At 70.8% G+C, this 55844-nt stretch carries 57 protein-coding genes (1 of these 57 running past the window's edge); 42 read left to right on the top strand and 15 right to left on the bottom strand.

The window, feature by feature from the left end:
* Nucleotides 1-649: the final stretch of a cystathionine beta-synthase gene (locus AC1DWR_RS19180; RefSeq protein ID WP_477614725.1), read on the top strand. The gene continues 728 nt to the left of window position 1, outside the view; the window shows 649 of its 1377 coding nt (coding positions 729-1377); its start codon lies off the left edge, out of view; its stop codon occupies nt 647-649.
* Nucleotides 650-673: 24 nt separating this feature from the next.
* Here the strand turns inward: AC1DWR_RS19180 and AC1DWR_RS19175 are convergent, their stop codons facing one another.
* Complete coding sequence (locus AC1DWR_RS19175; RefSeq protein ID WP_477614726.1) at nt 674-1564, bottom strand: cobalamin-binding protein; 891 nt, start codon at nt 1562-1564, stop codon at nt 674-676.
* A gap of 167 nt (nt 1565-1731) precedes the next feature.
* Here AC1DWR_RS19175 and AC1DWR_RS19170 point away from each other — a divergent pair, with 167 nt between their 5' ends.
* The 4 genes from AC1DWR_RS19170 to AC1DWR_RS19155 all read left to right on the top strand — a co-directional run bounded on the left by AC1DWR_RS19170 (nt 1732) and on the right by AC1DWR_RS19155 (nt 4933).
* On the top strand, nt 1732-3207 hold the full coding sequence (locus AC1DWR_RS19170) for an MFS transporter (RefSeq protein ID WP_477624968.1): 1476 nt from the start codon (nt 1732-1734) through the stop codon (nt 3205-3207).
* A gap of 12 nt (nt 3208-3219) precedes the next feature.
* Nucleotides 3220-3783, top strand: coding sequence for a universal stress protein (locus AC1DWR_RS19165; protein WP_477614728.1), 564 nt, complete (start codon nt 3220-3222; stop codon nt 3781-3783).
* Between the two features lie 104 nt (nt 3784-3887).
* Nucleotides 3888-4466, top strand: coding sequence for a DnaJ family domain-containing protein (locus AC1DWR_RS19160; protein WP_477614729.1), 579 nt, complete (start codon nt 3888-3890; stop codon nt 4464-4466).
* 11 nt (nt 4467-4477) lie between these two features.
* Entirely contained in the window at nt 4478-4933 is a 456-nt protein-coding gene (locus AC1DWR_RS19155) for a lamin tail domain-containing protein (protein WP_477614730.1), read from the top strand.
* 71 nt (nt 4934-5004) lie between these two features.
* Here the strand turns inward: AC1DWR_RS19155 and AC1DWR_RS19150 are convergent, their stop codons facing one another.
* Nucleotides 5005-5493, bottom strand: coding sequence for an N-acetyltransferase family protein (locus AC1DWR_RS19150; protein WP_477614731.1), 489 nt, complete (start codon nt 5491-5493; stop codon nt 5005-5007).
* Between the two features lie 157 nt (nt 5494-5650).
* A complete protein-coding gene (gene msrA, locus AC1DWR_RS19145; RefSeq protein WP_477615300.1) occupies nt 5651-6373 on the bottom strand; it encodes a peptide-methionine (S)-S-oxide reductase MsrA in 723 nt (240 codons plus the stop codon).
* A 105-nt stretch (nt 6374-6478) separates the two neighbouring features.
* On the opposite strand from msrA, the gene AC1DWR_RS19140 reads away from it, so the two are divergent.
* The 7 genes from AC1DWR_RS19140 to ilvA all read left to right on the top strand — a co-directional run bounded on the left by AC1DWR_RS19140 (nt 6479) and on the right by ilvA (nt 13844).
* A complete protein-coding gene (locus tag AC1DWR_RS19140; RefSeq protein ID WP_477614732.1) occupies nt 6479-7489 on the top strand; it encodes a GNAT family N-acetyltransferase in 1011 nt (336 codons plus the stop codon).
* A complete protein-coding gene (locus AC1DWR_RS19135) occupies nt 7486-7950 on the top strand; it encodes an MOSC domain-containing protein (protein WP_477614733.1) in 465 nt (154 codons plus the stop codon). Before AC1DWR_RS19140 ends, AC1DWR_RS19135 begins: the two co-directional genes overlap by 4 nt.
* A 21-nt stretch (nt 7951-7971) precedes the next feature.
* Nucleotides 7972-9159, top strand: coding sequence for a cystathionine gamma-synthase (locus AC1DWR_RS19130; protein WP_477614734.1), 1188 nt, complete (start codon nt 7972-7974; stop codon nt 9157-9159).
* Between the two features lie 58 nt (nt 9160-9217).
* Nucleotides 9218-10537, top strand: a complete 1320-nt coding sequence (locus AC1DWR_RS19125; RefSeq protein WP_477614735.1) for a glutamate mutase L — start codon at nt 9218-9220, stop codon at nt 10535-10537.
* A 189-nt stretch (nt 10538-10726) separates the two neighbouring features.
* Complete coding sequence (locus AC1DWR_RS19120; RefSeq protein WP_477614736.1) at nt 10727-11701, top strand: ATP-binding cassette domain-containing protein; 975 nt, start codon at nt 10727-10729, stop codon at nt 11699-11701.
* Nucleotides 11698-12555: an ABC transporter permease gene (locus tag AC1DWR_RS19115; RefSeq protein WP_477614737.1), complete on the top strand. Its 858-nt coding sequence runs from the start codon at nt 11698-11700 to the stop codon at nt 12553-12555. Before AC1DWR_RS19120 ends, AC1DWR_RS19115 begins: the two co-directional genes overlap by 4 nt.
* Nucleotides 12556-12617: 62 nt before the next feature.
* Complete coding sequence (gene ilvA / locus AC1DWR_RS19110; protein ID WP_477614738.1) at nt 12618-13844, top strand: threonine ammonia-lyase; 1227 nt, start codon at nt 12618-12620, stop codon at nt 13842-13844.
* Nucleotides 13845-13877: 33 nt separating this feature from the next.
* Here the strand turns inward: ilvA and greA are convergent, their stop codons facing one another.
* Nucleotides 13878-14372 carry a transcription elongation factor GreA gene (greA, locus tag AC1DWR_RS19105; RefSeq protein WP_477614739.1) on the bottom strand — a complete coding sequence of 165 codons (495 nt, stop codon included), beginning with the start codon at nt 14370-14372 and terminating at the stop codon, nt 13878-13880.
* 370 nt (nt 14373-14742) lie between these two features.
* On the opposite strand from greA, the gene AC1DWR_RS19100 reads away from it, so the two are divergent.
* Nucleotides 14743-15189: a hypothetical protein gene (locus tag AC1DWR_RS19100; RefSeq protein WP_477614740.1), complete on the top strand. Its 447-nt coding sequence runs from the start codon at nt 14743-14745 to the stop codon at nt 15187-15189.
* Here the strand turns inward: AC1DWR_RS19100 and AC1DWR_RS19095 are convergent.
* Nucleotides 15145-15510 (bottom strand): DUF4307 domain-containing protein, encoded by a 366-nt coding sequence (locus AC1DWR_RS19095; protein WP_477614741.1) that lies wholly within the window; start codon nt 15508-15510, stop codon nt 15145-15147. The genes AC1DWR_RS19100 and AC1DWR_RS19095 overlap by 45 nt on opposite strands.
* Before the next feature lie 95 nt (nt 15511-15605).
* Here AC1DWR_RS19095 and mca point away from each other — a divergent pair, with 95 nt between their 5' ends.
* The 3 genes from mca to AC1DWR_RS19080 are packed head-to-tail and all read left to right on the top strand — an operon-like array spanning nt 15606 to nt 17238.
* A complete protein-coding gene (mca, locus tag AC1DWR_RS19090) occupies nt 15606-16541 on the top strand; it encodes a mycothiol conjugate amidase Mca (RefSeq protein ID WP_477614742.1) in 936 nt (311 codons plus the stop codon).
* Nucleotides 16538-16813, top strand: a complete 276-nt coding sequence (locus tag AC1DWR_RS19085; RefSeq protein WP_477614743.1) for a hypothetical protein — start codon at nt 16538-16540, stop codon at nt 16811-16813. Before mca ends, AC1DWR_RS19085 begins: the two co-directional genes overlap by 4 nt.
* A gap of 41 nt (nt 16814-16854) precedes the next feature.
* Entirely contained in the window at nt 16855-17238 is a 384-nt protein-coding gene (locus AC1DWR_RS19080) for a VOC family protein (RefSeq protein ID WP_477614744.1), read from the top strand.
* Between the two features lie 4 nt (nt 17239-17242).
* On the opposite strand, the gene trhA is transcribed toward AC1DWR_RS19080, so the two are convergent.
* Nucleotides 17243-17947: a PAQR family membrane homeostasis protein TrhA gene (gene trhA / locus AC1DWR_RS19075; RefSeq protein WP_477614745.1), complete on the bottom strand. Its 705-nt coding sequence runs from the start codon at nt 17945-17947 to the stop codon at nt 17243-17245.
* A 58-nt stretch (nt 17948-18005) separates the two neighbouring features.
* Entirely contained in the window at nt 18006-18881 is an 876-nt protein-coding gene (locus AC1DWR_RS19070) for a thioesterase family protein (protein ID WP_477614746.1), read from the bottom strand.
* 99 nt (nt 18882-18980) lie between these two features.
* On the opposite strand from AC1DWR_RS19070, the gene AC1DWR_RS19065 reads away from it, so the two are divergent.
* The 3 genes from AC1DWR_RS19065 to AC1DWR_RS19055 all read left to right on the top strand — a co-directional run bounded on the left by AC1DWR_RS19065 (nt 18981) and on the right by AC1DWR_RS19055 (nt 22535).
* The gene (locus AC1DWR_RS19065; RefSeq protein ID WP_477614747.1) at nt 18981-19742 is read left to right on the top strand and encodes an isoprenyl transferase; all 762 of its coding nucleotides are present in this window, start codon (nt 18981-18983) and stop codon (nt 19740-19742) included.
* Between the two features lie 419 nt (nt 19743-20161).
* Nucleotides 20162-21490 (top strand): PhoH family protein, encoded by a 1329-nt coding sequence (locus AC1DWR_RS19060; protein ID WP_477614748.1) that lies wholly within the window; start codon nt 20162-20164, stop codon nt 21488-21490.
* A gap of 295 nt (nt 21491-21785) precedes the next feature.
* Nucleotides 21786-22535: an aggregation-promoting factor C-terminal-like domain-containing protein gene (locus AC1DWR_RS19055; protein WP_477614749.1), complete on the top strand. Its 750-nt coding sequence runs from the start codon at nt 21786-21788 to the stop codon at nt 22533-22535.
* A 10-nt stretch (nt 22536-22545) separates the two neighbouring features.
* On the opposite strand, the gene AC1DWR_RS19050 is transcribed toward AC1DWR_RS19055, so the two are convergent.
* Together AC1DWR_RS19050 and coaA are read right to left on the bottom strand one after the other, a co-directional pair.
* Nucleotides 22546-23970: a class II fumarate hydratase gene (locus AC1DWR_RS19050; RefSeq protein ID WP_477614750.1), complete on the bottom strand. Its 1425-nt coding sequence runs from the start codon at nt 23968-23970 to the stop codon at nt 22546-22548.
* A gap of 72 nt (nt 23971-24042) precedes the next feature.
* Entirely contained in the window at nt 24043-25014 is a 972-nt protein-coding gene (gene coaA, locus AC1DWR_RS19045; RefSeq protein WP_477614751.1) for a type I pantothenate kinase, read from the bottom strand.
* A 67-nt stretch (nt 25015-25081) separates the two neighbouring features.
* Between coaA and glmS the strand changes: the two genes are divergently transcribed.
* From glmS to tsaD, 9 genes are read left to right on the top strand one after another with little or no spacing between them, the layout of a single operon-like run.
* Nucleotides 25082-26941, top strand: coding sequence for a glutamine--fructose-6-phosphate transaminase (isomerizing) (glmS, locus tag AC1DWR_RS19040; RefSeq protein ID WP_477614752.1), 1860 nt, complete (start codon nt 25082-25084; stop codon nt 26939-26941).
* A gap of 11 nt (nt 26942-26952) precedes the next feature.
* Complete coding sequence (locus AC1DWR_RS19035; protein ID WP_179421791.1) at nt 26953-27303, top strand: holo-ACP synthase; 351 nt, start codon at nt 26953-26955, stop codon at nt 27301-27303.
* Between the two features lie 3 nt (nt 27304-27306).
* Complete coding sequence (locus tag AC1DWR_RS19030; RefSeq protein ID WP_477614753.1) at nt 27307-28764, top strand: bifunctional ADP-dependent NAD(P)H-hydrate dehydratase/NAD(P)H-hydrate epimerase; 1458 nt, start codon at nt 27307-27309, stop codon at nt 28762-28764.
* Nucleotides 28765-28793: 29 nt separating this feature from the next.
* Nucleotides 28794-29972 (top strand): alanine racemase, encoded by a 1179-nt coding sequence (gene alr / locus AC1DWR_RS19025; RefSeq protein WP_477614754.1) that lies wholly within the window; start codon nt 28794-28796, stop codon nt 29970-29972.
* Entirely contained in the window at nt 29969-31141 is a 1173-nt protein-coding gene (locus AC1DWR_RS19020) for an alpha/beta fold hydrolase (RefSeq protein ID WP_477614755.1), read from the top strand. Before alr ends, AC1DWR_RS19020 begins: the two co-directional genes overlap by 4 nt.
* A complete protein-coding gene (gene tsaE / locus AC1DWR_RS19015) occupies nt 31134-31607 on the top strand; it encodes a tRNA (adenosine(37)-N6)-threonylcarbamoyltransferase complex ATPase subunit type 1 TsaE (protein WP_477614756.1) in 474 nt (157 codons plus the stop codon). The genes AC1DWR_RS19020 and tsaE overlap by 8 nt, the downstream gene beginning before the upstream one ends.
* Nucleotides 31604-32278 carry a tRNA (adenosine(37)-N6)-threonylcarbamoyltransferase complex dimerization subunit type 1 TsaB gene (tsaB, locus tag AC1DWR_RS19010; protein WP_477614757.1) on the top strand — a complete coding sequence of 225 codons (675 nt, stop codon included), beginning with the start codon at nt 31604-31606 and terminating at the stop codon, nt 32276-32278. Before tsaE ends, tsaB begins: the two co-directional genes overlap by 4 nt.
* Nucleotides 32275-32739, top strand: coding sequence for a ribosomal protein S18-alanine N-acetyltransferase (gene rimI, locus AC1DWR_RS19005; RefSeq protein WP_477614758.1), 465 nt, complete (start codon nt 32275-32277; stop codon nt 32737-32739). The genes tsaB and rimI overlap by 4 nt, the downstream gene beginning before the upstream one ends.
* A complete protein-coding gene (gene tsaD, locus AC1DWR_RS19000; protein ID WP_477614759.1) occupies nt 32736-33785 on the top strand; it encodes a tRNA (adenosine(37)-N6)-threonylcarbamoyltransferase complex transferase subunit TsaD in 1050 nt (349 codons plus the stop codon). The genes rimI and tsaD overlap by 4 nt, the downstream gene beginning before the upstream one ends.
* 45 nt (nt 33786-33830) lie before the next feature.
* On the opposite strand, the gene AC1DWR_RS18995 is transcribed toward tsaD, so the two are convergent.
* Complete coding sequence (locus AC1DWR_RS18995; protein ID WP_477614760.1) at nt 33831-34841, bottom strand: glycoside hydrolase family 3 N-terminal domain-containing protein; 1011 nt, start codon at nt 34839-34841, stop codon at nt 33831-33833.
* Between the two features lie 37 nt (nt 34842-34878).
* Here AC1DWR_RS18995 and AC1DWR_RS18990 point away from each other — a divergent pair, with 37 nt between their 5' ends.
* The 3 genes from AC1DWR_RS18990 to AC1DWR_RS18980 all read left to right on the top strand — a co-directional run bounded on the left by AC1DWR_RS18990 (nt 34879) and on the right by AC1DWR_RS18980 (nt 36982).
* Entirely contained in the window at nt 34879-35073 is a 195-nt protein-coding gene (locus tag AC1DWR_RS18990) for a hypothetical protein (protein ID WP_477614761.1), read from the top strand.
* Nucleotides 35074-35162: 89 nt separating this feature from the next.
* Nucleotides 35163-36146 (top strand): nucleoside hydrolase, encoded by a 984-nt coding sequence (locus AC1DWR_RS18985; protein WP_477614762.1) that lies wholly within the window; start codon nt 35163-35165, stop codon nt 36144-36146.
* The gene (locus AC1DWR_RS18980; protein ID WP_477614763.1) at nt 36146-36982 is read left to right on the top strand and encodes a ribokinase; all 837 of its coding nucleotides are present in this window, start codon (nt 36146-36148) and stop codon (nt 36980-36982) included. The genes AC1DWR_RS18985 and AC1DWR_RS18980 overlap by 1 nt, the downstream gene beginning before the upstream one ends.
* A gap of 104 nt (nt 36983-37086) precedes the next feature.
* Here the strand turns inward: AC1DWR_RS18980 and AC1DWR_RS18975 are convergent, their stop codons facing one another.
* The 3 genes from AC1DWR_RS18975 to AC1DWR_RS18965 form a co-directional block, all read right to left on the bottom strand.
* Nucleotides 37087-37797, bottom strand: coding sequence for a VldE C-terminal domain-containing protein (locus AC1DWR_RS18975; protein WP_477614764.1), 711 nt, complete (start codon nt 37795-37797; stop codon nt 37087-37089).
* Between the two features lie 104 nt (nt 37798-37901).
* Nucleotides 37902-39134 carry a class I SAM-dependent methyltransferase gene (locus AC1DWR_RS18970; protein ID WP_477614765.1) on the bottom strand — a complete coding sequence of 411 codons (1233 nt, stop codon included), beginning with the start codon at nt 39132-39134 and terminating at the stop codon, nt 37902-37904.
* A gap of 37 nt (nt 39135-39171) precedes the next feature.
* On the bottom strand, nt 39172-40017 hold the full coding sequence (locus tag AC1DWR_RS18965; protein WP_477614766.1) for a GNAT family N-acetyltransferase: 846 nt from the start codon (nt 40015-40017) through the stop codon (nt 39172-39174).
* A gap of 321 nt (nt 40018-40338) precedes the next feature.
* On the opposite strand from AC1DWR_RS18965, the gene groES reads away from it, so the two are divergent.
* The 6 genes from groES (at nt 40339) to AC1DWR_RS18935 (ending at nt 46836) form a co-directional block, all read left to right on the top strand.
* Nucleotides 40339-40632, top strand: coding sequence for a co-chaperone GroES (gene groES / locus AC1DWR_RS18960; RefSeq protein WP_056882342.1), 294 nt, complete (start codon nt 40339-40341; stop codon nt 40630-40632).
* Nucleotides 40633-40736: 104 nt separating this feature from the next.
* Nucleotides 40737-42356: a chaperonin GroEL gene (groL, locus tag AC1DWR_RS18955; protein WP_477614767.1), complete on the top strand. Its 1620-nt coding sequence runs from the start codon at nt 40737-40739 to the stop codon at nt 42354-42356.
* 177 nt (nt 42357-42533) lie between these two features.
* Nucleotides 42534-43070, top strand: a complete 537-nt coding sequence (locus AC1DWR_RS18950) for a PadR family transcriptional regulator (protein WP_477614768.1) — start codon at nt 42534-42536, stop codon at nt 43068-43070.
* Complete coding sequence (locus AC1DWR_RS18945; protein WP_477614769.1) at nt 43067-43813, top strand: ABC transporter ATP-binding protein; 747 nt, start codon at nt 43067-43069, stop codon at nt 43811-43813. Before AC1DWR_RS18950 ends, AC1DWR_RS18945 begins: the two co-directional genes overlap by 4 nt.
* Complete coding sequence (locus AC1DWR_RS18940; protein WP_477624967.1) at nt 43810-45258, top strand: FtsX-like permease family protein; 1449 nt, start codon at nt 43810-43812, stop codon at nt 45256-45258. Before AC1DWR_RS18945 ends, AC1DWR_RS18940 begins: the two co-directional genes overlap by 4 nt.
* Before the next feature lie 69 nt (nt 45259-45327).
* Nucleotides 45328-46836, top strand: coding sequence for an RNA polymerase sigma factor (locus AC1DWR_RS18935; RefSeq protein ID WP_477614771.1), 1509 nt, complete (start codon nt 45328-45330; stop codon nt 46834-46836).
* Nucleotides 46837-46845: 9 nt separating this feature from the next.
* On the opposite strand, the gene AC1DWR_RS18930 is transcribed toward AC1DWR_RS18935, so the two are convergent.
* Together AC1DWR_RS18930 and AC1DWR_RS18925 are read right to left on the bottom strand one after the other, a co-directional pair.
* Nucleotides 46846-47070: an RNA-binding S4 domain-containing protein gene (locus AC1DWR_RS18930; protein WP_477614772.1), complete on the bottom strand. Its 225-nt coding sequence runs from the start codon at nt 47068-47070 to the stop codon at nt 46846-46848.
* 19 nt (nt 47071-47089) lie between these two features.
* Nucleotides 47090-47383, bottom strand: coding sequence for a WhiB family transcriptional regulator (locus tag AC1DWR_RS18925; protein WP_477614773.1), 294 nt, complete (start codon nt 47381-47383; stop codon nt 47090-47092).
* Between the two features lie 279 nt (nt 47384-47662).
* Between AC1DWR_RS18925 and guaB the strand changes: the two genes are divergently transcribed.
* From guaB to AC1DWR_RS18900, 5 genes are all read left to right on the top strand, one after another.
* Nucleotides 47663-49258 (top strand): IMP dehydrogenase, encoded by a 1596-nt coding sequence (gene guaB, locus AC1DWR_RS18920; RefSeq protein ID WP_477614774.1) that lies wholly within the window; start codon nt 47663-47665, stop codon nt 49256-49258.
* A gap of 149 nt (nt 49259-49407) precedes the next feature.
* The gene (locus AC1DWR_RS18915) at nt 49408-50784 is read left to right on the top strand and encodes a S8 family peptidase (RefSeq protein WP_477614775.1); all 1377 of its coding nucleotides are present in this window, start codon (nt 49408-49410) and stop codon (nt 50782-50784) included.
* Nucleotides 50785-51089: 305 nt separating this feature from the next.
* Nucleotides 51090-52211, top strand: coding sequence for a GuaB3 family IMP dehydrogenase-related protein (locus AC1DWR_RS18910; protein ID WP_477614776.1), 1122 nt, complete (start codon nt 51090-51092; stop codon nt 52209-52211).
* Nucleotides 52212-52281: 70 nt separating this feature from the next.
* Complete coding sequence (locus tag AC1DWR_RS18905) at nt 52282-53874, top strand: succinic semialdehyde dehydrogenase (protein WP_477614777.1); 1593 nt, start codon at nt 52282-52284, stop codon at nt 53872-53874.
* Nucleotides 53875-53887: 13 nt separating this feature from the next.
* Nucleotides 53888-55597 (top strand): GMC oxidoreductase, encoded by a 1710-nt coding sequence (locus tag AC1DWR_RS18900; protein WP_477614778.1) that lies wholly within the window; start codon nt 53888-53890, stop codon nt 55595-55597.
* The last annotated feature ends 247 nt before the right edge of the window (nt 55598-55844 follow it).

Here is a 55844-nt window from a genome sequence, read left to right as displayed (position 1 = left end):
CGTCGACGAGGTCATCGCCGTCAGCGATGCCGACTCGTTCGAGATGACGCGCCGCCTCGCCAAGGAGGAGGGCCTGCTCGTGGGCGGTTCCTGCGGCATGGCCGTCGTCGCCGCCCTGCGCGCGGCCAAGGACCTGCCCGCCGAGGCCATTGTCGTCGTGCTGCTGCCCGACAGCGGGCGCGGCTACATGTCCAAGATCTTCAACGACGACTGGATGAGCTCCTACGGCTTCATGCGGTCGGTCGACCAGACCACCGTCGGCGAGCTGCTGCACAAGAAGGCCGGGGACATGCCGGCCCTCGTGCACACGCACCCGACCGAGACCGTGCGCGACGCCATCGAGATCCTGCACGAGTACTCCGTGTCGCAGATGCCGGTCGTCAAGGCCGAGCCGCCCGTCATGGCTGGCGAGGTGGCGGGCTCGGTCAGCGAGCGAGCCCTGCTCGAGGCGCTATTCAACGGCAGCGCTCACCTCACCGACTCGGTCGACAAGCACATGGAGGCTTCGCTGCCCCTGGTGGGCGCGGGCGAGCCCGTCTCGGTCGCCCGCCACGAGCTCGAGAAGGCCGACGCCATCATGGTCGTCGAGGACGGCAAGCCGGTCGGCGTGCTGACCCGCGCCGACCTGCTCATCGCCCTGGTCGACTAGCCCTCGCGCCCTGTCGCGGCAGGTCTATCGCAGCCGTCGTGCCATGTCCTGGCCCGGCGGCTGCGTCGCGTCCGGGTGCAGGATGCCGGCCAGCGCCTCGACACCGTCGACGAGGCGAGGACCGGGACGCGCGAAGCTCGCGTTCGCGTCGACAGCCCAGACAGGTATGCCGGGTGGCAGCTCACCGTCGTCGATCGCCTTGCGTGCCAAGGCAACCGAGCCCTCGAGGTCGTAGCCGCAGGGGGCGCACACGATCACGTCCGGTGCGCTCTCCCGGACGGCGTCCCAGGTCACCCGGACCGACTTCTCGCCGGCCGTGCCGAGCGCGTTGAGGCCGCCGGCGAGGGTCACCATCTCGGGCACCCAGTGACCCGGGGCGAAGGCGGGGTCGGTCCACTCGAGGACCAGGGCCCGCGGTCTGGGCGCCCCGCGCACTGCCTGCTCCACGGCATACAGGCGCTGGCGCAGGCCGGCCACGAGCCGACCGGCGCTGCCCTCGCAACCGGTGGCGGTGCCGAGGGCGGTGACGGAGTCCAGGACCTCGTCGAGGGTGTGCGGGTCGATCGTCAGCACCTCGGCCCGGCATCCGAGGTAGGCGAGCGCGTCGTCGACGACGGACACGTCGACTGCGCACACGGCGCAGAGGTCCTGGGTGACGACGAGGTCTGCGTCCAGGGCGCCGAGGGCTCCCGCGTCGAGGTGGTAGAGGTCCTCGCCGGCGGCCATCGCCTTGCTCACGAAGGCGTCGATGTCGCGGGGCGACAAGCCCTCCGGGATGGCCGTCGTCGAGACGATCGTGCGGCTGCGGGCCTCGACCGGGGTGTCGCACTCGAAGGTGACGCCCACGACCTGGTCGCCTGCGCCGATGGCGAAGAGGAGCTCCGTCGTCGAGGGGAGCAGGGACACGATTCGCATGGACCAGACCCTACGCAGGGAGGCGCCGCAGGGGTGTTCAAGGTGGGTCGCGCGCGTGTTTGCGCAGGTCAGGGCATTGTTCAACGTGCGAATCGGACGAACCGCGCGTAGGTTCTCCCGTCGGGTGCGTTGCGCAACCACCTGACGTGAAGAGCGAGGAGTGGCCCATGACGACAGCAGCAGTCCCGACCGAGTCCGAGGCGGTGCGGAGCCTGATCCCGATCAGGATGGACCGGCTGCCCTGGGCCCGGTTCCACTGGTTGGTGGTGGTCGGTCTGGGCGTCTCGTGGATCCTCGACGGGCTCGAGATCCAGCTCGTGTCCAACGCGGGTTTCCAGGACAGCCTCCACATGAGCTCCACTGAGGTCGGCTTCGCGGGCACGATCTACCTCATCGGCCAGGTCGTCGGGGCGCTCACCTTCGGCCGCCTCACCGACCGGCTCGGCCGCAAGAGGCTGTTCATCATCACCCTGGCCATCTACCTGATCGGATCGGGCATCGCAGGTCTGGCCTGGACGCCGTGGTTCCTCTACCTGTGGCGGTTCGTGGCAGGTCTGGGCATCGGCGGCGAGTACACCGCGATCAACTCCGCCATCGACGAGCTGATCCCGGCGAAGTACCGCGGCCGGGTCGACATCGCCGTCAACGGCACCTACTGGGCGGGCGCGCTGCTGGGCGCCTTCGCGAGCTTCTGGTTGCTGGACACCGACCACGTCGCCGAGAACGTCGGGTGGCGGGTGGCCTTCTTCATCGGACCGGTGATGGGCCTGATCATCATCTGGCTGCGCCGGCACATCCCCGAGAGCCCGCGCTGGATGGTGACCCACGGCCAGGGCGAGGAGGCCGAACGCATCGTCGACGAGATCGAGGCGTCGGTGGAGGCCCAGGGCAAGACCTTGGCCCCGGTCGACGAGGACAAGGCGATGAGCATCAAGGCCAGGGAGAGCATCCCCTTCCGTGACCTGCTCCACGTCTTCGTCAAGAAGTACCCGTCCCGTACCGTGCTCGGCCTGACGATGATGATCACGCAGAGCTTCCTCTACAACGCCATCTTCTTCACGTATGCGTTGGTGCTGCAGAACTTCTACCACCTGGACAAGTCGGCGGCCGCGATCTACTTCATCCCGTTCGCCGTCGGCAACCTCGCAGGACCGCTGCTGCTCGGCCACCTCTTCGACACCATCGGCCGGCGCAAGATGATCTTCGCGACGTACATGATCGCCGGACTGGTGCTGCTGGTGTCGGCGTTCCTGTTCAAGGCCGGCACGCTCAACGCGACGACGCACACGATCTTCTGGTGCGTGTCGTTCTTCTTCGCCTCGGCGGGAGCGTCCTCGGCCTACCTGACAGTGAGCGAGATCTTCCCGCTCGAGGTGCGCGGCCAGGCCATCTCGTACTTCTTCGCCATCGGCCAGATCTTTGGCGCCCTGGGGCCTGTCCTGTTCGGCGCCCTCGTGGGAGAGGGCAAGGAGCGCACCCCGCTGTTCTGGGGCTACGTCCTGGCGTCGGCGATCATGCTCGTCGGCGGCCTGGTCGCCATCCGGATCGGGGTCGACGCCGAGGGCAAGGGGCTGGAGGACATCGCCGACCCGTTGAGCAAGGTCAGCGACGACGATCCGCAGTCCGAGCCGGTCCGCGCGTAGGAGGTGGTGTTGATGGGAGTTCTCGACGAGATGCAGCCCTACACGATCGTGGTCGGGGTCAGCGCGACCTCCAAGTCGCCCACCGCGCTGCACTGGGCCACCGAGCTGGCGGCCCTGCGCGGCGGGCGCGTCGTGGCCGTGCGCGCGTGGCGGCCCACGCCCCCGCAGACGGCATCCAGGGTCACCCCGGCGCCGATCACCGAGGACGCCGGCGCCGCGCAGGAGCAGGCGCTGGCCGACCTGCAGGCCGATGTGGCCGAGGTGCTCGGAGGTGGGCACGGCGTCGAGGTCCGGCTGGTCCCCGGCGGCAAGCGCGTCGGCCTGCTCGCGGCGGCTGAGCACGCGGACCTGCTGGTCATCGACGCACCCCGACGGCTCGACCTCACGACCCTCCCGGGGTTTGCCATGCGCCTGGTCAACGGTGCGAGCTGCCCGGTGGTGGTCATGCCGCCGAGCGTCTCGGGAGCCCCCCGCACGCCGCTCGAGCGTGCCGCCGGGAGCGTGGCCCGCAACGTCACCGAGGCAGCTGGCCGCGCCGGGCGGCCCGGCCTGAGCCACCCCGCCCCACCCACCTAGACGAGGTATGCCGCGTGGTCACCCGCATGCTCTCCGGCGTGGTCGCCCACGTGCTCGCCCACGCGGCATACCTCGTCGGTGGCTGCGCGAGTTAGGTTGGCACCATGGAGAACTGGGAATCTCCGGTGGAACGGGCCATCCGTGAGGCGCAGGAACGCGGGGAGTTCGACAACCTGCCCGGCTCGGGCAAGCCGCTGCGCAGCCTCGGTGACCCGGAACGTGAGGACCCGGACTGGTGGGTCAGGCGGCTGGCCGAGCGGGAGCACCTCGACCTGTCCGGCGCGCTGTCACCCCCGCTGGCGCTGCGCAAGGAGGCGGCTGGGTTCCCCGCGTCGCTGCTCGACCTGCGGACCGAGGCCAGCGTCCGTGCCGTGCTCGACGACTACAACCACCGCGTGAAGATCGACCGGCTCCGACCCGGTATCGGGCCGCGCTACCCGATCTGGGCGCCGCTGGTCGACGTCGACGACCTGGTGGGGCAGTGGCGTGCTCTCCGCGAAGCCGCTCGCGAGTCCACTGCGGCCGACCCGGCCAGCGCGGAGCCGGCGGCGTCAGCGCGGGACCGGCGGGGCCCTTCGTGGGTCAGTCGGCTCTTGCGGCGCAGGTCAGGGGGGTCGTCCGTTCGGACCGAGCTCCGGGCAAAAGGTGCGAACTCGACAGGCCGGGAGCCGGGCCGCGCCTAGTCTTTCGCCCCATGCGCTCTCGTCTCGCCCTCCCCGTCGTGCCCGCCGTCGCCCTCGCTGTGGGGCTGTTCGTTTCGGCATCCGCCGACGCGGCGGTCCCCGCCATCCGGATCACCCAGATCCAGTACGACTCACCGGGATCGGACACCGGATCCAACGCCAGCCTCAACACCGAGTGGGTGCGGATCACCAACACCACGGCCACAAACCGTTCGCTGACCGGCTGGACGCTCAAGGACAAGCAGGGCTACACCTACCGGTTCCCGACGTTCACGCTGAAGGCCAAGGCATCGGTCTACGTCTACACCGGCAAGGGAGCCGCCACCAGCACCAAGCGCTACTACAACCGCACCTGGTACGTCTGGAACAACACTGGTGACTCGGCCTACCTGCGCGACAGCAAGGGCGTCCTCAAGGACTCCTGGACCTTCGCCGACATCGGTGCCGCGTACCGCGTGAGTCGCTGAGCTGGGGGGCGCCCTGGCGGTGGGTCAGGCGCGCCGAGATCATGATGCCCCCAAGGAGAACGCCACGGACGTCAGAGCTCGAGCAGCATCAGGTGCAGTCCGACCCGGCCGTGGGTCCTGGATTCGAAGGCTGCTGGGACCGTTGCGAGGATCCTGAAGCCGAGGTCCCGCCACAGCCGGACTGCCGCGGTGTTGGTCTCGACCACGGCGTTGAACTGGATCGCGGCGAAGCCCTCCCGCCGGTGCCAGGCCACCATGTCCTCGGCCAGGGCGCGCCCGACACCGTGGCCGCGCGCCGCCGATCCCACCATGAAGCTCGCCGTCCCGATGTGCGAGCCGCGCCCGGGTCGGTTGGGCCCCATCTTCGCGCTGCCCAGCAGGGTGCCGTCGTCGTCGACCGCGACCACCGATCGCCCTGGCGCGTCCTCGAACCACAGGTCGCGGATCTGCTCGTCGGAGAGGTCGGGCGGGTAGGCGTAGGTCTCACCGGCGTCGACGACCTCGCGGAAGATCGGCACGAAGGCGTCGAGGTCGGAGTCGGCGATGTCACGGATCTGCACGGCGTCACCGTATGCCGCGCGCCCACCGCAGCGGGCGTTGCACCTCCCCGGTGGGGACTGAAATCCAGAAAGCGGAATGCGCCTTCGCATTTCTGAAGGCGCATTCCGCTTCCCGAACCTTGACGCGCGTCCAGGAGCGCGACGCGCGGCTCTCGAGTCAGCCGCTGAGGTCGCTCGAGTCGTTGACGCGCAGGACGCTCTCCTGCGACGGGAGCTGGTCCTGCTTCACCAGCCCGACGGGGCAGGTCATGCCGTTGGGTCCGTGGTTGCAGTAGCCGCCGGGGTTCTTGTAGAGGTACTGCTGGTGGTAGTCCTCGGCATAGTAGAACGCGCCCGCGTCCTCGGCTGACCGCAGCTCCGTCGTGATGGTGCCGAACCCGTTGTCCGACAACACCTTCTGGAACGCCTCACGTGTCGCCTCCGCGGCCCGCTGCTGGTCCGGCGTGGTCCAGTAGATCGCGGACCGGTAGGCCGTGCCGATGTCGTTGCCCTGCCGGTTGCCCTGGGTCGGGTCGTGGTTCTCCCAGAACTCCTTGAGCAGCAGCTCCGGCGTGGTCTGCTCCGGGTCGTAGGCGATGAGCACCGCCTCGGCGTGGCCGGTGAGGCCGGTGCAGGTCTCCTCGTAGGTCGGGTTCGGCGTCAGCCCACCCATGTAGCCGGCCGCCGTCGTGACGACGCCGGGCTGCCTCCAGAAGATGCGCTCCGCACCCCAGAAGCACCCCATCGCGATGTAGAGCACCTCGGTGCCGTCCGGCCACGGACCCTCGAGCGGGGTGTGCAGGACGACGTGGTCGTCAGCGATGTGGAACGGACGCGTCTCGCGTCCTCGCAGGGCGGTCTCGGCGGTGGGCAGGGTCGTCTTGGCACGCGATCCGAATATCACGACCGGTCCAACGCGCCCCGGCTCTCGACTGTTCCGTGCTCGGGCGCCAAGGCGCTGCGAAACGGTTGGCGCAGAGGGCGCTGGCCCGGGCAGGGTGGTGGCATGGTCACCATCACCCTGATCGAGGACCCGGACGACACCCAGCGGCAGCTCTTCGACGACTGGGCCGAGGTCTTCGCCGCGGACGGCCGACACCAGTTCGGCCCGGACCACACGGCCCACTCGGCTGACGAGCTGCGCGAGATGGGTCGCAGCACCGACCGACGCCGGATCCCCTGGGCAGCCGTCAACGACGCCGGGACCGTGGTCGGCGCCGCAGGCCTCGCGATGCCGCAGCACGACAACCTGTCGCAGGCCATGGTCTTCGTCGTGGTCCATCCCGACCACCGTCGCCGCGGGGTCGGCAGCGCACTGCTCGATCACACCGAGGCCGCCGCCCGCGGGCATGGTCGCTCCGTATTCCTCGCAGAGACGCAGTGGCCCGTGGGTGCGCGGGACGAGAGCGGCGAGGAATTTGCTGCGCCGCACGGGTATGCCGTCGCCCAGACCGTGATGCGCAGCTCCCTGTCCCTCCCGGCGGACCGCGGGCGCCTGGAAGCCGCGCTGGCCGGGGACGAGGCGGACGGCTACGTCGTGCAGACCTGCTGGGACGGCATACCTGACGCGTGGTTGGCGGGGCGCGCGGAGCTGAGCCGGCGGATGAGCACCGACATCCCGATGGGCGACCTCCAGCTCGAGGAGGAGCGCTGGGACGAGGAGCGCGTGCGCGGCGACTACGAGCGGATCGCGGCCATGGGCCGCCGGGTCGTGGACACGTATGCCGTGCACCAGGCCACCGGCGAGCTGGTCGGCTACACGCAGGTGCAGGTGCCGCGCGAGAACCCGGCGGTGGCATTCCAGCAGGACACGCTCGTGGTGCGCGAGCACCGGGGGCACCGCCTCGGCCTGCGCATGAAGGCCGCCGGCACGCTCTCGCTCATGCAGGAGTCTCCTGCCACGAGGAGCGTCCGCACCTGGAACGCCGACGACAACGCCCCCATGCTGAACGTCAACCAGGTGATCGGCTTCGTGAACGACGCGATGATGCGCGAGTGGCAGAAGGTGACACCGTGAACGACGACCCGGTGGACGTCGATCTCGGGACGGTGGTGTCCATCCACGTCGCGAAGGCCACCAAGCTGCCGATGAGGTCCGTCGACTCGGTCGTGGCGGAGGCCGGAGCGGGGCTGGTGGGGGACCGCTACCACGGGTCGAGGCATCGCCACGTCACGGTGCAGTCGGAGGCTGCGCTGACCGAGGCGAGCCGCGAGCTCGGAGCCCCCGTCGAGCCCGGAGCCACTCGTCGCAACATCACGGTGTCCGGCGGCCCCGTGCCCGGTCGCCCGGGGACCCGGGTCCGGATGGGGGAGGCCCTCCTCGAGGTGGTCCGCCCCGCCGCGCCCTGCCGGTTGATGGACGACTTGATCGGGCCGGGAGCCATGAAGGCACTGCACGCACGAGGCGGCACGGTCTTCCGGATCCTGGAGGGCGGAGTGGTCCGCGTGGGTGACCCGGTGGTGAGGGAGCAGTCCTGAGCGGAGGCTAGCCTTGCGGCCATGAGCGAGCAGAGCAGCAACCAGGGCTTCGCCACGCGTGCGATCCACGCGGGCCAGGAGCCCGACCTCGGCACCGGGGCGGTCATCACCCCGATCTTCCAGGTCTCCACCTACAAGCAGGACGGGATCGGTGGGTTCCGCGGTGGCTACGAGTACAGCCGCTCCGCGAACCCGACCCGCACCGCCCTCGAGGAGTGCTTCGCCGCCCTCGAGGGGGGCGCTCGCGGGTTCGCGTTCTCGTCGGGCCTCGCGGGCCAGGACACCGTCCTGCGGGCCCTGCTGAAGCCCGGCGACCACGTCGTCGTGCCCAGCGACGCCTATGGCGGCACCTACCGGTTGTTCAACACGGTGCTGGCGACCTGGGGCATCGAGCACACGATCGCCACGATCGCCGACGTCGAGTCGGTGCGCGCGGCGATCCGCCCGGGGCTGACCAAGATCGTCTGGGTCGAGACGCCGACCAACCCTTTGCTCGGCATCGCCGACATCGCCGCCCTCGCCGAGGTGGCGCACGAGGCGGGCGCCCTGCTCGTCGTCGACAACACGTTCGCGTCGCCCTACCTCCAGCAGCCGCTGTCGCTCGGGGCGGACATCGTCACGCACTCCACCACCAAGTACTGCGGCGGCCACTCCGACGTCGTCGGTGGCGCCGTCGTCGTGGGCAACGACATCACCGTTCCCGGCTTCGAGGACGCGGTGGATCGCGTTGCAACGCATCAGAACTCGATGGGTGCGGTCGCCGGCCCGATGGACGCCTGGCTGGTCCTGCGGGGTCTCAAGACGCTCGCGCTCCGCATGGAGCAGCACAGCGACAACGCCGAGCGCGTGGTCGACTTCCTGCTCAGCCACCCGGCGGTCAGCGCGGTCCACTACCCGGGGCTCGAGAGCCACCCCGGGCACGAGGTCGCCAAGCGCCAGATGAAGCGGTTCGGCGGCATGATCTCGTTCCAGGTCAAGGCCGGCGAGGACGTCGCCGTCAAGGTCTGTGGCGAGACCCAGCTGTGGACCCTCGGCGAGTCCCTCGGCGGGGTCGAGTCCCTCATCGAGCACCCGGCCCGGATGACGCACGCCTCCGTCGCGGGCACCGAGCTGGAGGTGCCGGCCGACCTGATCCGTCTCTCGGTGGGCATCGAGGACGTCGAGGACCTCATCGCCGACCTCCAGCAGGCGCTCGACCGGCTCGGCTGACCGGCCCAGCGGGCATCGGGCGAACGACCAACGGGCGAGCGGGGATCGGGCCAACGACGTGGCGCAGCTGCTGTGTGTCGACTTCGGGTCGACCTTCACCAAGGCCGTCCTCGTCGACGGGTCGGGGTCGGTCGTCGCCACGTCCTCCACACCGACGACGATCGGCACCGATGTCCTGGACGGCTACCGCACCCTGCGCGCGGAGCTCGCGGTCCACGGCCCCGTCGACGAGGTGCTCGCGTGCTCGAGTGCGGGGGGCGGGCTGCGGCTGGCCGTCGTGGGCTACGAGCGGGACGTCACTGCGCAGGCCGGCCACCGCGTCGGGCTGAGCGCCGGCGCGCGGGTGTCCCACGTGACGTCGGGACCGCTGTCCGGTGACGGGGTCCGGGAACTGAGGAACAGCCGCCCCGACCTCGTGCTGCTCGTGGGTGGCACGGACGGCGGCAACGGAGAAGTGCTGCTGCACAACGCATCTCGCCTGGCGAAGGCTCGCATCGGAGCACCTGTCGTCGTGGCGGGCAACGCCGATGTCCAGGCCGAGGTCGCCGCGATCCTGTCCTCGACGGGGCGCTCGTTTACCATGGCCGACAACGTGCTGCCGGCCATCGGCGTCATCGTCCCCGAGCCGGCCCGCGCCGCGATCAGGCAGGTCTTCCTCGACCACGTCATCGGCGGCAAGGGCCTGTCCAAGGGGCCGGACTTCGCGGCGATGGTGCAGGCCCCCACCCCTGACGCCGTCCTCGGCGGGGTCGCCGTCCTGGCCGAACACCTCGACGGTGACGTCATGGTGGTCGACATCGGGGGAGCGACCACCGACGTCTACTCCGCGCTGCGACCGCAGGGTGAGGACGCCGGACTGGCCAAGGACGTGGTCGCCCCGCTGTGGCACGCACGGACCGTGGAGGCAGACCTCGGCATGCGGTGGAACGCCGAGGGGATCGTCGAGGCCGCCCACCGTGAGCAGGTGCCCCTCCCCCCAGGCATCGACGGGTATGCCGCGCGCCTGGTCCGCGACACCGGTCACCTTCCGGAGGGGGGCGACGAGTGGGCGATGGACCTCGCCCTGGCACGGGCCGCAGCAGTGGTCGCAGTGCGGCGTCACGCCCGACCGCCCGGGCCCGGTGCCGGGCCCCGGCCGCTGGCCGACGTCCAGGTCGTGATCGGCTCCGGAGGGGTGCTCCGGCACGCCACGTCCGTTGGGCGCGAAGAGGTGCTGCAGTCGGTCAGGAGCGACCACGCCGGCGGCTGGAAGGTTCCTCGGGAGGCTGCCCTGGTGACCGACACGGCATACCTGCTCTTTGCGGTGGGCCTGTTGCGCGAGAGGCACCCGGTCGCCGCGCGGGCCCTGGCGAAGGCCGTTGTCGGTGGTGGGGCGTAGCGTCGGTCCAGCGGGGTGTGCAGGGGAGCTGCTGCGGGGTGTGCGGGGTAGCGGCGGGCGGGGCGGAAGCGGGGTTGCGGGCAAGGAGACGGACGCGATATAACGTGTCTCGACCAACGCGATATAACGCGAATTGGAGGACTGGAAAATGACTGGTTGTGCAAGCAGACCCCGGCCTAGGGTCGAGGCATGACAGCCCTGGCGATCGAGGCCGAGCACCTCGTCAAGCGATTCGGTGACCAGACGGCCGTCGACGACGTGAGCTTCTCGGTGCCCGAGGGGTCGGTGCTGGGGCTGCTCGGTCCCAACGGCGCCGGCAAGACGACGACGGTGCGGATGATGACGACGCTGGCCCGGCCCACGAGCGGCACGGCCAGAGTCGCGGGGCACGACGTGCTGCGCGAGCCCGACGCGGTGCGCCGGTCCATGGGCCTCACCGGCCAGGCGGCCACGGTCGACGAGCTGCTGACCGGCCGCGAGAACCTGCGGTTGATCGGGTCCCTCTACGGACTGTCGTCGTCCTACGTCAAGGGGGCGGGCGCCGACCTGCTGGAGCGGTTCTCGCTGACGGAGGCGGCCGACCGGACCGTCAAGACCTACTCCGGTGGCATGCGTCGTCGGCTCGACCTCGCCGTCAGCCTCATCGCCACGCCGCCCGTCCTCTTCCTCGACGAGCCCACCACCGGGCTCGACCCCCGCAGCCGTGTTGAGCTGTGGGAGGTGTTGCGTGGGCTCGTCCAGGACGGCACCACGCTGCTGCTCACCACGCAGTACCTCGAGGAGGCCGACCAGCTCGCCGACCGCATCGTCGTCATCGACCGAGGCCAGATCATCGCCGAGGGCACCCCTCTCGAGCTCAAGGACCGCAGCGGCAAGGCGAGCCTGGTGCTCACGGTGTCGCGCGCGGAGGACCTCCAGACTGCCGCCGAGATGTTGCGCCAGCGCGTCTCCGAGGTCCACGTCGACGAGGCCGCCCGCCAGCTCACGGCGCCGGCCGAGGGACTGCGCGACATGACGCGGATCGCCGCGATCTTCGAGGACAGCGCGATCGAGCTCGACGACCTCGGCCTGAAGCGACCGAGCCTCGACGACGTGTTCCTCCACCTCACCGGCCACCGGGCCGAGAACGTTGCCACCGACACCGACCAGGAGCAGGCGTCATGACCACCGACACCACCACGCGCAGGTCGGCGAGCGGCATCGCCCGCCCCGAGATCAAGCCGACCGGCCTGCTGCGGCAGTCCCTCGCGATCACGCGACGCAACCTCATCCACATCAAGCGGATGCCCGAGATGCTGATGGACGTCACCATCCAGCCGGTGATGTTCGTCCTGCTGTTCGCCTACGTGTTCGGCGGCTCCATCGCGGTGCAGGGCTCGCCCGCCGGCTACCGGGAGTGGCTGATGGGCGGGATCATGGGGCAGACCATCGCCTTCGCGTCCTTCATCGTCGCCGTCGGCCTGACCGCCGACATCGACAAGGGCATCGTCGACCGCATGCGGTCGCTCCCGATCAACCCCTCGGCCGTGCTCGTGGGTCGGAGCATCTCCAGCCTGATGCACTCCAGCATCGGCATCCTCGTCATGTCCGTCACCGGCCTGTTCGTCGGCTGGCGGATCCGGGGCAGCTTCGCCGAGGCCGTGCTGGCCTATGCGCTCCTGCTGCTGTGGGGCTTCGCCATGATCTGGATCGGCATCCTCGTCGGATCGGCCATGCGGTCGGTCGAGGCGGTCAACGGACTCATGTTCACGACCATGTTCCCGATCACCTTCCTGGCCAACACTTTTGCGCCGACCGACAACATGCCGCACGCCTTGCGGGTGATCGCCGAGTGGAACCCCATCTCGTCGCTCGTGCAGGCGGTGCGTCAGCTGTGGGGCAATGACATCCCGGTGCCGGCCGATGCCCAGCTGCCGATGCACCACCCGGTCGTGACCACGCTGATCTGGACCATCGGACTGACCCTGGTCATCGCCCCGCTGGCCATCCGCGCCTTCAACAAGCGCACGCAGGGCTAGGTCACCCGGGGCTGACCCACCGATGGCGTCGGGGTGCCGTGGAAGGGACTAGCCTTCCGGCCATGGCATCACCGACGCTGTCTGTCACCCTCGACGACGTGCGCGCTGCGCAAGACCTGCTCAGTGGCATCGTCCGTCCCACGCCCCTCGAGTACAGCCGAGCGCTCTCCGACAGAGTCGGCGCCGAGGTCTTCCTCAAGTGCGAGAACCTCCAGCGCGCCGGGTCCTTCAAGATCCGGGGCGCCTACACCCGGATGGCCAGGCTCTCCGACGAGGAGAAGGCGCGCGGCGTGGTCGCGGCCAGCGCCGGCAACCACGCCCAGGGCGTCGCGCTGGCTGGTCAGCTGCTCGGCATCGACGTCAAGGTCTACATGCCTCATGGCGCGCCCATGCCCAAGCTGCTCGCGACGAAGGCCTACGGAGCCTCCATCGAGCAGGTCGGCACCACGATCGACGAGTGCCTGGTCAAGGCCCGCACGTGGGAGGCGGACAACGGAGCGGTCCTCATCCACCCCTTCGACCACCGCGACATCGTGGCCGGTCAGGGCACCGCCGGGCTGGAGATCCTCGACCAGTGCCCGGACGTCAAGACCATCGTGGTCAGCACCGGCGGCGGGGGCCTGCTCGCCGGGATCTCCGTCGCCGTCAAGGCTGCCCGCCCCGACGTGCGGATCATCGGCGTGCAGGCCGAGCAGGCCGCGGCATACCCCTTGTCGTTGGCGGCGGGCAAGCCGGTCGCCTACGAGAACATGCAGACGATGGCCGACGGCATCGCCGTCGGGATGCCGGGTGACGTGCCCTATGCCCTCGTCCGCGAACTGGTCGACGCGATCGAGACGGTGAGCGAGGAGGAGCTGTCGCGGGCCCTGCTGTTCACCCTCGAGCGCGCCAAGCTGGTCGTCGAACCCGCGGGCGCGGCGGCGGTCGCCCACCTGCTCGACAAGGCAGGTCAGCAGCAGCTCGACGGACCAGTGGTGGCGGTCCTCTCAGGCGGCAACATCGACCCGCTGCTCCTGCTGCGGATCATCCGGCACGGCATGGCGGCAGCCGGACGCTACCTGCAGTTCCGCGTGCGGGTCTCGGACCGTCCCGGCCACCTCGCGAAGCTGCTCGCCGACTGTGCGGCCGTCGACGCCAACGTCCTCGAGGTCGAGCACATCCGCACCGGCACGACGATCACGGTCGACGAGGTCGAGATCGGACTGCAGCTCGAGACCCGGGGCAAGGAGCACTGCGACGAGGTCCTGCGCACCCTGCGCGGCCACGGCTACGAGCTCAAGTTCAGCTGAGCGGCATGCCTGGGCCGCGAAGGGCGCAGCTGCTCAGGCGGTGTAGGGCGTCGCTGACTTGACGCGGACCTGGATGGTCTTGCCGTTGGGCGCCTTGTAGGACGCCTTGTCGCCGGCCTTCTTGCCGTTGATGGCAGCGCCGAGGGGGGACTTCTCGCTGTAGACCTCGAGGTCGGTGCCGTCGGCGATCTCGCGCGAGCCGAGCAGGAACGTGACGTCGTCGCCGAACATCTCGACGGTCACGACCATGCCCTGCTCGACGACACCGTCATCGGCCGGCTTGGTGCCCACGATGGAGTTCTCGAGCAGCTGGGTCAGCTGGCGGATGCGGGCCTCCATCTTGCCCTGCTCCTCCTTGGCCGCGTGGTAGCCGCCGTTCTCCTTCAGGTCGCCCTCGTCGCGGGCGGCCTCGATCTTCTTGGCGATCTCCGTACGGCCGGTGCCGGAGAGCTGGTCCAGCTCGGCCTTCAGACGGTCGAAGGCCTCCTGGGTCAGGTAGCTCGCGGTGGGGGTCGCGGTCTCGCTCACGGTGTACTCCTTGTTCGGGTCTCCGCCGGACGCGGACGCGTCTCGGAGATGGTGGTACGCACAGCGGCCCGGACCCCGACCACGTTCGCAGTGGCATCGCAGTGTCGGGTCCAGACCGCTCGGTGAAAGGACAAGACTACATCGCCGCGCTCGAAAGGGTCCATTTCGCCGAGTTCGTGGACAGTGGCTCCGGTATGCCGCGGCATCGCGTCGGCTGGTCGGCCCACCTCGGGGGCCGAGCCGGTATCTTCGCAGGTCAGACGGGGTGGGGTGGCCTTCGTCCAAGCAAGCCCGAAGTCGGCCCCAAGTGAGCCCCGGCACGCTGCTGCCTTGACGGGGAAGGCCCGTCCGAGAACCAAGGAGACCCAGCATGTCCGTCACCACTCCCACCACCACGACTCGCGGGCTGCGCATCGCCATGGCGATCCTCCTCGCGACCGACCTCACTGGCGGGCTCCTCGCGGTCCGCGCCGGCGTCAACACCTGGGGTGAGGCCTGGGGCCCGGAGGCCCTGCTGGCGGCGCCGGTGCCGATGATCCTCGCGCAGCTGCTGCTCGTCTGGCTCGCCACCAGATCGCCCGGGCGGGTGGCCATCGGGGCCTCCGGACTGCTGGCCGCCGCCTGCCTGGTCAGCGTGGTGTCCGGGTTCTTCGACGGCGGCCTGGGCAACGACGAGCTCACGCCAGGGCTCGCGGCGTTCCAGTACTTCCTGCTGGCGGTCACGACGTCGGTCGGCGGGCTCGCCCTCGGACGGCTGGTCTCCCTCGTGCGCCTAGGAGGCCGCGCAGCTGCGGACGCTGCCGCCGACGGCCCGTGACGCGGTGCGTACCACCACCTGCTGGTGCACCGACCGCTCCGCGGAGGGTGGCACCTGGACCTCGAGCACCCCGACGACGCCGTGCGCCGTGTCCTGCGCCTGGACCGTGCACGTGACGGCTTGGGCGGGGGACCGGTGCACGTCGAAACCGACCTGCACGCTGCGGTCGTCGAGCACCTTGTAGTCGGTGTCGGTCCACGTGACGGCGCCCAGGCTGTTGGCCAGCCCGAGCCAGACCGCGAGGGCGACCCCGATGGTGCAGCCGATCGTGCCGATCACCCACCAGCGACCGGTGCCGGGTGCGGGACGGGGGAGCGGCATGGGTGACCTTCCGCGGGTGAGAGGATGGCAAACGGTCCGGACGTCTGGTGACTCCGGAGGACCATTGTCGGCGATGGACGAATGAGGTTGTGCAGGTGGCTGACCGGTTGCGACTGATGGCGGTGCACGCGCACCCCGACGACGAGTCGAGCAAGGGTGCGGCGACGATGGCGAGGTACGCCGCCACGGGCTATGACGTGCTCGTGGTCTCGTGCACGGGCGGCGAGCGGGGCGATGTGCTGAACCCCCGGCTCAAGGGCGACCCCCACATCGAGCGGGACCTCGCGCAGGTCCGCCGTGACGAGATGAAGCGCGCCCAGGAGATCCTCGGTGTCCAGCACACGTGGCTGGGCTTCGTCGACTCCGGTCTTCCGGAGGGTGACCCGTTGCCGCCGCTGCCCGATGGGTGCTTCGCCCTCGAGCCGATCGAGGTGACGACCGAAGCCCTCGTCCGCGAGATCCGCCGGTTCCGCCCCCACGTCGTGACGACGTACGACGAGAACGGCGGCTACCCCCACCCGGACCACATCATGACCCACACGGTGTCGATGGCGGCCTTCGCGGCGGCAGGCGACGCCGCGGCATACCCCCATGCTGGTGAGCCGTGGCAGCCGCTGAAGCTCTACTACAACTCGCACAACCGGGCCAAGTACGCCGCCTTCCACGACGCGCTGCTGGAGCAGGGCGTCGAGAGTCCGTATGCCGACTGGCTCAAGGACTGGGACCCGGAGAAGGCCCGCACCATCACCACGCGCGTGCACTGCGCCGACTGGTTCGACCAGCGCGACCAGGCGCTGCTGGCGCACGCGACGCAGATCGACCCGGACGGCGCCTGGTTCCGCGTGCCGCGTGACATGCAGGTGAACGTGTGGCCGACCGAGGACTTCGAGGCGGCCCTGTCGTACCTGCCCGTCATTCCCGTCGAGGACGACCTCTTCGCGGGCATCCCGGACGCGGCCACGGGCGACGAGCTCGCGACCAGGGGCGACCTGGAGCTCGCCTACGACGGGCGCCGCGAGGTGACGTCGTGAACGGCGCGCCCTCGGCGATGGTCTCGCCCGGACTATGGGGCTTCGTCGCCTTCTTCGTGCTGGCGGTCGCGCTCTACCTCCTCATGCGCAACATGAACGCCCGGATGCGACGGATGTCCTACCGTGCCGAAGAGCTCCAGCGCGAGGCCGAGGCCGAGGCCGCCGTCAAGAAGTCCCGCAAGGACGGGTCGGGCGGGCAGCAGCCGGAAGGGCCCTCCGACAGCGGTGACGCCGACGGCCCGGAGGGGCAGACTGGGGAGTCCAGAACGTAGCGCTCCGCCCTGGCGGGGCGCCGACCCAGGGAGGCCCCGTCATGAGCGGTCGCATCGTCCACTTCGAACTCCCCTACGACGACGGGGAGCGGGCCCGCGCGTTCTACGGCGACCTGTTCGGATGGGACCTGCAGTCCTACCCCGGCATGGACTACACGATGGTGTCCACGGGCCCGAGCGGTGACCAGGGACCGACCGAACCCGGGTACATCAACGGGGGAATGGGCCAGCGGTCGACCACCCTCGCCTCGCCGACAGTGGTCATCGACGTGGAGGACATCGACGCCACGCTGGCCCGGGTCGAGGCAGCCGGCGGTGCCGTGTTGTCACCCAAGGATGCCGTTGCCTCGATGGGCTTCTCGGCCTACTTCAAGGACACCGAGGGCAACATCGTGGGTCTCTGGGAGACCGCGCCGCAAGCCTGACGCGTCAGCTGGGTGAGCCGGCGCCGGCGCCGTAGACCGTCATGGACGCCGCGATGTAGTGCACCGTGAACGCGGCGACGGTCAGGGTGTGGAAGATCTCGTGGAACCCGAACCAGCGCGGTGAGGGGTTCGGCCGCTTGATGCCGTAGACGAGGGCCCCCAGCGTGTACAGCAGGCCGCCGACCGCGATCAGGGTGACGATGACCGGACCGCCGAACTTGAGGAGCGGGCCGAGGTAGAAGACCGCGACCCACCCGAGCGCGACGTAGACCGGGGTGTAGAGCCAGCGGGGGGCGCCGACCCAGAAGACGCGGAACAGCACTCCGGCGATGGCACCGGACCACACGATGATCAGCATGGTCCGGGCGTCGTCGCGGGGGAGCAGGAGCGTGAAGGGCGTGTAGGTGCCGGCGATGATCAGGAAGATGTTGGAGTGGTCCATCCGCTTCAGGATGCCCGCGACCTTCGGCGACCAGTTGCCGCGGTGGTAGACCGCGGAGGTGCCGAACAGGAGCCAGGCGGTGACGCTGAAGACCGCGGCGGCGATGCGCGCGGGAGTAGTGGGGGCCAAGGCGATCAGGACGATGCCTGCCGCGAGGGCGAGGGGGACCATGCCGGCGTGCAGCCAGCCGCGCAGGTGCGGCTTCACCGCAGCGACGACTGACTCGAGTGGGCCCTGCTGGGAGCGAGGGGCGGGTGCCGTAGTCATGCCACCACTGTAACCTACGGTTGCGTAGGTTACCTGAGCGTAGGTTGTGAGGTCGGCCTCAGGCGGGGCTCGGAGACCGACCGTCCGTCACTCCTGCATCGCTGGCCGCAGGAGCCGCAGGAGCCGCACCCACCGCCACCGCCGGTCGGACCAGCAGCGCCTGCGCCGTCCGGCCCACGAAGCCGTGCTCGTCGAACACCTCGGCCTGCGCCAGGCCCGCGGCGCCGCCGCCCAGGATGGTCTGGGCGCGCAGGCCGATCCACTCCCCGCCGGGTTCGCGGACCAGGTGGCCGGTGAGCTCGGTGTTCATAAACTGCCAGTCGCGAATGTCCAGGGCCGCGCTGGCCCCCGAGGCGGAGTCGACGCACACGAGGAACCGCTGGAGCGGTGACAGCGGCTCGCCGGGCACGAGGGTCACGCGCGGACGCATCCAGACCGTGGCCGGTCCGGGGTGCTCCAGAGCGCCGTCGACCCACGACCACTCGATCGCGTCGAGGTACCCGGGGTGCCAGCCACGCGGCATACCGTGCTGGACGCCCTCGGCGTGTCCCGGCGGGGGCACGGGAAGCCCCGTCACCGGCCCCGACTCGACGCGCGGCACCAGCCACAGTGCCGCCCGCGCCACCGGACGCCCGGTGGCCACGTCGACGAGCTCGCACTCGACCAGCTCCACGGACCGCCCCGGGCGGGCCACACGCGCGGTCACCCGCAGCCTGCCCACCGGTACCGGTCCGAGCAGGTCGCAGGTCACCCGCGCGACCACCCGCGACCCGTCGCCCACGCGCTCCGCCTCACGCGCCATCAGTGCCATGGGTGGCCCACCGTGCTGGGCGTCCGCCGACCACGGTCCCGCCGTGTGGGGCGTGGCGGTCACGGTGCTGCTTCCCACCTCCGTCGCGTCGAGGTCGTAGAAGGATCCGGGAGCGAGCGACATGGTCGCCATCCTGCCTGACCGCGCGGGGCGCGCGGGGGTAGCGTGGTGCGTTGGGACCGAGAGGGTCGAGTGCAGTTCGGGAGAAGGCGAGGAGTGGCCGTGGCGTTGTCCGACCTCCTGTATGCCGCGTACGAGCGACGACTGAGTCGTCGCCTTTCGCGGGAGACCCTTCCCCGGCACGTCGGCGTGATGCTCGACGGCAACCGCCGCTGGGCCAAGGCCCGTGGCCACGGCACCAAGGAAGGGCACCAGGCCGGAGCGGACAACATCGCCGGATTCCTGGACTGGTGCGAGGAGGCGCGGGTCGAGGTGGTCACCCTGTGGCTGCTGTCCACCGACAACCTCAGCAGGCCTGCGGCCGAGGTGGTCCCACTGCTGTCGATCATCGAGAACACCGTGAGCGACCTGGCCCAGACCAAGCGCTGGGTGATCAACCCGGTCGGGTCGCTGGACCTCCTGCCGGCCGAGACCGCGCGCCGCCTCAAGGAGAGCGCCGACCTCACCGAGGGCGTCAAGGGCATGACGGTCAACGTCGCCGTGGGGTACGGCGGACGCCAGGAGATCACCGACGCCGTCCGGTCGATGCTCGTCGCGCACGCCGCGAACGGCACCACGATCGAGGAGCTGGCCGAGACGCTCCAGGTCGAGCACATCGCCGAGCACCTCTACACCAAGGGTCAGCCGGACCCCGACCTCGTCATCCGCACGTCGGGCGAGCAGCGGCTGTCCGGCTTCCTGCTCTGGCAGAGCGCGCACAGCGAGTTCTACTTCTGCGAGGCCTACTGGCCCGACTTCCGGCACGTCGACTTCCTGCGCGCCCTACGGGCCTACGCCGAGCGCAACCGCAGGTTCGGCAGCTAGCAGCTGACCGCAGACCGGGCGCTCATGGGCAACTGGGCGACCACGTGGCATACCAACGCCCGAGGGCTCCCTCGGCCGGTCGGGTCAACTCTGGATGACATGGGAGGACATGCGGCGTGGTTGCGTCGTGGAAGCCCCACACGGTCGTACCGTCCGTAGTGACGCGGGGCACCCGTCCCACGTTCGGGGAGGCCGACCTATGGAGCGAATCCAGCTCCGAGCGGAGGGCCGGAACCGGCTCCACCGCAGTGGGAGAGCCTGGTCCCGGCACCTCGTTCGCGAGTAGGCGCATCGCGCCGAAGCGCGCGCTGTGCCAAGGAGAGACATTGGCCTCGAACCACGACAGCACCCGTCGTACCTCCTTCAGCTCATCGCCGCGCACCGCCAGCACGTCGGTCACCCCAGGGGCCTCTCGCGCCATGCCGGTGCCGAAGGTGAAGGGCAAGCCCCAGGCGCCCGCGTTCCGGACGTTCGTGCTCGACACCTCTGTCCTGCTGTCCGACCCGCGCGCCATGCTGCGGTTCAAGGAGCACGAGGTCGTGCTCCCGGTCGTGGTCGTCACCGAGCTCGAGGCCAAGCGGCACCACCCGGAGCTGGGGTACTTCGCGCGGCAGGCGTTGCGGCTGCTCGACGACCTGCGCATGAGCGAGGGGCGGCTCGATGCGCCTGTGGCCGTCGGGGACGTGGGGGGCACCCTGCGCGTCGAGCTCAACCACACGGACCCGAGCTCGCTGCCGGCCGGCTTCCGGCTGGGGGACAACGACACCCGGATCCTGTCGGTCGCCAAGAACCTGTCCGACGAGGGGTTCGCCGTCACCGTCGTCAGCAAGGACCTGCCGATGCGGGTCAAGGCGTCGGCCGTCGGGCTCGACGCGGAGGAGTACCGCGCCGAGCTCGCCGTCGACTCCGGCTGGACCGGCATGGCCGAGCTCGACGTCACCACCGTCGAGATGGACTCCCTCTACGAGCACGGCCGCATCGAGAACGCGGCGGCCGCCGAGATGCCCTGCCACACCGGCCTGGTCCTGCTCTCGCCGCGGGGAAGCGGTCTGGGGCGGGTCGGCGCCGACAAGCAGATCCGGCTGGTGCGCGGCGACCGCGACGCGTTCGGGCTGCACGGCCGCAGCGCCGAGCAGCGGATCGCCCTCGACATCCTGCTCGACCCCGACGTGGGCATCGTCTCCCTGGGCGGGCGGGCCGGCACCGGCAAGTCCGCGCTGGCGCTGTGCGCCGGCATCGAGGCGGTCATGGAGCGGCGCCAGCACCGCAAGGTCGTCGTCTTCCGCCCCCTGTATGCCGTGGGGGGCCAGGAGCTGGGGTACCTGCCTGGTTCGGAGTCCGAGAAGATGGGGCCGTGGGCCCAGGCGGTCTTCGACACCCTGGGAGCGCTGGTCTCGCACGAGGTCGTCGAGGAGATCATGGACCGGGGCATGCTCGAGGTCCTGCCGCTGACCCACATCCGGGGTCGCTCGCTGCACGACGCGTTCGTCATCGTCGACGAGGCGCAGAGCCTGGAGCGCAACGTGCTGCTCACCGTGCTCTCGCGCATCGGCCAGAACTCACGGGTGGTGCTGACGCACGACGTCGCGCAGCGGGACAACCTGCGGGTCGGTCGGCACGACGGGGTGGCCGCTGTCATCGAGGCGCTCAAGGGGCACCCGCTGTTCGCCCACGTCACCCTCACCCGCAGCGAGCGCAGCCCGATTGCGGCGCTGGTGACTGACCTGCTCGAGGGACTCGAGGTCTGAGGGACGCCTGGCGCGGAGTCGCTGCCGATGTGTCCGGAGGCACACCGCCCTGCTCAGAGGGCGGTGTGCCTCCCCCAAATGGGTGAATCTGGTGTCACACCTGTCACAGGAGCACCAGTGGTATGAAGGCGATTGGAGTTCGACTTCCAAGGTCGGGTAAAGTCTCGGTTTCATAACGTGCCGGGACGCTGTCTGTTGGGCTGTAGCAAGCCTGTTGGGCGACTTGGCAACGACACCCCCCGGCATCGACAAAGGCCACCACGCATGCGGTGGCCTTTCCTTTGGAGGAACCCGTATGAGTCAGCCCTACCAGGGACGGCACCGCAACGGTGCGGCCCACGGCAGGAAAGCCTCTCGATCCTCCGGCCTCACCAAGGCGATCCGCCGCCCCGCGGTGACCTCGAGCGTGCTGCTCGCGGTCATCGCCACGACCGCTGCCGGCTACCAGGCGGCGGACCAGCGACAGACCGGCGCTGCCGCGTTCACGGTGAGCACCGAGGCCATCGCCCAGGCCAACGAGCTCGCCGATGCCCAGATCGAGGACACCGCTCGGCTGGCCGCTGACCGCAACGAGACGAACGCGAGCATGGCCGCGGCCCAGGAGAAGGACCGCATCGCCGCGATTGCCGCGGCCCAGGCCGCCGCCACCGCGCGCCGCGAGGCCGCCGAGAAGGTGGCCCGCGACAAGGCCCGCAAGGCGCTCGAGGCCAAGAAGCAGGCCATCCTCGAGAACGCCCAGAGCGACCCCCGCGCCGCTGCTCGCGCGCTCCTCCCCGAGTTCGGGTTCGACCAGGGCCAGTGGAGCTGCCTCGACAGCCTCTGGATGGGCGAGAGCGGCTGGAACTACAAGGCCACCAACTCCTCGTCCGGCGCCTACGGCATCCCGCAGTCGCTACCCGCCTCCAAGATGGGCACCGTCGCCTCGGACTACCTGACCAACCCGGCGACCCAGATCCGCTGGGGCCTGCAGTACATCAAGAGCTCGTACGGCACGCCGTGTGGCGCGTTGAACGCGTGGCAGAGCCGCTCCCCGCACTGGTACTGAGCCACACCGCTCAGCGTGGCGGTCGGGTCATGGCGAGCACGTCGAGCGCTTCGTCGAGCTGCTGCTCAGTGAGCTCGCCGCTGGCCACGTGGCCGCGCTCGATCACGACGTCGCGGATGGAGCGTCGCTCCTTGATCGACTGCTTGGCCACAGCGGCAGCGGCCTCATAGCCGATGTAGCGGTTCAGCGGGGTGACGATCGACGGAGAGCCCTCGGCCAGGTCCCTGGCGCGCTCGACGTCCGCCTCGATACCCGCGACGCAGCGGTCGGCCAACAGCCTGGACGTCGCTGCCAGCAGTGCCGCGGACTCGAGGATGTTGCGTGCCATCACGGGCAGCATGACGTTGAGCTCGAAGGCGCCCGAGGCGCCGGCCACCGTGATGGTCGTGTCGTTGCCGATGACCTGGGCGCAGGCCATCAGGGTGGCCTCCGGCAGCACCGGGTTGACCTTGCCGGGCATGATGCTCGACCCGGGCTGCAGGTCGGGCAGGTGGATCTCGCCGAGACCCGACCGTGGACCGGAGGACATCCAGCGCAGGTCGTTGCAGATCTTGGTCAGGCTCACGGCGACGACCTTGAGCGCCCCGCTGAGCTCGACGACGGCATCCTGCGCGGACTGGGCCTCGAAGTGGTCGGCGGCCTCCCGGAAGTCCACCCCGGTCTGGCTGCTCACCCGCTCGATGACGGCCGGCGCGAACCCCGGTGCCGCGTTCAGGCCGGTCCCGGCCGCCGTGCCGCCGAGGGGCAGCTCCGCCGTCGCCTGCGCCGCGACCAGGACGCGGTCGGCGCCCAGCTCGACCTGCCTGGCATAGCCACCGAACTCCTGTCCGAGCGTGACCGGCACCGCGTCCATGAGGTGCGTGCGGCCGGCCTTGACGACCTCGGCGAACTGGGTCTCCTTGGCCCGCAACGCCTTGGCGAGGTGCCTCAGGCTGGGTGCGAGGTCGCGGTGCACGGCCAGGGTGGCTGCGATGCGCAGCGCACTCGGGAACGTGTCGTTGCTCGACTGCCCCGCGTTGACGTGGTCGTTGGGGTGGACGGCGTCGCCGGAGGCCAGGTGAGCGATCCGGGCGACGACCTCGTTGACGTTCATGTTGGTCGAGGTGCCCGACCCCGTCTGGAAGACGTCGATGGGGAACTGGTCGTCGTGCCCGCCCTGCGCCACCTCGGAGGCAGCGGCCGCGATGGCTCCAGCCATGGCGGGCTCGACCACCCCGAGCTCGGCGTTGACCTCGGCGGCGGCGGCCTTGAGCAGGGCGAGCGCGTGGATCACCCCGGCGGGAACAGGCTGCCCGGAGATGGGGAAGTTCTCGACCGCACGCGCGGTCTGGGCGCCCCACAGGGCGTCGACGGGCACCTCCACGTCCCCCATCGAGTCGTGCTCGGTGCGTGTGGCAGGGGCGGTGGGTTGCACGCGGTCGGAAGCGGACGGCATACCCCCATCATGCGCCCGAGCCCAGCCCTCGGGTGAGGTATGCCGCGTGGTCGGCTACGCGGCGTGTGGCGGCTAGAGCTTGCGGAGGCGGATCCGACGCACGCTGTGGTCCTTGCCCTTGGCGAGCACCAGGGTCGCTCTGCTGCGGGTGGGCAGCACGTTCTCGCGCAGGTTGACCTCGTTGATCTCCCGCCAGATCCGCGCGGCGGTGTCGCGGGCCTGCTCGTCGGACAGCACGGCGTAGCGGTGGAAGTACGAGTGGGGATCGGCGAAGGCCGTCTCGCGGAGGCGCAGGAACCGCTCGACGTACCACTGCCGGATGTCGTCGAGGTGGGCGTCCACGTAGACCGAGAAGTCGAAGAAGTCGCTCACCGCCAGACCGGTGCGTCCGTCCTCCTGGAGCCGCGGCGCCTGCAGGACGTTGAGGCCTTCCACGATGAGCACGTCGGGCTGGCGGACGACGACGCGCTCGCCGGGCACGATGTCGTAGGTCAGGTGTGAGTAGACCGGTGCGCTGACCTCGGCCTTGCCGGACTTGACCTCAGCCACGAACCGCAGCAGCGCTCGACGGTTGTAGGACTCGGGGAAACCCTTGCGTTGCAGCAGGTTCCGACGCTCGAGCTCGGCATTGGGGTAGAGGAAGCCGTCGGTCGTGATGAGCTCGACCTCAGGCGTCCCCGGCCAGCGGGACAGCAGCTCCTTGAGCAGGCGAGCGGTCGTGGACTTGCCCACGGCGACCGACCCCGCGACGCCGATCACGAAGGGCGTCTTGGCAGGGCTCTCGCCGAGGAAGTCGCCCGTGATCCGGTGCAGCCCGGCCGTGGCGCCGACGTAGAAGTTCAGGAGGCGCGAGAGGGGGAGGTAGACCTCCTCGACCTCGGCGAGGTCGACCCGCTCGCCCAGCCCCTGGACCCGGCTCACGTCGTCGGCGTCGAGGTTGAGCGGCTGGTTCTCCCGCAGCCGGGCCCAGGCGGCACGGTCCAGCTCGACGTAGGGCGAGGGAAGGGCGCCGTTGCCGTTCGCGGGGTGGCTCACAGGCGCCATTCTTGCTCACGGGCTCGCAGACCCTTGGATGCAGTCCGCGAGGCGGTCGACGGTTAGGCTGCCTCCCATGTGCGGAATCGTCGGATACGTCGGCCCGAACGCGGACGGCAAAGCGCTGGACGTCGTGATGGAGGGGCTGGCCCGCCTCGAGTACCGGGGCTACGACTCGGCGGGCGTCGCCCTGGTCACGACCGACGGGGTCTCGAGCGAGAAGCGCGCCGGCAAGCTGGTCAACCTCCAGGAGGCGCTGGACGCGGACCACCTCCCGGGCGCGACGACGGGCATCGGTCACACCCGCTGGGCGACGCACGGCGGGCCGACCGACCGGAACGCCCACCCGCACCGCGCCGGTGAGGACGGCAAGCTCGCCCTCATCCACAACGGCATCATCGAGAACTTCCACCAGCTCAAGAACGCCCTCCTCGCCGACGGCGCGACCTTCGAGAGCGAGACCGACACCGAGGTCGCAGCCCACCTGGTGGCCCGCGAGTACGCCACCACGGGGGACCTCACCGAGGCCATGCGGAACGTCGTGAACCGCCTGGAGGGCGCCTTCACCCTGCTGGCGGTGCACGCCGACAGCCCCGGCGTCGTCGTCGGAGCCCGACGGAACAGCCCCCTCGTCGTGGGGCTGGGCGAGGGCGAGAACTTCCTTGGCTCGGATGTGGCGGCCTTCATCGGGCACACCCGCAACGCCCTCGAGCTCGGCCAGGACCAGATCGTCACGATCACGCCCGACTCCTACTCGGTGATCGACTTCGACGGCACGCCCGCCGAGGGCAAGCACTACGAGGTCACCTGGGACGCCGCCGCCGCCGAGAAGGGTGGCTACGCGACGTTCATGGAGAAGGAGATCTACGACCAGCCGCACGCCGTCGGCGACACCCTGCTGGGCCGCACCGACATCGACGGGCGACTGGTGCTCGACGACATGTCGATCACCGAGGACCAGCTGCGGGGCGTCGACCGCATCACGATCGTGGCCTGCGGCACCGCGGCCTACGCCGGGATGGTCGCCAAGTACGCCATCGAGCACTGGACCCGGATCCCCGTCGAGGTCTCCCTCGCCCACGAGTTCCGCTACAGCGACCCCATCGCCACGGAACGCACGCTGGTCGTGTCGATCAGCCAGTCCGGCGAGACGATGGACACCCTGATGGCCGTCAAGCACGCCCGCGAGCTGGGCGCGCTCACCCTGTCCATCTGCAACACGCACGGCTCGACCATCCCGCGCGAGTCCGACGCCGTGCTCTACACGCACGCCGGTCCCGAGATCGCGGTCGCCTCGACCAAGGCCTTCCTCGCGCAGATCACCGCCTGCTACATCCTCGGGCTCTACCTCGCACAGCTGCGGGGCGGCACCTTCGCCGACGACGCGCAGTCGGTCATGAAGGAGCTCCACGAGATCCCGGCCAAGCTCGAGGACCTGCTCGGTCGGATGGACCGGGTCAAGGAGATCGCCCGGTTCATGGCCGACACGCGGTCGGTGCTCTTCCTCGGCCGGAACGTCGGCTTCCCCGTTGCCCTCGAGGGAGCGCTCAAGCTAAAGGAGCTCGCCTACATCCACGCCGAGGGGTTCGCGGCGGGTGAGCTCAAGCACGGCCCGATCGCCCTCATCGAGGCTGGGCAGCCGGTCTTCATCGTGGTCCCCGGCCCGGGCACCCCGCACGAGCTGCACAAGAAGGTCGTCTCCAACATCCAGGAGATCCGCGCCCGTGGCGCCCGCACCATCGTGGTCGCCGAGGACGGTGACGAGGACGTGGTGCCCTTCGCCGACGAGGTGATCCGGGTGCCCGCGACGTCGCCGCTGCTGGCGCCGCTGCTGACCGTCGTGCCCCTGCAGGTCTTCGCGCTGCACCTGTCCTCGGCCAAGGGCCTGGACGTCGACCAGCCCCGCAACCTCGCCAAGAGCGTCACCGTCGAGTGATCGGCCACTAGGTGATCGTCGGGGTCGGGATCGACGTCGTCGACGTGGAGCGCTTCGGGCAGACGCTCGAACGCACGCCCGGCCTGCTCGACCGCCTGTTCACCGACGAGGAGCGCTCCCTGCCGCTCAACTCGCTCGCCGCGCGGTTCGCCGCCAAGGAGGCGCTGGCCAAGGCGCTTGGCGCACCCGTCGGCCTCCAGTGGCACGACGCCACGGTGCGACGCGGCGACGACGGCCGCCCACACCTTCAGGTCACCGGCACCGTCGAGGCTCGCGCCGAGGCCCTCGGCGTGCACGCGATGCACATCTCGCTGTCGCACGACGCGGGGATCGCCTCGGCCGTCGTCATCGCGGAGGGCTGAGCAGTGCTGAGGGCCTGGTCGGCGCAGCGCGTCCGCGCCGCCGAGGAAGCCCTGATGGGCGAGCTCGCCGATGGCGAGCTCATGGCACGCGCAGCCGCAGGGCTCGCCGAGGTGTGCCGTGCCCGACTCGAAGCCTCCGGGGGCACCCGCGTCGTGGTCCTCGCCGGGCCGGGCAACAACGGCGCAGATGCGTTGTATGCCGCGGCCCACCTCGCGGAGGACGGCTACGACTGCGTTGCGCTGCAAGGGAACTGGCCTCTGGGCATCGGCGACGCGACCTCGTGGCAGGCGGCCGGCGTGAGGGTCGTGGCCGTGGACGGCGACTGGGCGGCCCCGCTCGCCGCCGCCGACCTCCTCGTCGACGGGCTGCTGGGGATCGGAGGCAGACCGGGGCTGCCGGAGGCTGCCATCGCGTGGGTCGACGCCATCCCCGAGTCGGCCTACGTCGTCAGCGTCGACCTGCCGTCGGGTCAGGACCCGGCGGGTGAGAGTGCTTCGGACACAGGGGTTTTCGCCGACGAGACGGTGACCTTCGGCGTGGCCAAGCCGGTGCACCTGCTCCCTGCGACCGAGGCTGCCGTCGGGCGGCTGACGGTCATCGACATCGGGCTCGTGCTGGACGGTCCACCCGACGTCGAACGCCTCGACTTCTCCGACGTGGCGCGCCTCTGGCCGGTCCCCACGGCCACCGACGACAAGTACTCCCGCGGTGTCCTCGGAGTKGTCGCCGGCGGTGAGGACTACACGGGGGCGGCCATCCTGTGCTGCACGGCTGCGGTCGGTGCCGGCCTGGGCATGCTGCGCTACGTCGGCACGCCGACCCCGACCGGCCTGGTCCGGGCGGCCATCCCCGAGGCCGTCCACGGCGAGGGGCGCGTTCAGGCCTGGGTGGTTGGCCCCGGGATCGACACCGCCTCGCGGGCGCGGGGCAGCAAGGCCCAGCTCGATGTCGCCCGCGCCGCCCTGGATTCCGACCTGCCGGTCCTCGTCGACGCTGGCGGTCTGGACCTGGTCGACGGGACGCGCGGAGGACCCATCCTGCTGACCCCTCACGCGGGCGAGCTGTCCCGGCTGCTCACCCGACTCGAGGGCTCCGAGACCACCCGTGAGGCGGTCCAGGCGGACCCGGTCGGCCATGCTCGCCGCGCGGCCGACCTCACCGGCGCCACCGTCCTGCTCAAGGGCGCCACCACCCTCGTCGTGCCACCCACGGGCTCAGGTCTCCCGGTCCGCTCCCAGAACGACGCACCCCCCTGGCTCGCCACGGCTGGAGCCGGTGACGTGCTCGCCGGAGTCTGTGGGGCCCTCCTCGCTGCGGGGCTCTCGCCGCTGGACGCCGGCAGCCTGGGGGCTCTGGTGCACGGCGTCGCCGCGGACGGGGCCAACCCCGGAGGTCCGGTGCGCGCACTCGCCGTCGCCCACGGCATACCCGCGACGGTCGCGCACCTGCTCACGCGCTGACTCCCGCCCTCGTGAAAGACTGGGCGGCGATGAGCAACACCACGATCAGCACCCCCCCAGCCCCGGCCCCGCCGGGGCTGCCCGCGTGCGCCCAGGTGGACCTGTCCGCGATCAGCGCCAACGTCGCGGCCCTCAAGCGCCTGGCCGGCGGCGCCGAGGTGATGGCGGTCGTCAAGGCCGACGCCTACGGCCACGGCCTGGTGCCCAGTGCCCGCGCCGCCCTGCGCGGGGGAGCCGCGTGGCTCGGCGTGGCCCAGCTGCCCGAGGCCGTCGAGCTGCGCCGCGCCGGGATCGAGGCGCCGCTGCTGTCGTGGCTGCACGTGCCCGGCCAGGACTTCGTCGAAGCCGTCGAGCTCGGCATCGACCTCGGCGTCTCCACGACGTGGGCCCTCGACCAGGTGCTGGCCGCCGCCACCACCACGGGACGAACGGCGCGGGTCCACCTCAAGGTCGACACCGGGCTAGGCCGCAACGGCGCCTGGGACTCCGACCTGGACGAGCTGCTGACCACCCTGGCCTCGGCCCAGGCCGAGCGGGCAGTCGAGCTCGTGGGGCTGTTCAGCCACTTCGCCTACGCCGACGCCCCGCAGCACCCGACGGTCAAGGCCCAGCAGGAGCGGTTCGAGGGGATCGTCGACCAAGCTGAGCGCGCCGGCCTGACGCCCGAGGTGAGGCACCTGGCCAACTCGGCGGCCACCCTCACCAACCCGTCTGCCCACTATGACCTCGTGCGTCCGGGAGTCTCCGTCTACGGCCTCTCTCCGGTCCCCGAGCTGGGGGCGCCCGAGGACTTCGGCCTGCGTGAGGCCATGCGGCTCGTCGCCCGGCTGTCCAGCGTGAAGGACTCCCCTGCGGGGCAGGGGGTGTCCTACGGTCACGTCTACACCACGACCCAGGAGACCAGGCTCGGGCTGGTGCCGATGGGCTACAGCGACGGCGTGCCGCGGCACGCCACCAGCGTCGGACCGGTGCAGGTCGGCGGACGCCGGTATGCCGTGGCGGGACGGGTCTGCATGGACCAGTTCGTCCTCGACCTGGGTCCCGACAGCACTGCGCAGGCTGGGGACGAGGCCGTCCTCTTCGGCGTCGGAGTGGCCGGGGAGCCCACCGCGCAGGACTGGGCAGCTGCGATCGACACCATCAACTACGAGATCGTGACGCGAGTCGGCGCCAGGGTGCCTCGGGTCTACCTCGGGGGCGACCTGTGAGCCCCACGAACCGCAGCCTGGCCGGCTTGGGCATCGGTCTGGCCGCCGCCGGCGTCGCCACGGCCGCCGGCATCGCGGCGGGCCGGGTCAGCAAGGAACGCCACGCGCGCCTCTCGGTCCTTGCCCCCGTCGGTGCCTACGCCCACACACCTGACAAGGAGCTCGTCGTCGTCGCGGACGACGGCGTGCCCCTGCACGTCGAGATCGACGAACCGGCGGCCGACACCGCGTCTCCCGAGAAGCCGACGGTGGTCTTCTCCCACGGCTTCTGCCTCAGCCTCGAGAGCTGGGTCCTCCAGCGCAAGGCGCTGGTCAGGGACGGCCACCGCGTGGTCGCGTGGGACCAGCGGGGGCACGGGCGCTCGGGGCGGGGCAGCGAGGCCTCCTGTGACATCGACCAGCTCGGCCGCGACCTGCACCGCGTCATCGAGGAGGCCGCACCCGAGGGGCAGCTCGTCCTCATCGGTCACTCGATGGGTGGCATGACGACGATGGCCCTCGCCGACCAGGACCCGGACCTGATCCGCGACCGTGTGGTCGCGACGGCGTTCGTCGCGACCAGCGCGGGTGGCGCCCAGCTGGTGTCGCTCGGCTTCGGCCAGTACTTCGGCAAGCTCGTGGGCCGCTTCGGCCCGGGGGTCCTTGACCGCCTCTCGTCCCGGCCCGGGCTGGTCCGCACGGCCCTGCGGGCCGGTCGTGACATCGAGGAGTTCCTGGTCGAGCGGTGGAGCTTCGCCTCGCCCGTGCCGCCCATCGCGGTCCGGCTGACCGCAGACATGATCTTCGGCACCCCGCTCGACGTGATGGCGGACTTCCTGCCGACCTTCGACCAGCACGACAAGCGCGATGCCCTCGTGCACTTCCACGGCGTGGAGGTGTTGGTGCTCAACGGAGTTCACGACGTCCTCACGCCTCCCGACCACAGCGAGGAGATCGTCCGCCTCATCCCCGGCGCTGAGCACGTCGTGATCGAGGAGGCCGGGCACATCATCATGCTCGAGCACCCCGAGGTGCTCAACGAGCAGTTCGAGTCGCTCATCGACCGAGGCATGCGGGCGGCCGCCGAGGGTGTGCGGGTCGCACGCAAGCCGCGGGTCCGGCGCACGGTCACCGACCTCGCCAAGCGTCGCAAGGTCGCCAGGGCGCGACGCGGAGAAGGCCGTGCCTGAGCTGACCAGCCCAGACCTGCCCACCGCGGAGGACACCCGGTCGTGGGGGGTGCGCCTCGGTCGCCTGCTGACCGCCGGCGACCTCGTGGTGCTCACCGGTGGGCTCGGTGCCGGCAAGACCACGCTCACGCAGGGCATCGCCGAGGGCGTCGACGTGCGTGGCCCGATCACCTCACCCACCTTCGTGATCGCGCGGGTGCACCCGTCCCTGGTGGGCGGGCCGGCACTGGTGCACGTCGACGCCTACCGACTCGGTGGCTTCGCCGAGCTCGACGACCTCGACCTCGACGCGTCGCTGGAGGAGTCGGTGACCGTGGTCGAGTGGGGTCACGGCCTCGCGGAGGACCTCGCCGACGACCGCTTGGAGATCACGCTGTCCGGGGAGGACACCCGCCGGGCGCGAGTCCAGACCCACGGCGCCCGATGGGTCGACGCCGACCTCACGCCCCTGGGGGCGGCTGGATGAGCCGCGTCGTGCTGTCGATCGACACGTCCACGTCCGTGAGCGTGGCGGTGTCTGTTGGTTCGCGGTGGGCCTTCGGAGGGTCCGACGACCCGCGCGGTCACACCGAGAGCGTCGCGCCCCTCATGCGCGACCTCATGGCCCGTGCCGGGGTTGCCCCATCAGACGTGACGGATGTCGTCGTGGGCAACGGTCCCGGGCCCTTCACCGGGCTTCGGGTCGGCATCGTGAGCGGGCTGGTCTTCGGGCACGCCCGAGGGATCCCGGTGCACGGAGTGTGCAGCCTCGACGCCCTGGCGCAGCAGGCGGTGGAGGATGTCGGCGGCGGCGAGTTCCTCGTGGCCACTGACGCGCGACGCAAGGAGGTCTACTGGGCTCGCTACCGGGTCGACCTCGACCGCCCTGAGGAGGACCGGGCCGTGCGCCTCACCGACCCGGCCGTCGCGCGTCCCGCGGACGTGCCCGAGGAGGACCGGATGCTGCCCACCGCCGGTCGTGGCCCCGTGCTCTATCCCGAGCTCTTCCCCCGACCGGTCGAGGTCCTCGACGTCTCGGCAGGGCTGCTGGGCGGCATTGCGCTGCAACGACTTGCCGCCGGCCTCGAGCTGCCCGTGGAGCCGCTCTACCTGCGCCGCCCCGACGCGCTCACCACCGCCGAGCGGGCCAAGCGGTGACGACGACCATGCGAGACCTGCACTGGACCGACCTCGACGACCTCGTCGCCCTCGAGGGGGAGCTGTTCCCCGAGGATGCGTGGACGCCCGCCTCGCTCTGGGCCGAGCTCGCTGCCCGACCCCGACGTTCCTACGTCGTCGAGGAGGACGCCGACGGAGCGATCGTCGGCTATGCCGGCGTCGACCTCGGCGGTGAGGTCGCGGACGTCATGACCATGGCCGTCGCGCCCCGCGCGCAGGGTCGCGGCCTGGGTCGCCGGCTCCTCGAGGAGCTGGTGTCGCGCGCGAGGGCCGACCACGCGGCATACCTCATGCTCGAGGTGCGGGCCGACAACGAACCGGCCCGAAAGCTCTATGAGGCAAGGGGATTCGAGACCTTGACCGTGCGTCGGCGCTACTACCAGCCTGGCGACGTGGACGCCCACGTGATGCGGCTGACCCTCCGGGAGGTGGCGCCGTGAGCGCCGACCAGCCGCTCGTCCTCGGGCTCGAGACGTCCTGCGACGAGACGGGCGTGGGCATCGTGCGGGGCGAGACCCTGCTCGTCGACGCGATCGCCAGCAGTGTCGACGAGCACGCGAGGTTCGGCGGCGTGGTGCCCGAGGTGGCCAGCCGTGCCCACCTCGAGGCGATGGTGCCGACCATCGAGCGAGCCACCCGCGAGGCGGGCATCAAGCTCGCCGACCTGGACGCGATCGCGGTGACCTCAGGTCCCGGACTCGCCGGCGCCTTGATGGTGGGTGTGGCCGCCGCCAAGTCGCTCGCAGTCGCACTCGGCGTCCCGCTGTACGGCGTCAACCACCTCGCGTCGCACGTCGCCGTCGACATCGTCGAGCACGGCCCGCTGCCCGAACCCACCCTGGCCCTGCTCGTCTCCGGTGGGCACTCGTCCCTGCTGCTCGTGCCCGATGTCACGCACGACATCCAGTCGTTGGGGTCGACGATCGACGACGCAGCGGGCGAGGCGTTCGACAAGGTGGCGCGGGTCCTCGGGCTGCCCTTCCCGGGCGGGCCGCCCATCGACCGCATGGCGCGTGAGGGTGACCGGTTCGCGATCGACTTCCCCCGCGGGCTGACGACCGGGCGCGACATGGAGCGCTACCGGTTCGACTTCTCCTTCTCGGGGCTCAAGACCGCCGTCGCCCGCTGGGTGCAGGCGCGTGAGGCGGCGGGGGAGCCCGTGCCGGTGGCCGACGTCGCCGCGTCGTTCCAGGAGGCGGTCACCGACGTGCTGACCCGCAAGGCCGTCCTGGCCTGCAAGGAGCACGGCGTCACGAACCTTCAGATCGGTGGTGGGGTGGCAGCCAACAGCCGGCTGCGCGCCATGGCCCAGGAGCGCTGCGACGCGGCGGGCATCACGCTGCGGGTGCCGCGCCCCGGACTCTGCACCGACAACGGTGCGATGGTCGCATCGCTCGGGGCGCAGATGGTGCTCAAGGGACGAGCGCCCTCAGACCTCGGGCTCCCCGCGGACTCCTCGATGCCCGTGACGCTGGTCCAGTCCTAGCCGGTGACCCGGCAGGGCATCCCAGGGGGCCGGTGAAGGAGTCGGTCAGGAGCACTTCACAAGGCCGAGGTCGGCCTTGAGGTCGAGCACCCTCGCCGCCGCCGCGTCGACCTGGGCAGCGAAGGCCGGGCTGGCGGCCCGCCTGGCGGCGATCGCCTTGAGCATGACGGGCGCCTGCGACGCCCTGGCGGTGAGGACGATGTCGCCACCGGCAGCGATGAAACGGGTCGCCCGCTGGCCGACCGGAATCGATGACACGGCCTTGGCGGCGCCCACGTCGTCGGTGATCACGACTCCGTCGAAGCCCAGCGTGTCGCGAAGCAGCCCGGTGACCACGGCCTTGGAGAACATCGCCTGGTTGTCCGGGTCGAGCTTGGGATAGCGGGCCGAGGAGATCATGACGATCGGTGCGCCGGCACCGACTCCCGCGGCGAACGGTGCCAGGTAGGGGTCGCCGGCGTCGGTCGTCCGGTCGGTGATGCCGCTGCTGCTCACGTCGGTGTTGCCGGTGACGCGACCAAGCCCCGGGAAGTGCTTGAGGGTGGGGGCAATGCCGGCGGCGAGGGTGCCGCGGACGAAGGCCGCGGCATACCTCGCGTTGGTCGAGGGCGAACCGGGGGCGAAGTCGCGACGGTAGCGTCCGATCGGCTGGTTGGCCGCGCCCAGCGAGGTGGGCACGGTGTCCGCCACCGGTGCCAGGTTGACGTTGACGCCGGCAGCCGCGAGCTCGCGGGACCACTGCTCGACGTTCTCCTCCTCGCGGGCGACGCCGGTCGTGGCCTGGGTGCGGGCCGACGGCATCCGGGTGAACCCCGGGCCTCGCAGCTGCTGGACCTGGCCGCCCTCCTGGTCGGCGGCCACCAGCAGCCCGTCCGCGGCCGCCGTCCTCAGTCGCTTCGAGATGGTCGCCATCGAGGCGGACCCGCCGGACCACCCGCCGAGGTAGATCACCCCACCCAGCCGCTGCGACCGGATCTGGGCAGCGAGGGCACGTGAGCTGCCGGTCGGCTGGAGCCCGACCATCAGCAGCTGACCGGCCCGTTGCGGCGCGGTCATCGCGGCAGCGAGCTGCTCGCCACAGGTGGGGGCTGGGGTGGTCGTCGTGCTGGACGTGCTCGAGGTCCCAGAGCTGGAGCTGCTCGGGCTGGTGGCCGACCCCGACGAAGACCCTGAGGTACCCGAAGACCCGCTGCCCGACGACCCGCTGCCCGCGTCGCACCCTGCGGTCGCTGTGAGCGCCGCGACCGCCAGGCCGACCAGGAGGAGGCGGGCGTGGCGCGCCGGGTGAGCAGTCACGCACGGAACCTACCCCGGCCACGCAGCCGCGACGAAACCCGGACCGGGCTGCCGCCACCCCGCCTCTGGCAGGATCGCCACATGGCCATTCCCGTCGTCCTGGACGTCGACACCGGGGTCGACGACGCCTGTGCGCTGTTGTTGGCGGCGCTGCATCCAGCGCTCGACCTGCGTGCCGTGACGTGCGTGGGGGGCAACGCGGCGGTGGACGCCGTCGTGGCCAACACCCTCACCGTGCTGGACGCGGCGGACCGCGCCGACGTCCCGGTGGCCAGGGGTGCCGAACGCCCGTTGCTGGAGGAACCGGTCGACGCCAGGCACGTCCATGGCCGGGACGGGATGGGTGATCTCGACTGGGCCAGGTCCGAGCGCCGGCCCGACTCCCGCCACGCCGTCGAGCTGTTGCGCGACGTGCTCCTGGAGGCTGCCGGCCACGCCGACGACGCCCCCTGGGTCACCCTGGTCCCGCTTGCACCGCTCACCAACCTGGCCCTGCTCCTGCGCACCTATCCCAGTGTTGCCAAGGGGATTCGCGAGATCGTCTTCATGGGCGGGGCAGCGCAGGTCGGCAATGCGACAGCCTCGGCCGAGTTCAACGTCTTCCACGACCCGGAGGCCGCGGCAGTCGTGCTCGACGCCTGTGCCGACCTCGACATCCCGCTCACGATGTACGGCCTGGACGTCTTCTACGAGCCACGGGTCAGCCTCGAGACGGCCCGCACCCTGGCGGCACCGGGTGGTCACGACGCAGCCGAGCTGGCCGGCCGCCTCATCGAGTTCCAGTGTGAGCGGTTCGGGTCACCGGACGCCACGATCGGCGACGCCGGTGCCGTCTGCGCCGTCCTGGAGCCGGGAGGAGTGCGCCGTGAGCGGCTCCCGGTGCGCGTCGAGCTCGCGGGCACCTGGTCCCGCGGACGCACGATCGTCGACAGACGGGAGTGGTCAGGTGGCCTCGCCCACGACCCCCACGGCCAGGCCCGGTCCAGCATCGACGTCTGCCTCGAGGTCGACGGCCAGCGCTACGCCACCCTGTGGCTCGACACCGTCAGCGGCGGGATGCGCTGATGGGGCGGGTGGTCGTCCTCGGCTCGCTCAACGTCGACCTCGTCGCCGCGGTCGAGCGCCACCCGGGGCCGGGGGAGACCGTCCTCGCCGACGGCCCGCTGCACCGGTTCGCGGGCGGGAAGGGCGGCAACCAGGCCGTCGCGGCTGCCGCGGCCGGTGCGACAGTGGGGCTGGTCGGCGCCGTCGGGTCGGACGACGCAGGTCAGGCCTACCTGCAGCGGCTTCGCTCCCGCGGGATCGACGTCTCGGCCGTGCGCGTCGTCGACGGCACCCCCACCGGCCAGGCGTGGATCACCGTCGACGACGAGGGCGAGAACTCCATCGTGGTCATCCCCGGCGCCAACGCCCACGTCTCGGCCGACGACCTGCCGGACGCCTTGTCTGACCTCGAGCCCGGCGACGTCCTGCTGGTCCAGCTCGAGGTGCCGCTGCGGACCGTCGCAGCTGCCGCGCGCGCCGCCCACGGGCGTGGCGCCCGCGTGGTCCTCAACGCAGCCCCGTATGCCGCCCTGCCGCGCGACGTCGTGGCCCTCGCCGACCCGCTCGTGGTCAACGAGCACGAGGCGCTCCAGCTGGCCGACAGCGCTGCCGCCCCGACCTCGGTGCTGGTGACCTTCGGTGCAGCCGGGTGCAGCTGGGACGGGGAGCGGTCGGACGGCATACCCGTGGACGAGGCGGAGGTGGTCGACACGACCGGCGCTGGCGACGCGTTCTGTGGGGCCCTGGCGGCGGCACTGGCGAGCGGAGCGGACCGCGAGGCGGCCGTGAGGGCAGCGAGCCAGGCCGGCGCGGATGCGGTCCGTCACCGCGGTGCCCAGCTCGACCCCGAGCTCTAGCCAGACCAGCCGGACCGTCCGCGACTTCGGGCCATCAGTGGCTCACGAGACACGGGCAAGCCCGCCCGCGTGCCACACCGGTGGCCAGGAGTCGAGAGGACGGTCTAGTAGACCGAGACGTGCACGTGGTCGTAGTGGTTGGCCGTGGGGCTGCCACGGTCCGCCATGGCCTCCCAGGTGCCGCCCGGATTCCAGATGCGCTGGCGCCAGATGAGGTACTTGATGTTGAGGGCCCCGGCATTGGCCTGCAGGAAGCTGGCGATCTCGTTGCCCTCGGCCGTGCTGCACATGATGTCGACGGCGTGACCGCTGCCGTGGTCTCCCGGGTCGCCGGCGCGGAACCCGCCGAACGGCCCGGAGCCGGGGAACTGCTTCTTGACGGCGTTGATGACGGCAATCGCGTTCGGCGTCATGCCACCGACGTTGGACAGGCCCGCGCGTGAGGTGTTGCGCGAGACCGCCGTACTCGTGCGATCGGCCGTCGGGCTCGCGGAGGCCCGCGGCTTGCTGCGCGCGGCCGACTCGGCCTGCGCGGTGAACCCGATGACGCCGTAGCGGGTGACCCGGGCCGGTGCGGACACGGCCTGCGCCCGCGCCTCGACCGGGGGCCGAACCTGTGCGGACGTGAGCTCGAGGGTCGGGATCGACGCCGGGGCCGCGAAGGCGGTGGCCACGCCGAGAGCCGAGGCGGCGACGCCGAGACCCTTGAGCGCAGACCGGTGGCTGGGGCGTCGCCAGAGGCCAGACATGACCGCGGCGCGGCGGGTCCTGGTTGCTCGATGGCGGCCGGAGCCGGTGGTGTGAGGGGAAGGCATCGCGGTCGAGGATACGAGATGGTAACGGCGCAGGGCGAACTCCCGGCCATTTCGGGCACGGCTTGACCAGGGGTGCGTGCAGTTGCCTCCGGTTGCCGCGCCGGTCAGGCGGGTCGGACGATGATCGCGACCTGGTTGCTACGCACGCGGGTGAGGATCACGATCGCCTCGTTGTGCCCCTTCGCGGGCAGTCGCAGCTGTCGTCGCAGCAGGTCCGCGTCGACGCTGACGCCGCGCTTCTTGATGGTCAGCCGGTCGATGCCGTGGTCGCGGAGCCAGCCGCGCAACGCCTTGACGTTGAACGGCATCGCCTCCACCACGGCATACCGCTTGGCGAAGGGGACGTCGACGGACCGGCTCGACCCGACGTAGCCGACGCCGGCGTCCAGCTCGGCCCCGTCGGTCGCGGCCGTGAGTGCACCCACCAGACCGGCGCGCAGCACTGCCTTGTCAGGTTCGTAGAGCCAGCCACCCACGTCGGCGAGGTTCTGCAGCGGTGGAGCGGTGCCGTCCCCCTCTGCCTCGGTCACGACCACGGCTGGCCCGGCGTCGCGCAGCAGGGCGGCGGTGCGCCCACCAGTCCGCACCAGCGGTCCCCACCACACGACACACTCGACGACGTCGCCCTCCCAGGACGTCCACTGCGCCTCAGCGCCCGGAGGCAGGGCCGCGTGCGGGAAGCCGGGGCTCAGCTTGGCCCCGGTGGCCGGCAGTGCGCGGGCCACCTCCTGGACGGTGGGCCAGCTCGGCGAGATCTCGGCGAGGTTGAAGATCCTGCGGGTTCGGCCGCTCACGTCGGCGACGCCGGGCGTGCGTCGCGCCGGGTCGAGCCACGCCCCCACGCCGCGCGCCCCCTCACCAGCCGGCGCGGTGAACTCCTCCGCCAGCCCTTGGTATGCCGTGGAGTCCGGCCAGTGCCGCAGGTTCACCGCCGCGATCCCCGCGGTGACCTCGTCGGCGTCGATGGCCCTGACCCGCAGGTCGAGGCCCGCCATCGCCATGGCGTCCGAACCAATGCCGCACCCGAGGTCGTGCACCGTGTGGATGCCGGCGGCCCGGAAGCGCTGGGCATGCTGAGCGGCCACCGCCAGCCGGGTCGCCTGCTCGAGCCCATCGGAGGTGAGCACCATCCCGCGGGCGAACTCGCCGAACTTGTCCTGGGCCTTGGCTCGCAGCCGGGCCTGGTTCAGGGCAGCTGCGACGAGGTCCGGCTCGAACCCCGCGGTGCGCAGCCGGTGCTGCAGGCCCAAGGCGGCCGACTCGTCGTACGGCGGGAGGGACTGCAGCAGACCCCAGCCCTCGCCGGTGGTCAGCCGTCGCAGCAGGGCCAGATCCATGCCCGGCATTCTGTCGTACGCCCGGGCGGTGGGTGGACTACGGGCGTCGCCATTCGTAGGGGGTCGTGGTCGAGACCTTGAGGAAGCCGGAGCGCTCGAGGATCGGCCGGGAGAACTCGGTCGAGTCGCTGTTGATGTAGCGCTTGCCGTGGTCGATGGCCGAGCGTGCGCGCGCGGAGGTCAGGGCTCGGTAGATCCCCCGTCCGCGGAACTCGGGCAGGGTCGCGCCGCCCCAGATGCCGGCGAACTCGGTGCCGGCGACGGGCTCGAGCCGTCCGGCGCTGACGATCTGGCCGTCGTGCTCGGCCACCCACATCTCCATGTCGTCGCGGGTCCGCAGCCGGTGCAGGACCTGGTCCGCGTGGTCCTTGGCCTCCTTGGCGTCGTCGCCGAACACCTCCGCCTGCATGGAGCACATCGCCCGGATGTCGCCCTCGTCGGTCACCCGTCGGATGGCGACGCCGTCGGGCAGCGCGACGTCGACGGCGAGCAGGCGGGCCTCGCCGATCATGATCGACTCGGGTTCGTCGGGGGTGAAGCCGCGTGCGACCAGGGCCTCGTGCAGGCCGGGGGCGTGGTCGTGGCCCCGGGACTTCCACTCGACGGCCGTGATCTCGGGCATCGCCTCGTAGTGCGCGAGGGCCCCGTCCACAAGCTGTGCGACCGACTCCCTCGTGGCCGGACCGGCGTCGGTGTCGAGGGTGCGGTAGGTGATGAAGCCGTGCCCACCCATGAACGTCGCGAGCACGAGGGGGCCGAGCCGGGCGGTGGCCAGTGACGAGGGCACCTCACGCTCCTCGCGCAGCTGCTCGTCGTACGCTCGCAGCAGCACGGCGGACGTCTCGTCGGCGTTGTCGGCAGAGGTTTCGTGGGTGTCGGTCACGTGGCCGACACTGCCGCCCGCGGGCCCGACCAGGCAACTGGTTTGTCGGTCGCGCAGTCCTGCGTCGTCCGCTCGTGGCGAACGCGCCGCCAAACTCTGGCACTCGAGTTGACCGAGTGCTAACCGCGAGCCTAGATTTGCGTTGGCACTCCGGTTCGCCGAGTGCTAACGCAGCCAGTCGGTCGATCCCCGCGACGGCGACCGCCAGGCAGTGACTTCTGTGACAGAGCAACTTCTGTGCCAGAGCAAGCAGAGCACCACAGCACGACCAGCACCATCCACCTGTCCATCTTCGACATTCCCGAAGGGGAGGTCATCATCGTGTCGGTTTCCATCAAGCCGCTCGAAGACCGCATCGTCGTCAAGTCCGTCGAGGCCGAGCAGACCACCGCGTCTGGCCTCGTCATCCCGGACACCGCGAAGGAGAAGCCCCAGGAGGGCGAGGTCCTCGCGATCGGTCCCGGCCGGATCGACGACAACGGCAACCGCGTCCCGCTCGACGTCACCGTCGGCGACCGGGTCATCTACAGCAAGTACGGCGGCACCGAGATCAAGCACGGCGGCGAGGAGTACCTCATCCTCTCCGCCCGCGACGTCCTCGCCATCGTCGGCTGAGCATCCGCACCGCGTGAGTGACGTGCCCTGTATGCCGGCTTGCCGGCATACAGGGCACGTTGCCTTCAATCCCTCCTGAACCCGATTGCTAGAGAAGGACTTTCATGGCTAAGACGCTGGAGTTCAACGACTCCGCCCGCAAGTCGCTTGAGCGCGGAGTTGACGCGCTCGCGAACGCGGTCAAGGTGACGCTCGGCCCGAAGGGCCGCAACGTCGTCATCGACAAGAAGTGGGGCGCCCCCACGATCACCAACGACGGCGTGACCATCGCCCGCGAGATCGAGCTCGAGGACCCCTACGAGAACCTCGGCGCCCAGCTCGCGAAGGAGGTCGCCACCAAGACCAACGACATCGCTGGTGACGGCACCACGACGGCCACCGTGCTCGCCCAGGCCATGGTCAAGGAGGGCCTGCGCAACGTTGCCGCAGGTGCCGCCCCGGCCAGCCTGAAGCGCGGCATCGACGCAGCGGTCCAGGCAGTGAGCGCCAAGCTGCTCGAGACGGCTCGCGAGATCGAGGGCAAGGAAGAGATCGCCCAGGTCGCCGCGCTGTCCGCCCAGGACGAGACGATCGGGTCGACCATCGCCGAGGCGTTCGACAAGGTCGGCAAGGACGGTGTCATCACCGTCGAGGAGTCGTCGACGGCGACCACCGAGCTCGAGTTCACCGAAGGCATGCAGTTCGACAAGGGCTACATCTCGCCCTACTTCGTCTCCGACGCCGAGCGCATGGAGGCCGTGGTCGAGGACGCCTACATCCTCATCAACCAGGGCAAGATCTCGGCCATCGCCGACGTCCTGCCGGTGCTGGAGAAGGTCATCAAGACCGGCAAGCCGCTGCTGATCATCGCCGAGGACATCGACGGCGAAGCGCTGTCGACCCTCGTCGTCAACAAGATCCGCGGCACGTTCAACGTGGTCGCGGTCAAGGCCCCCGGCTTCGGCGACCGTCGCAAGGCGATGCTGCAGGACATGGCGACCCTCACCGGTGGCCAGGTCATCTCCGAGGAGGTCGGCCTCAAGCTCGACCAGGCTGACCTGGACGTGCTGGGCCAGGCCCGTCGCGTCGTCGTCACCAAGGACAACACCACGATCATCGACGGCGCCGGCAAGCCCGACGACGTCACCGGCCGGGTCAACCAGCTCAAGGCCGAGATCGAGCGCACCGACTCCGACTGGGACCGCGAGAAGCTCCAGGAGCGCCTCGCCAAGCTCGCCGGTGGGGTCTGCGTCATCAAGGTGGGTGCCCACACTGAGGTGGAGCTCAAGGAGAAGAAGCACCGCATCGAGGACGCCATCTCGGCGACCCGCGCGGCCATCGAGGAGGGCATCGTCGCCGGTGGCGGCTCCGCCCTCGTCCACGCCTCCACCGTCATCGACGACCTCGACCTCGAGGGCGACGAGGCGACCGGTGCGCTCATCGTCAAGAAGGCCTCGGCCGAGCCGCTGCGCTGGATCGCCGAGAACGCCGGCATGGAGGGCTACGTCGCCGTCTCCAAGGTGCGCGAGCTCAGCCCGGGCAACGGCCTCAACGCCGCGACCGGTGAGTACGGCGACCTGATCAAGGCCGGCGTCATCGACCCGGTCAAGGTCACCCGCTCCGCGCTGGTCAACGCCGCCTCGATCGCGTCGATGGTGCTCACCACCGACACGCTCGTCGTGGAGAAGAAGGAAGACGAGGACGGCCAGGGCGCCGGCGGCCACGGTCACGGCCACGGTCACTGACCGGGCGCAGCAGGTCGTTCAGGACTGACGACGCGCGGCGCTGAGCTGCGTGGCATACCTCACGAAGGCCCGTCCCCACTGCGGGGGCGGGCCTTCGTCGTGCGCTGACCCGCGTTGACCACGCGGATGCAGCCGAAGTGCTTGCGCTCACTATTCATGTAGTGAATAGTGAGCGTCATGTCGACAGGTCACGTCATCCTCGGGCTGCTGCGCAGGGGGCAGCGGCACGGGTATGACCTGAAGCGAGAGCACGACCAGCGCTTCCCGCAGGCCAAACCCATCGCCTTCGGAGTGGTCTACTCGACGCTGGACCGGCTGCACCGCCGCGGGCTCGTCGAGCCACGCGGGGTGCAGCGGGTCGACGGGCCCGATCGGATGGTCTTCGAGATCACCGAAGCGGGATCCGAGGAGCTGCGGTCGTGGCTCGCATCGACCGATGAGCCGTCCGAGCACGTCGCCAACCCGTTCGAGCTCAAGGTGACGATCGCGCTGCTGCTCGGCGACGAGGCAGGGGCGTCGGCGTTCCTGCGGGCCCAGCGGTCCGCACACCTGGCCCGGATGCGGGCCTTCACGGCTGCCAAGTCGGCCCGGGACTCGTCGCTGCACGAGGTCCTGGCCGCCGACTACGCCCTCGCGCACCTGGATGCAGACCTGAAGTGGATGGACGCGGCACTCCAGCGCGTCGGCACTCTGAGAGAGGAAATCGGGGTATGAACAAGGGGACCGTGGTCAAGGCGCGAGGTCTGACGCTGGCCTACGGGCTGACGCCGGCGCTGCGGGGGATCGACCTGGACGTGCGGCACGGGGAGATCCTGGCGGTGACCGGGCCTTCGGGATCAGGGAAGTCGTCGCTCCTCCTGTGCCTGGCCGGTGTGCTGGCTCCCGATGCCGGCACGGTGGAGTTCGGCGAGCGGGTCATCAGTGCCGAGAGCGAGGCTGTCCGCTCCCGCCTGCGACGTGAGCAGTTCGGCGTGCTGTTCCAGTTCGGGCAGCTGGTCGAGGAGCTGCCTGCGGTCGAGAACGTGGCACTCCCGCTCCTGCTCGGCGGGATGAAGCGGGCCGAGGCGTTCGACCGGGCGCAGTCCTGGTTGCACCGGTTCGGCGTCGGGGACCAGGCCGACCACCGGCCCGGGCAGATGTCGGGCGGGCAAGCCCAACGGGTGGCCGTGGCCAGGGCCATGGTCACCGAGCCGGCTGTCCTCTTCGCCGACGAACCGACCGGGGCCCTCGACTCGATGGCTGCCGAGCAGGTCATGACTGCCATTGCCGAGACCGCGCGGGAGACGGGCACCACCGTCGTGCTGGTCTCGCACGAGGCTCGTGTCGCGGCTTACGGCGACCGTGACATCGAGGTGCGCGACGGCCGGCTCTCCGGCGGCCTCGGCGTCAACGGTGCGGTGCTTGGTTCCGCGGCGTCGGCGTCGGCTTCGGCCTCGAGCCCGCGGGCCGGCTCATGACCCTCCTCCAGGCCTTGAGGTTCGCGCTGACGGGTGGGCGCGTCGACCGGCTGCGCCTCGCGATCACGGCGCTCGGCGCCGCCTTCACCGCCTTCATCCTGCTCACTGCGGCAGTTGTGGTGTCGGTCCCGGAAGGGCGGGCTTACCGCGTCGAGGTGCTCAACGACTCCGGACTGCACGCAGGGGTCGTCACCGCGCTCGTCCTCCTCAGCCTGCCTGCGTTCGTGCTCACCGGCCTCGGGGTGCGCGTCGGGTCACCCCGGCGGGACCGGCGCCTCGCGGCGTTCCGCCTGGCGGGTATGACGCCCGGCGAGGCCCGTCGCGTGGTCTCGTGGGAGACGGGGATCGCTGCGGCAGGGGGCTCGGCCCTCGCTGCTTCGGCCTTCCTGGTGGCCAGGTTGGTGCTCCGTGCCCCGAAGCCGTTCACCGCATCGGTCCGGGGCCCGGATGGTTCTCCTCGGCAGGTGCTCGTGGCCCCCGGTCCGGCCCTGCCGGTGGACGTCTGGCCGCACTGGTGGGCCGCCGCGATCTCGCTGCTCCTCGTGCCGGTCGGGGCCGTGCTGCTCAGCCGCCTGGCGCTACGTCGGGTCGCGCTGACGCCGTTCGGTGTCGTCCGCCAGGTCCGACGTCGCCCACCCGCAGCTCTCCCCGTCGTGGCGCTGGTCCTTGCCTCTGCGGCCTTCGCAGCCTGGCCGAGCATCCTCGGGCGGCTGGAGCTGCTGGAGCACCGGTCGCTGTCCACGTGGCCGCCGATGGTCCTGGTCGTCGTCATCCTGGTCGCTCTGCTGTTCGGCAGCGCGTCCGTGTCACACCTGCTCGGCCGGGTGCTGGCCGCGCGCCCGACTTCCGTCGCCGCACTGATCGCGGCGCGGCGGATGGTGGCCGACCCGTGGTCTGCGAGCCGGGCGACGGCCAGTGTGATCCTGGCGGTGCTCTTCGGCGCGGGTGCCGCCGCCTTCACGATGGAGGCAAACCTGCAGCGACCGGACACAGCCTTCTTCGCGAGCACGTTCGACGTCATCTCCGTCGTTGTCGGGGTCGCGCTGCTGCTCGGGGCCGCCGGCCTGCTGGTGATCCAGCTGGAGTCGATGATGCTGCGTCGCAGGGCGCTCGCGGCACTGGCCGTTGCCGGTGTGCCACGGTCGATGCTCGTCCGCGCCCACCTCATCGAGACGCTGCTGCCCGTGGTGCCCATGGTCGTGCTGGCTGCGGCGGTCGGGACCGTGGCGATGCGCGGTTTCACCGGCGGCGGGCGCCTCGAGGTCGCGAACGACGACTCGGGCAACTGGGACCTCGGCACCCACTTCGTGCCGATCCCCGTGGCGTGGGCCGACCTGGCCATGTTCGTCGGTGGCGCGGTGGGAGCCGTGCTGGTCGCCACGCTGGTGGGCGCCGCCACGATTGGCTCGTCGATGCACGCCAGGGAGCTGCGCGCCACCACCTGAGGGCTCGCCGCGACCTGGGCTCCGCGGCATACGATGCGGGAAGAGGGGTGGCGCAGAGCGAGGTGGCCCATGGCGGATCGGTTCGCCGAACCCCCCAGCTTCGACGAGTACGTCGTGGCCCGGGGCGCCGACCTGCTGCGGACCGCGTGGCTGCTGGTTGGCGACGAGAGGGGCGCCGAGTCCCTCGTCCGCGCCACGCTCGCGCGCAGCTGGCCGCAGTGGCACCACCTGTCCGAGGTAGGTGCAGGGTCCTACGACGCCGAGCTGCGCAAGTCACTGATGGCGAGCTACCTGCGGCCGCAGCTGCGTCGTCGCAGTCACGACGAGCCCGAGGGTTCCGCGGGGCCGCGAAACGCAGCTTCGCCCCCACCCACGAAGGCGGCCGTGCTCGCCGCCCTCGCCGGGTTGTCCCGTCGTGAACGCGCGACGCTCGTGCTGTGGTCCTTCGACGGCCTCAGCGAGGCCCAGATCGCCGATGCCCTCGACGACGGCGTCGCCGCGGTGCACCGCCACCGCCTGCACGCCATGGCGACCGTCGGCGCGCTCCTCGCCCTCGACGAGGAGGGTCTGCGTGCCCTCCTGGCAGGCCTGCCGCCGCAGGACCCGTCGATCAACGGGCTCCTCCAACCGCCGAGGTCGTATGCCGGGTGGCTGCGTGGTGCGCGCGGGTGGGCGTTCGCCGTGGCCGGCCTGGCGGTGGTGGCCCTTGTCGGGGGAGTCGTCTCGCGAGGTGGCGACGGTGGGCTCCCGACTCCGCCGACGCCACCACCGGCGGCCCTGAGCTGCCGGACGACCTTCGGTCCGCCGACCCCGCCCGTCGTGCGCAGCCAGCCGCTCAGCATCACCGTCGCGGCCGTGCTCGTCTGCGCCCAGACCGACGAGGGGTCCGTCTGGGCAGGCTCACTGCCGCCCGATGCCCCGGTCAGCATTCCGCTCGCCGTCGACGCACTGACCCTGCAGCCGCGCACCAGCGGAGCCGAGTGCGCGGACCTGCCTCAGGGGCCAGCCTTCCGGATGGTGTTGCAGGGCAAGGACGGCATCATGACGACCTACGCCAACGAAGGTCTCGCCTGCAACGGCTGGCCGGCCCTGGCGAGCTACTACGTCGCGCTGGCGGAGCAGTCGGCCGAGGAAGGACCGGGGCCCGGCGACACCGGCGCCGTCTTCCTCGGGTGCCCGTCGATCTTGGGGAGGACCCGCTCGGCGCCGGGCGTCGCCCCACCGAGCCTGCCGCGGGGGACCGTGCTGAAGGCGGCCACTGCCTGCCTGCACCCACGACCGATGCTCACGAAGGTCCCTCGGTACCGCGGGATCCGGGGCAACGTCATGGGCGGCCCACAGCTCGCGCAGCTCAACGCCGACCTGGCCAAGGCCGGGTCGAGCGCGGTCCCCGGCAGCTCCTGCTCGGCTGGGAGCTCGCTGTTCGTGGTGCGAGTCATGACCGACGATGGCCGCGTCGTCGAGCTCAGCAGCGTCTGCGCCGACCGGTTCACCGTCGACTGGAAGGCGAAGGACTCCTGGCCGGTCAGCGCCCAGACCCGCGACATGCTGCGAGCCCTGCTCGTCGTCGCCGACTGAGCCCCCTGATCAGGCGTCGCTGACCACGGTCAGCTGCTGACCGGCATACCCGACGGTCTGTCCGGGGCGCACCTGGGCGCCGCGACGAACCTCCACCTCGCCGTCGACGGTGACCTCACCGAGCTCGATGACCGACCGCGCCATGGCGCCGTCGTCGACGACGCCGGCGAGCTTGAGCAGCTGCCCGAGCCGAATGGACTCGTCACGGATGGGGACTTCCACGGGGCTGCTCACGCAGCCGAGTGTAGGTCGCTCAGCTGGCGGCGGGGACGGCGTGGCCGGCGTAGTACGCCTCGCGCTCGTCCTCGGTCATCGCACCCCAGACGCCGTAGGGCTCCCGGACCCGCAGGGCGTGCTCCCGGCACTGCTTGAGGACCGGGCAGGCCAGGCAGACTTCCTTGGCCTGGGTGTCGCGGGAGCGGCGCGCCGGTCCGCGTTCACCTTCGGGGTGGAAGAAGACCTCTGGGTTGATCTGGCGACACGAACCGTCGAGCTGCCATTCCCACAGGTCAGCAACCGGTCCTGGAAGCCGTGACAACTCAGCCATGTCGTCCCTCTTCTCCCTGCGGCACGGTGCCGCACGTCTCGGACGCTACCGCCCTCTGACCTGCGGAAACAGGGTTGGAACGTAAGGACTTGTTCAAGGCCGCGCACCCAGACGGGGGCTGTCCCGAATGCTGGACGGTGCCGCGGCAGGGCCTCGGCAGCCGGTCGGCAGCGCGTCGCGAGCGCGTCGCCGGCCCGTCGTCAGCCCGTCGTCGACCCGCCATCGGCCGCTTCCGGAGGTCCGTCCGGGGGTGGGGTCGGCGCCCGTTACGATTGGGCAATGAGCCTTGGTGTGGACCTCGATGACATTCGGCGCCTGCAGGAGTCCGCTCCCGCCCCAGCCCCGGACCCCGCCGTCGATCCCGCTCCCGAGCTCGAGGAGCACGACCCGTTCGGCAAGCTGGGCCTGACCTACGACGACGTCCTGCTCCTGCCCGGCGAGACCGACGTGATCCCGTCCGAGGTCGACACCACCGCACGACTCACCCGCGAGATCTCGCTGCGCACCCCGCTGATCTCCAGCGCGATGGACACCGTGACCGAGTCGCGGATGGCCATCGCCATGGCCCGGCAGGGTGGCCTGGGCGTGCTGCACCGCAACCTCTCGATCGAGGACCAGGCCTACCAGGTCGACCTCGTGAAGCGGACCCAGACGGGGATGATCAGCAACCCCATCACGATCGGCCCCGACGCCACCCTCGAGGAGCTCGACCGGATCTGCGGCGAGTACCGCGTCTCCGGCCTGCCGGTCGTCGCCCCCGACAACTCCCTGCTCGGGATGATCACCAACCGCGACCTGCGGTTCACCCCCGTCGCCGAATGGGCCACCACCCGCGTCCGCGACGTCATGACCCCGATGCCGCTGGTGACGGGCGCGGTCGGCATCTCCCGCGCCGACGCCACGGCCCTGCTGCGCCAGCACAAGCGCGAGCGGCTGCCCCTCGTCGACGACCAGGGCCGGCTCGCGGGGCTGATCACCGTCAAGGACTTCGTGAAGTCCGAGCAGTTCCCCGACGCCAGCAAGGACGACCATGGACGCCTCATGGTCGGCGCTGCCGTCGGCTACTTCGGCGACTCGTGGGAGCGGGCGACCACCCTGATGGAGGCCGGTGTCGACGTCCTCGTCGTCGACACCGCCCACGGGCACGCCCGCCTCCTGCTCGACATGATCCGCCGGCTCAAGGCCGACCCCGCCACCGCGCACGTCCAGGTCATCGGCGGCAACGTCGCCACGCGCGCCGGCGCCCAGGCGCTGGTGGACGCCGGCGTCGACGCGGTCAAGGTAGGCGTCGGACCCGGCTCGATCTGCACCACGCGCGTCGTCGCCGGAGTGGGCGTCCCGCAGGTCACGGCCATCCACGACGCGTCCCTGGCCTGTCGCCGGGCCGGCGTACCGGTCATCGGCGACGGTGGCCTCCAGTACTCCGGAGACATCGCCAAGGCGCTCGTCGCCGGTGCCGACACGGTCATGCTGGGTTCGCTGCTGGCCGGGTGCGAGGAGAGCCCCGGTGAGCTGATCTTCGTCAACGGCAAGCAGTTCAAGTCCTACCGCGGCATGGGTTCGCTGGGCGCGATGTCCTCCCGCGGCAAGAAGTCCTACTCCAAGGACCGCTACTTCCAGGCCGACGTCACCAGCGACGACAAGATCGTCCCCGAGGGCATCGAGGGCCAGGTCGCCTATCGCGGCCCCGTCTCCGGCGTCGTCCACCAGCTGGTCGGTGGTCTGCACCAGTCGATGTTCTACGTCGGCGCGCACACCGTCCCCGAGCTCCAGGCCCGTGGCAAGTTCGTGCGCATCACCTCGGCGGGTCTCAAGGAGAGCCACCCGCACGACATCCAGATGACCGTGGAAGCCCCCAACTACAGCGGTCGCTGACGCGCCCGAGCTGACCAAGCCCGAGGTATGCCGGGTGGCGGCCACCCGGCACACGTCTCCTACGCGTTCTGGTCGATCCGCGGGCGCGGGGGTCGACCTAGCGTGGTCGTGCCCTCGATGCGCGGGGGCACCGGGCCCGGAGGTGGACCATGCGCACATCCCACCGGCGACTCCTGACCGCGATGTCCGCGGTCGCCCTCGCCTCGACCGCTCTGACCGGCACCGCTGTGGGTGCCACCCAGCGCACCCAAGCCGCCACGACCGGTGAGCTGAGCGCGATCTGCCACGACCTGTGGGACGGCGTGTTCGCCGCTCCGAGCAGTGAACCGCTGGCCGCGTGCCAGTGGGACATGGCCCTGATCGGCGCCAACGGCGCCACCCGGGCGCTGGCGGACGGCTCCGGCGTGCGCGTCGGCGTCATCGACTCGGGGATCGACTTCCGCCACCCCGACATCACGCCCAACCTGGACCTGGCCTCGTCCTGCTCCTTCATCCGCAGCGACGACCCCGCCATCCTCGCCGGGCTGGCGAGCGTCTCGGAGGCCGGCAACGGCGACTGCACCAACAAGGCCGCTGTCTATGACCGCTCAGGCCACGGCACGCACGTCGCTTCCGAGATCGCGGCACCCGTCAACGGCATCGGCATCGCCGGGATCGCGCCGAAGGCCACCATCGTCGCGCTCAAGGCCTGCACGATGCCGGGCTACTGCTTCGCGTACGCCGTGGCCGATGCCCTGAGGGCTGCCGGCGACCTGCGCCTCGACGTGGTGAACCTGAGCCTGTTCGCCGACCCGTACCTCTACTACTGCGGCAACGACGCGCAACAGCGGGCACTCGCGGCTGACATCTCCTCGGCTGCGCGCTACGCCCGCCAGCGGGGTGTTCTCATCGTGGCCGCGAACGGCAACGAGGAGGCCGACCTCAGGCACCCGATCCTCGACGTCATCAGTCCTGACGGGCCCGACGACACCCCGATCGAGCGGGTCGTCCACAACAGCTGCCGGGTGCTGCCGGCTGAGCTGCCTGGTGCGGTCACGGTCTCGGCTACCGGCCCGGTCGGCTACCCCGGTTACACGATGAACATCGCGGGCTACTCCAGCGTCGGCGGCGACGTCGCGGCACCGGGTGGGGACTACTTCTCCGCCACCGGAACCGTTCAGGACGCGATCCTGGGTGCCGTTCCGCCTGACAGTGACATCTGGGCGGGCTTCGACCCCCTCGAGGCGGTTTTCCCCGGGATCACCGTCATCGACCAGGGGGCGACCTACGTGTACCTCAACGGCACCTCCATGGCGGCACCGCACGCGACGGGCGTCGCAGCGCTGCTCATCCAGCGCCACCCGGGCTGGTCGCCGAGCGCCGTCATGGCAGCCCTGGAGCGCGGCGCGACACCGATGGCCTGCCCTGCGGACTGGGAGCCGCTTGGGCCGTCCGACGAACGGCTCAGGTGCTACGGCGGCTCCGACGGGTGGACCTCCTTCTTCGGTCACGGCCTGGTGAGCGCCTCCGGAGCAGCCGGTTCGTAGAACGGTCGTCTCACGCGCCCGTGCGGGGCGGGCATACGCAATCTGGGTGAGTCGCGGGGCGCGTGGGCGACCTAGGGTGACGACACGAGCGCTACAGCGTTCAGGCAGGGGGATCGCCAAGGACGTCGTTGCAACCGGCCGGACACGGTCCGCTGTGACGATAAAGGGCGTCCCGTCGCCGGCCGCCCCCTCACTCGGCGACGGGACGTCAAGCGCGCACGCGTGCCGGACCGAGGGGGTGCGGTGCCAAGACCCCGCGCGGACGGTGTCGCACCGTGCATCGCGGCTCCCGATAGCCTTGCGCGGTGACTGAGATCGAGATCGGCCGAGGCAAGCGGGGCCGTCGGGCCTACTCCTTCGACGACATCGCCGTCGTGCCCTCGCGGCGCACCCGAGACCCGGAGGACGTGTCCGTCGGCTGGCAGATCGATGCCTACCACTTCGACATCCCGGTCATCGCGGCGCCGATGGACTCGGTGATGTCCCCCGACTCCGCCATCGCGCTCGGCAAGCTGGGCGGCCTGCCGGTGTTGGACCTCGAGGGCCTCTGGACCCGCTACGAGGACCCGACGCCGCTGCTCGCCGAGATCGCCACGCTCGACCCCGCCTTGGCGACCGCGCGGATGCAGGAGATCTACTCGGCCGAGATCCAGCCGGAGCTGATCACCGAGCGGTTGCGCCAGGTGCGCGAGGCCGGAGTGACCGCCGCGGGTGCGCTCAGCCCGCAGCGCACCCAGCAGTTCTGGAAGACCGTCATCGACGCGGGGGTCGACCTGTTCGTCATCCGCGGCACGACCGTCAGTGCCGAGCACGTCTCCGGTCGCGCCGAACCCCTCAACCTCAAGCGGTTCATCTACGAGCTCGACGTCCCCGTCATCGTCGGCGGGGCCGCTTCCTACACCGCAGCGCTGCACCTCATGCGCACCGGCGCGGCAGGCGTGCTCGTGGGCTTCGGCGGTGGAGCCGCGCACACCACGCGACGCACCCTCGGCATCCACGCACCGATGGCGAGCGCGATCGCCGACGTGGCTGCGGCCCGCCGCGACTACCTCGACGAGTCGGGCGGCCGCTACGTCCACGTCATCGCCGACGGCGGCATGGGCGACAGCGGCGACATCGTCAAGGCCGTGGCCTGCGGTGCCGACGCCGTCATGCTGGGAGCCGCGCTCGCGCGCGCCACCGACGCTCCTGGTCGCGGGCACCACTGGGGATCCGAGGCGCACCACCCGGAGCTGCCGCGTGGCGAGCGGGTCGAGGTCGGCGCCCTGGCGCCCCTGGAGCAGATCCTGTTCGGCCCGGGACGCACCGCCGACGGCAAGACCAACCTCATCGGGGCGTTGCGACGGGCCATGGCCACGACGGGGTACTCCGACCTCAAGGAGTTCCAGCGGGTCGAGGTCGTGGTCGCGCCCTACCAGCGCAGCTGACCACCCGGATGTGGGCAAGGTCGCCAACTTACTGCTGGTAACAAAGGGTTGCCGGACCTAGGCTGCGTGCATGGCTCCGGACCTGATCGCCGACCCCGAGACCGACCCCACCGCGACGTATGCCGTGGACCCGGCGCACGCCCGACGGCTCGCTCGCCGGGTGGTCGCGGCCCCCCGAGCTGCGCAGTTCGTGAGCCACACGCCGCTGACCGGGGCGCCCCTGGCGTCGCTGCCGGTGTCGACCCGGGAGGACGTCGTCGTCGCGGTCGACGCCGCACGGTCGGCGCAGCGTTCGTGGTCGCGCACGCCGATGGAGCTGCGTGAGCGGATCTTCCTGCGCTACCACGACCTCGTCCTCGAACGACAGGTCGAGCTGCTCGACATCGTCCAGCTCGAGTCGGGCAAGACCCGTCGCCAGGCGTTCGAAGAGGTCGCCGACGTCGCCCTGGTGGCGCGGCACTACGCCCGCTCCGCGGCGGCATACCTGCGCCCGCGCCGCCGTGCCGGGCTCTTCCCGGTGCTCACGCAGAGCACGGTCCACCACCACGCGCGGGGGGTCGTCGGCATCGTCAGCCCGTGGAACTACCCGCTCTCGCTCGCGATCACCGACGCCATCCCCGCGCTGATGGCCGGCAACGCCGTCGTCCTGCGCCCCGACCAGCAGGCCTCGCTCACGGCGCTCCGCGCGGTGCAGCTGCTGACGGAGGCGGGGCTGCCCGAGTCGGTCCTCCAGGTCGTCCTCGGCGACGGCCCCACCGTCGGGCAGGCGGTCGTCGACCTCACCGACTACGTCTGCTACACCGGCTCGACCGAGACCGGCCGAGCGGTCGCGACCTCCGTGGCGGGCCGTCTGGTCGGCTACTCGCTCGAGCTCGGCGGCAAGAACTCGATGTACGTCGCGGACGACGCCGACCTCGACAAGGCGGTGGAGGGTGCGGTCCGTGCCTGCTTCTCCTCGGCTGGGCAGCTGTGCATCTCGATCGAGCGACTCCTCGTGCACGAGTCGGTGGCCGACGAGTTCACCCGCAGGTTCGTGGCGGCGGTTGGGCAGATGCGGCTGGGGGCGGAGCTCGCCTATGGCACCGACATGGGTTCGCTCGTCTCGGCGCAACAGCTCGAGCGGGTGGCCGCCCACGTCGACGACGCCCGATCCAAGGGGGCTCGGGTGCTTGCCGGCGGCCGGGCTCGCCCCGACCTCGGCCCGTACTTCTACGAGCCCACCGTGATCGAGGGCGTCACCGCCGCGATGCTGCTGCGCGACGACGAGACGTTCGGTCCGGTCGTGTCGATCTATCGGGTGCACAGCGACGAGGAGGCGATCCGGCTGGCCAACGACACCGACTACGGCCTCAACGCCGCCGTCTTCACCCGCGACGTGGCGCGGGGTCGCCGCATCGCCACCGCCATCCAGGCCGGCACCGTCAACATCAACGAGGGGTATGCCGCGGCCTGGGGGAGCATCGCGTCCCCGATGGGTGGGATGAAGCAGTCCGGCGTGGGTCGCCGTCACGGCAGCGAGGGCATCCTCAAGTACACCGAGTCGCAGAACGTCACGGCTCAGTACGTCCTGCCGATCGCACCGGTCGCAGGCATGGGCGAGGAGACCTACGCCCGGCTGATGACGAGTGCGCTCACGGTGCTCAAGGCATTGGGTCGTCGATGAGGCTGGGTCGTCGGTGACCCCGAGCGCGCCTGACCGCGACTACGACGTCGTGGTCGTCGGGTCCGGTTTCGGTGGCTCGGTCGCCGCGCTGCGGCTGGCCGAGAAGGGCTACCGGGTCCACGTCATCGAGTCCGGCCGTCGCTTCCGCGACGAGGACCTTCCGAAGACGTCGTGGGACCTGCGCCGCTATCTGTGGGTGCCGCGCCTCAAGTGTTTCGGCGTGCAGCGGGTCCACCGCCTTCCCGACGTCATGATCCTCGCCGGGGCCGGGGTGGGTGGTGGCTCGCTCAACTACGCCAACACCCTCTACGTGCCGCCCGCGTCGTTCTTCGAGGACCGCCAGTGGGGCGACATCACCGACTGGAAGTCCGAGCTGTCCCCCCACTACGACACCGCCTCGACGATGCTCGGCGCCGTCACCAACCCGTGTGAGGGCGTCGTCGAGGACGTCATGCGCCGGACCGCCGACGACCTCGGCGTCGGCGGCACGTTCCGCAAGACCCCCACAGGGGTGTTCTACGGCATGCCCGGCACACGTGTGCCCGACCCCTACTTCGGCGGCGCCGGCCCTGACCGCACCGGGTGCACCGAGTGCGGCAACTGCATGGTCGGCTGTCGCGTCGGTGCCAAGAACACCCTCGTGAAGAACTACCTTGCCCTGGCCGAGACGCTCGGCGTGACCATCGAGCCGATGCGCACGGTCGTCCGTGTCGCCCCGCGGCGCGGCGGCGGGTATGCCGTGACGCACGAGGCGAGCGGCGCCTGGTTCCGGCGCGCCCGGCATACCGTCACTGCGGACCAGGTGGTGTTCGCGGCGGGGACGTGGGGCACCCAGAAGCTGCTGCACTCCATGCGCCAGACGGGGGTGCTGCCGCGGTTGTCCGCCAGGCTCGGCCACCTGACCCGCACCAACTCCGAGGCGATCAACGGTGTCACGATGCACCGCGTGAAAGAGGGGATGGAGCTCAGCCGGGGCGTGGCGATCACGACGTCGTTCCATCCGGACGCCGACACCCACGTGGAGAACTGTCGGTACGGTCCGGGCTCAAACGCGGTCGGTCTCGTGGCCACCCTGCTCGTGCCCGGGGGCTCGCTGCCGAGGCCCGTGATGTTCCTGCGCGAGGTGGCCCGCCACCCAGCCGTCTTCGTGCGCTCGCTGTCACAGCACCGGTGGAGTGAGCGCACCATCATCGGGCTGGTCATGCAGAGCCGCGACAACTCCCTGCAGGTGACGGGCGTGCGCGGCAGGTTCGGTGGACGGACGCTGACCTCGCGACAGGGGCACGGTGAGCCGAACCCGACCTATATCCCTGCCGGGCACGACGCCATGAAGGCCCTGGCGCGCAGGCTGAGGGAGGCGACCGGCGTCCCGACCTATCCCACCGGCGGCCTGAGCGAGATCGCAGACATCCCTCTGACGGCGCACTTCCTCGGCGGCGTCACCATCGGTTCGACCCCCGAGCGCGGGGTCGTCGACCCCTACCAGCGGGTCTGGGGCTACCCGCAGCTGCACGTGGTCGACGGGTCAGCGGTGTCGGCGAACCTGGGGGTCAACCCCTCCCTGACCATCACCGCGCAGGCCGAGCGTGCGATGTCGCTGTGGCCCAACAAGGGCGAGACCGACCCGCGACCGGCGCAGGGTGAGGCCTACCACCCTCTCGAAGCCGTGAAGGCCGCCAACCCCGCCGTCACCCGCTACACCCACGACAGCGCGAAGGTCTGACCGCAGGTGCGGCCGGCCGACACCGGCTGTCCGACGCGACTCACCGGCTCTGGTTGAGCCACTCTGGGGACCAAAGACGGCGGGCGACACAAACCCCTGCCTTGTGCCGACCACCGTCCCAGGTGGTGTGGCTGGAGACGAGCCGGGGGGTGGGTCTCCAGCCACACCACCCAGACAACGACCCCGCTGAGCAGGGGTTACGCGGTAGTTGGAAGATTTCTGCGAGGCCCGGTCGAGAGTGCACGAC

Source organism: Pedococcus sp. P2_E2 (genome assembly GCF_056403955.1).
The sequence above is the reverse complement of the archived record's forward strand: the minus strand, read 5'-3'. Positions and strand labels throughout refer to the sequence as shown.

Bases quoted from the DNA above. Each gene is read 5' to 3' on its own strand.
- AC1DWR_RS19165 (WP_477614728.1), top strand. From the start codon at position 3,220: ATGGGAGTTCTCGACGAGATGCAGCCCTACACGATCGTGGTCGGGGTC.
- AC1DWR_RS19080 (WP_477614744.1), top strand. From the start codon at position 16,855: ATGAGCGGTCGCATCGTCCACTTCGAACTCCCCTACGACGACGGGGAG.
- AC1DWR_RS19155 (WP_477614730.1), top strand. From the start codon at position 4,478: ATGCGCTCTCGTCTCGCCCTCCCCGTCGTGCCCGCCGTCGCCCTCGCT.
- AC1DWR_RS18935 (WP_477614771.1), top strand. From the start codon at position 45,328: ATGGCGGATCGGTTCGCCGAACCCCCCAGCTTCGACGAGTACGTCGTG.
- guaB (WP_477614774.1), top strand. From the start codon at position 47,663: ATGAGCCTTGGTGTGGACCTCGATGACATTCGGCGCCTGCAGGAGTCC.
- AC1DWR_RS18950 (WP_477614768.1), top strand. From the start codon at position 42,534: ATGTCGACAGGTCACGTCATCCTCGGGCTGCTGCGCAGGGGGCAGCGG.
- AC1DWR_RS18925 (WP_477614773.1), bottom strand. From the start codon at position 47,383: ATGGCTGAGTTGTCACGGCTTCCAGGACCGGTTGCTGACCTGTGGGAA.
- AC1DWR_RS19055 (WP_477614749.1), top strand. From the start codon at position 21,786: ATGAGTCAGCCCTACCAGGGACGGCACCGCAACGGTGCGGCCCACGGC.
- AC1DWR_RS19140 (WP_477614732.1), top strand. From the start codon at position 6,479: ATGGTCACCATCACCCTGATCGAGGACCCGGACGACACCCAGCGGCAG.
- AC1DWR_RS18985 (WP_477614762.1), top strand. From the start codon at position 35,163: ATGGCCATTCCCGTCGTCCTGGACGTCGACACCGGGGTCGACGACGCC.
- groL (WP_477614767.1), top strand. From the start codon at position 40,737: ATGGCTAAGACGCTGGAGTTCAACGACTCCGCCCGCAAGTCGCTTGAG.
- AC1DWR_RS18970 (WP_477614765.1), bottom strand. From the start codon at position 39,134: ATGGATCTGGCCCTGCTGCGACGGCTGACCACCGGCGAGGGCTGGGGT.
- AC1DWR_RS18975 (WP_477614764.1), bottom strand. From the start codon at position 37,797: ATGCCTTCCCCTCACACCACCGGCTCCGGCCGCCATCGAGCAACCAGG.
- AC1DWR_RS19095 (WP_477614741.1), bottom strand. From the start codon at position 15,510: ATGCCGCTCCCCCGTCCCGCACCCGGCACCGGTCGCTGGTGGGTGATC.
- AC1DWR_RS18945 (WP_477614769.1), top strand. From the start codon at position 43,067: ATGAACAAGGGGACCGTGGTCAAGGCGCGAGGTCTGACGCTGGCCTAC.
- AC1DWR_RS18915 (WP_477614775.1), top strand. From the start codon at position 49,408: ATGCGCACATCCCACCGGCGACTCCTGACCGCGATGTCCGCGGTCGCC.
- glmS (WP_477614752.1), top strand. From the start codon at position 25,082: ATGTGCGGAATCGTCGGATACGTCGGCCCGAACGCGGACGGCAAAGCG.
- AC1DWR_RS19060 (WP_477614748.1), top strand. From the start codon at position 20,162: ATGCCGGTGCCGAAGGTGAAGGGCAAGCCCCAGGCGCCCGCGTTCCGG.
- AC1DWR_RS19175 (WP_477614726.1), bottom strand. From the start codon at position 1,564: ATGCGAATCGTGTCCCTGCTCCCCTCGACGACGGAGCTCCTCTTCGCC.
- AC1DWR_RS18995 (WP_477614760.1), bottom strand. From the start codon at position 34,841: ATGACCGCGCCGCAACGGGCCGGTCAGCTGCTGATGGTCGGGCTCCAG.
- AC1DWR_RS18980 (WP_477614763.1), top strand. From the start codon at position 36,146: ATGGGGCGGGTGGTCGTCCTCGGCTCGCTCAACGTCGACCTCGTCGCC.
- AC1DWR_RS19120 (WP_477614736.1), top strand. From the start codon at position 10,727: ATGACAGCCCTGGCGATCGAGGCCGAGCACCTCGTCAAGCGATTCGGT.
- ilvA (WP_477614738.1), top strand. From the start codon at position 12,618: ATGGCATCACCGACGCTGTCTGTCACCCTCGACGACGTGCGCGCTGCG.
- AC1DWR_RS18905 (WP_477614777.1), top strand. From the start codon at position 52,282: ATGGCTCCGGACCTGATCGCCGACCCCGAGACCGACCCCACCGCGACG.
- AC1DWR_RS19050 (WP_477614750.1), bottom strand. From the start codon at position 23,970: ATGCCGTCCGCTTCCGACCGCGTGCAACCCACCGCCCCTGCCACACGC.
- trhA (WP_477614745.1), bottom strand. From the start codon at position 17,947: ATGACTACGGCACCCGCCCCTCGCTCCCAGCAGGGCCCACTCGAGTCA.
- AC1DWR_RS18940 (WP_477624967.1), top strand. From the start codon at position 43,810: ATGACCCTCCTCCAGGCCTTGAGGTTCGCGCTGACGGGTGGGCGCGTC.
- AC1DWR_RS19070 (WP_477614746.1), bottom strand. From the start codon at position 18,881: ATGTCGCTCGCTCCCGGATCCTTCTACGACCTCGACGCGACGGAGGTG.
- AC1DWR_RS19115 (WP_477614737.1), top strand. From the start codon at position 11,698: ATGACCACCGACACCACCACGCGCAGGTCGGCGAGCGGCATCGCCCGC.
- AC1DWR_RS19170 (WP_477624968.1), top strand. From the start codon at position 1,732: ATGACGACAGCAGCAGTCCCGACCGAGTCCGAGGCGGTGCGGAGCCTG.
- tsaB (WP_477614757.1), top strand. From the start codon at position 31,604: ATGAGCCGCGTCGTGCTGTCGATCGACACGTCCACGTCCGTGAGCGTG.
- AC1DWR_RS19160 (WP_477614729.1), top strand. From the start codon at position 3,888: ATGGAGAACTGGGAATCTCCGGTGGAACGGGCCATCCGTGAGGCGCAG.
- alr (WP_477614754.1), top strand. From the start codon at position 28,794: ATGAGCAACACCACGATCAGCACCCCCCCAGCCCCGGCCCCGCCGGGG.
- AC1DWR_RS19100 (WP_477614740.1), top strand. From the start codon at position 14,743: ATGTCCGTCACCACTCCCACCACCACGACTCGCGGGCTGCGCATCGCC.
- AC1DWR_RS19130 (WP_477614734.1), top strand. From the start codon at position 7,972: ATGAGCGAGCAGAGCAGCAACCAGGGCTTCGCCACGCGTGCGATCCAC.
- coaA (WP_477614751.1), bottom strand. From the start codon at position 25,014: ATGGCGCCTGTGAGCCACCCCGCGAACGGCAACGGCGCCCTTCCCTCG.